We start from the raw sequence: 45579 nt of genomic DNA, 5'->3' as shown, positions 1-45579 counted from the left end.
GGGCCGACGGGCCAATTTCGGGCGACTTCGCGTACAGCTCGAAGAGGTCCGACTGTCACTCAGAGTGGCCGTTTCACAGAAGTTGAGCCAGAGCCCGAGTCGTGACGTCAGTCGTTCATCGATTTGGGAGGCACCCAGATCCGCGATCGGGCGGTGCTCACGAGATTTGACGGCAGTGGGGTGCTTGCCAGGACAACATCACGGTGTTCTCGGGGAAAGGTCCTGATCATGCCGCAGATGCCGAAGGTCGCGCCGCACGCGGCCGGCTCGGATCGCCCCCGCACTACTCACCTCCGTTGCAGCCGTCCACGCCCCGTCCGGAGCGTTCAGCTGCCGACGCGCGTGTACGTGAGGAACACCGCGCCGCTCTTGAGGACGACATGATCTGCGAGTGTCCAGGTGCGCGGGTCGAAGGCAGCCTTGCGGGAGAACAGCGGGATCCCGTCGCCGATGGTCAGCGGGCCGACTTTGAGGATGAGCGTGTCGATCTCGGCGTACAGGGAGCCCGCGAGCTCGGCGCCGCCCAGGAGCCAGATGTCCTTGCCATCCTGCTGCTTGAGTTCGCGCACGGTCGCCACCGGGTCGTCGGCGACCAATTCGACGGCCGGGTCCGGGCTCTCGGTCAGGGTCCGGGAAAACACCAGGTGACGCAGGTGGGGGTAGGCGTCGGTGATGCCGGCCGCAAGACCGATCTCGTAGCTGCGCCTCCCCTCCAGCACGGTGTCGAAGTGCGTGCCCTCCGCCGTGACGGACAGTGCCTGCCGGGCCTGGACGGGCAGCGTCTCCGGGTACTCGGCCACGAGGTGCTGTATGTAGTCCTCCGGTATGGGCCAGAAGCCGTTGGGACCGGTGGGGTCCCCGCCGTCCGGGCCCGCGATGAAGCCATCGAGAGTGGTGGCGATGTAGTGGACGAGTCTGCGCATGCCGGGTCCCTTCCATTGGTCATGCTGGCGCGCTACTGCCCGGCACTGCCGGATGGCATGCCGAGGTGCGAGGCCGCTGAGTGATCATGGCACTCGTCCAACCAGCGCGAGCACCGTGCCGTCAAATCTCGTGAACATTCGCCCGCGCGCCAGGGTTCAACTGCTGCCCGAACCAGCCGACAAACGCTGTCACTTGAAGTGGACGAAGCCAGGCTGGTCCTCAACGCCCTCGTGCTGTTCAACACGCGGTACATGGACGCTGCGGTGAAGCAGCTGCGGATGGACGGTTTCGACGTCCGTGACGAGGACGTGGCTCGCCTCTCACCGTTCGTGCGGCACCACATCAACATGCTCGGCCGGTGCTCCTTCCAGCTCCCTGACCTGCCCGGCGGCCTGCGACCACTGCGTGATCCGGACGCCGCCGAGGCGTGAAGCCGCAGGCACCGTCGCGGGGCCCGGACGCTGTGCTCCGCACTACCGGGCCCAGCGGTCAGGGGCTGGGGTGCGCGATCGTAGGCGCTCCCCCTGCGGCCCGAACATGATCAGGTATTCGACCGGTCCGCCGGGTCCGGCGTTCGCGACTCCGTGGGCGGTGCGGGTGTCGAACTCGGCCACGTCCCCGGCGCTCAGCACGAGGTCCTGCTCGCCGAGCGCCAGCCACAGCCGCCCGTACAGGACGCACAGCCATTCGTACCCGTCATGGGAGACCTGCCGCGGCCGCGCCGGCGGCGCGTCGATGGCGGGCAGGACGTGCTTGTGGGCGTGCAGGCCCCCGACGTACCGGGTCAACGGCAGCACCACCTTGACGTCGCCGGGACGCTGCGGCATCGGGATGCGCGGTCCGGCCGCGGCGACGGGTGCAGTGCCGGCCAGCTCGTCCAGGGAGATGTCGTACGCCTTCGCGAGCTGCAGCAGCACCTCCAGGGTCGGCTTGCGCCGACCGGTCTCGATCCGCGACAGCGTGCTCAGCGAGATGCCGGTCGCACGGCTGACGCCGGTGAGCGTGGCGCCGCGCTGCTCGCGCGCGGTCCGCAGCCGAGGGCCCACGGCCGCCAGCGTGTCGGTAGCGCCGTCGTCCGTCACCATCGCCCCGATCCCTCCGGCCGCGCCGCCTCCACCGCCCTGTCCTGCCAGTTTGCCACGATGGCAAGGGTGTTCGCGTCGGGCGGCCGCCGCGCCGCAAGATCGGTGGGTAACCGCGGCCGCCCGTGAACCGAGGAGAAGCCATGCACCAGCCCGCGCCGTCCGCCGACCTGCGCCACCGCACCATCGAGGCACCCGCCGGGCGCCTGCACCTGGTCGAGCAGGGCACCGGACCGCTGGTCCTGCTCGTCCACGGCTTCCCCGAGTCCTGGTACTCCTGGCGCCGCCAGCTCCCGGCCCTCGCGGCGGCGGGGTACCGGGCCGTGGCGCTCGACGTGCGCGGCTACGGCCGCTCCTCCAAACCGGCCGCGACGGACGCCTACCGGATGCTCGACCTGGTGGAGGACAACGTCGTCCTGGTACGCACCCTGGGCGAGGAGAGGGCGGTGGTCGTCGGGCACGACTGGGGTTCCAGCATCGCGGCGACCTCCGCCCTGCTCCACCCCGAAGTCTTCCGCGCCGTCGGACTGCTGAGCGTCCCCTACGCGCCGCCCGGCGGCCCCCGCCCCACCGACGTGTTCGCGCAGATGGGCGGCGACCAGGAGTTCTACGTCTCGTACTTCCAGGAGCCCGGCCGGGCCGAAGCGGAGATGGAGCCCGACCTCCGGGGCTGGCTCGCGGGCTTCTACGCAGCCATGTCCGCCGACACCATGCCCACCCAGGGCGAGCCTGACCCCCACTTTGTGGCCCGCACCGGCGGCCGGCTGCGCGACCGCTTCCCCGGCGGCAAGCTGCCCGCCTGGCTGACCGAGGACGACCTCGACGTGTACGCCGGGGAGTTCGAGCGCACCGGCATGACCGGGGCCCTCAACCGCTACCGCAACATGGACCGCGACTGGGAGGACCTCGCCCAGTACGGCGGCGCCCCGATCAAGCAGCCGTCCCTGTTCATCGGCGGCGCCCTGGACGCCTCCACGACCTGGATGGCCGACGCGATCGACGCCTACCCAGCCACCCTCCCCGCCCTGGCCTCCACCCACATCCTGGACGGCTGCGGGCACTGGATCCAGCAGGAGCGCCCCGAGGAGGTCAACCGCCTGCTGACCGCCTGGCTCGCCTCCCTCCAGGGCTGAATCGACGGGTGTGCCGGCCGGCCTCCGTCGCATGAGAACCCCGTTCGGCACACCCGAGGGCAGCACCCGAACCTCACGCCCGCTCAGCGCCGCGCGTCCCCCGGCGCGAGCAGGCTGGTCACCTCGGCGATGGCTTCCGTCGACGGCTCGACGTACCGTCGGACGTTCTCCGCCTTCTTGTGCCTCGACTTGGCCATCAGCATCAGCAGGGACGCACCCTACTCCCCGAGGTGGGTCAGCGAAGAGGTTCCTACAGCCTCACGTTCAATTCCGCAGTCGCCCCCTGTGGCGAGGGCCCGTTGACTAATCACGTGACTCATCACGGACCGTGCTACGGCTCGTGCTATGGCTCAGGACATGATCCGCCGGACAGAACTCAGGTCTGCGCGGTTCCGAGGGCGTTGCGCAGGAACGCTGTTGCCTGGTCGATGGCTCCGCGGGCGGCTTTGGACTGACTCAGCGAGTTGAGCATCATGAAGTCGTGGACCGTGCCGTCGTAGCGCACCGTGGTCACCGGAACGTCGGCTGCTCGGAGCTTGGCGGCGTACGCCTCGCCCTCATCGCGCAGCACGTCGGCCTCGTCGACGATCAGCAGGGCGGGCGGCAGGCCGGAGAGCTGCTCGATGGTGGCGTGGTTGGGAGACGCGGTGATCTCCGCGCGTTGGTTCGGGTCGGTCGTGTAGGCGTCCCAGAACCATTCCATCAGCTTGCGGCTCAGGTAGTAGCCGGTGGCGAACTGGTCGTAGGAACCGGTGTCCATGGCCGCATCCGTGACCGGGTAGTACATCGACTGCTGTATGAACGTGACGTCACCGCGCTCCTTGGCCATGAGGGCGAGTGCGGCGGTCATGTTCCCGCCGACCGATTCCCCGGCCACCGCCATGCGCTGTGCGTCCAAACCCTTGGACGCTCCCTCGCGGACGATCCACTGCGCGGTGGCGTAGCCCTGCTCGATGGCCACGGGGTAGTGCGCCTCGGGTGACGGCGTGTACTCCACGAAGGCCACTGCCGCACGGGCGCCGACCGCCAACTCCCGCACCAGGCGGTCGTGAGTACCGGCATTGCCCAGCACCCAGCCACCGCCGTGCATGTACAACACGACGGGCAGCGCTCCGGTGGCACCCTGCGGCTTGACGATGCGTACCCGTACATCGCCCACGGCTGCCGGAACCGAAACCCACTCCTCGTCGACCGGCAGTTTGTCGACTGGCGCGGCCTGGAGGTCGTCGAGCACCTTGCGCGCCGCGGTCGGATCCAGCTCGTACAGGAACGGATGTTGTGAGGTTGCGTCTGCGAGCTCCTGCGCCTCGGGCTCGAGGACGATTGAGGCGGTTTGACCAGCCATGGGGAATGCTCCTTGGGGAATCCGAGAAGCGCGTGGTGACAAGCGCGGGGCGCTGAAGAGCGCCGCGCTGCGCTCGGGTTGGCGAGCGGTCGGCAGAGCCTCCGCCCTTGGTCAAGCCCCTGATGGGCATATATGTCCAGTGTAATTGCCCCTCCTCCGCAGGTGCATTCCAAGGAACCGCCACATCCGTCCCGCGTCGGATGCGCGGCTCGGTGACGACACGGCCTCCTCGGCGACATGCTCACCGAGGGGCGGATACACCGACCGACCGTCGCGGCGATCCGGCTCTGGCTTCGGGGGTAGATCCATTATCGCGGTCCGCGGAGGCGCTTGTCACCCTTCTCCGGAATGATCTTTACGTCCGTTATGTACCCATAGGGTTACGGGGACCGAGCACGACGTACCGACCTGATGAAGGAGTCGAGAGTGGCGCACGACGTTGCCGCGCTGGCGAAGGAACTCACCGCCATGGCCGCGGCCGATCACCAGTCCTCAGTCCACGCCAACAGCGATGACCCCGCCGAGCAGTTGGCGTGGCGCCGGCTCACCGCGCGGCACGGTGACCGACTCGGCGAGATCATGGATGAGTGCGGCTGGCCGACGGCGGACATGGTCGGCGAGGACGCCGCCCGCGCAGCGTGGCTGATCGCCCAGCACGCCGACCGGCAGCTTGACGTTCAGCGACGCGCTCTCCGGCTGATGCAGCAGGCGGTGTCGGCAGGCGCGGCCAGGCCGCGGGAGCTGGCCTTTCTACATGACCGCACACGGGTCAACGAGGGCCGCAAACAGACCTACGGCACACAGATCGCCGGCGTGAAGGACGGAGCACCGGTTCCGTGGCCCTGCGAAGAGCCCGAGCGCATGGACGAACTCCGCGTCGAAGTCGGCATCGAGCCCTTCGACGAGTACATTGCCAAGTTCTCAATGGCCTGACGCCGGCCGCGTCCGGCGGGTCATACCCCGGTCCGGCGGGTCATGCCCCGAGGCTCACCTGCCGCGGGCGAGATCCGCCGGACAGGCTCTGGCCGGTCACTCACGCGGCCCTGCCCGTGTGCGTTCGGTAGCCGCCGACCGCATCAGGTTGACCGCCGTCACCGCAGTCGCCGTTGCGACCGCCGAACCGTGCGCAGGTGCGGACCAGTTCGGGGCTGCCCAGGACCACTCCGACGCCGTGATCACACCGACCACACCGCGATCATCCCGCTGCGGCCGATCCTCCCGGGCGGCTGCCGGAAGCGAAGCGGAGGATGTCGGGTACCGCTTCGCGCAGGCTCCCGAAGTGACGGTGCACGCCGGCCACCCTGCTCGGAGCGTTCACCCCCCACACCGTCATACCGGCCCGCAGTCCTGCCTCGACTCCGGAGGGGGCGTCCTCGATGACCAGGCAGTCCTCGGGCCTGGCACCGAGCTGCTCGGCAGCCAACAGGTAGGGCACGGGCGAGGGTTTGCCTTCCTCCACGGCTGCGGCGTCCACGACGACGCGCGGAACCGGCAGGCCCGTTCGAGAGAACCGCCCACGCACCCGATGCTCATAGTTCGAGGTCACCAGCGCCCACGACCCTGACGGCAGGGCATCCAGCAACTCGGATGCACCGGCGAAGGCTGCATAGACGCCGGACCGGACGTCCTCATCCTCGAGTTCGTGGAGCGCAGCCAGGCACCCAGTCGGATCCTGGTCCGGAGCCACCTGCGCAAAGGTCTCCATCGGCCGCGTCCGCAGCGCAATCTGGTAGACCTCGTCCGGGTCCAGTCCGTATCGCCCCGCCCACGTTCCCCACACCCGGCGTTGGTTGGCCACGGCGTCGATCAACGTGCCGTCGACATCGAAGAGGACGAACTTCCTGGGGCGGGACTGCGCAAGCTCACTCGTCACGTCGCGATCATGCCAGGAAGCCCTGAAGGTCCCTTACGGGACGACCCCTGGATGACGCCTGGTGTCAGCTCGCTTGAGCGGATGTGGTGCGGAGGAATTGGCCAAGGATCTCGCCGAAGGCCTCTGGTCGTTCCATGTTGGGGTAGTGGGCGCTGCCTTCGACAGTCGTCGCGCGGCCGTTGGCGACGGTTCGTACGAGGCGTTCGGCCATGCCGATGTGGTCGTCCGAGTCGATGCCGCCGATGATGGCCAGCACCGGGACCGTGATCTTCGCCGCCCGCTCCCAGGTCTCGGTCACAGGCACCATGTGCACGGGCTCGTCAGCGGTGTGTTTGGCGACGGTCCGCCGGGTCATCTCCCGCAGCCTGCGCACGACATCCTGGTCGACGTCGTCGAGGGTGCGGTGCGGTCCCGCCGCGAGCCGGGTGAATGCCTCGACCCAGCCCTCGGTGTCACCCGCGGCCAGCGCGCGGGCCTCCTCGGCCTCGATCTCGCCGAGCCAGGGGTCCTGGAATTCGGGTTCGCTGGTTCCGACGCCGCTGACGACCAACGCACGTACCAGATCGGGGTGTTCGAGCGCGGTATCGACGGCGATGGCACCGCCCATCGACAGTCCGACGAGGATCGCGGGACCGATGTCGAGGTGACACGCCCCTCGCGCCCGACGACCTCGCCCAACGCCTCACGGAAGTGTTCGCCCTGGTCGGCCCGTTGTACCGACGCGTGCAACGCAAGGTGGAACAAGCGGCACCCCCATCGAGGGACTCTCCGTCGGTGTGCGTGCCGTCTTGGTCCTGCTTCTGGAACACGGGCCCATGACCGTCCCGCAGATGGGCCGCGCACAGGCGCTGAGCCGACAGTTCGTGCAGTGCATGTTGACTGCGGGCGCGGCGAACAGCCAAACGATCCCAACTAAGGCCAGACATCCCACATTTAAGGGCCATATCGAGCCCATTTCCTCATACCCGAATATTGCGATCAAAACGACTGGCATGAGGGCGACGAAGCCCGCAAAGGCGCCAGCAGATTCGTTCGATGCCTTCCGGGCCAGTTCTTTTCGTTCGCCGAGCGTCGCCATGGCCCACGGCGTCACTGCGCCGGCGGGACGTTCCGACACGTGGTACCCATACTGCCGCGCAAGCATCCGCGCCCCCGTCCGTCTTGAGATGAGCAAGAGGGTATGGAGGCTGCCGGCAGGGGGCAATGGGGTCACCGCGTCAGCGCCGCCCGCGGCCGTTGCCACAGGAGCGCTCCGCAGCGCCCGCACGGAGCCCCGGTGCTACAGGGCGACGGGGCGACGGGGCGACGGCGCGGAACCGGGATCCGCGCCGGTCAGAACTTCACGGTCGAGACGGTGTACACCACGGGGTGACCTGGCTCGTCGTAGCTGACCATGATCCGCTGGGCGGGGTGCGGGGCCTGGGGGCTGGTCGTCGTACCGGCCCACGGCCAGTCGATGCTGAAGTCCCAGCCGACCTTCGCCGCCTGCGCGGGCGGGATGGTGTGCTGGCCCTTCTTGAGGGCCGCGCTGCTGGTGCCCACCGCCCTGAGGTAGTGCTCCAGGCCCCACTCGTTGGTCCGGAACTGGACGAACAGCGAGCTGGTCTCCCAGGAGTTGGTCTCGTAGTAGTAGACCGGCGTGGAGCCGATCGGCACCGGGACGTTGTAGATCCGCTGCTGGACCTTGGAGGGGAAGGCGTTGGTCAGGCCGGTGGCCGCGGCCTCGGCCTCCTTGCCCTCGCCGCTGTTGCGGCTCTGCTCGGCGGAGATGACGATGTAGCCGGCCGGGATGGCGATCAGCAGGAAGACGACCAGCGCCATCAGCCAGGGGCGGCGGCGCTTGTCGCGTGGGTGGGGGGCGGGGTGGTGGTCGTCGTGCATGGCGTGGACTTCGGTTTCGGTCATCGGCGGCCGGCCCGTTCATAGCGCTCGTAGCGCTCGACGCGGCGACGGTTGGCGCGGCGGAACCGGCGGGCCACCAGGCGGGCGAGGTCGGCGGCGCCGACCATACCGGCTTCGGGGCCCAGCTGGGCCTTGGCGATGGTGGCTTCGGGGCGGTAGCCGCGGCCGGTGAGGTGGCGCCGGAAGGCGTCCCGGGCCGGGGCGATCAGCAGGTCGTCGGCGGCGCTGACCCCGCCGCCGATGACGAAGCAGGACGGGTCGAGCGCGGCGGCGAGGTTGGCGATGCCGACGCCCAGCCACTGGCCGATGTCCTGGAGGAGTTCGACGCACATCGCGTCGCCCTCCCGGGCCAGCTCGGTGATCAACGGGCCGGTGATGTCGCCGATCCGGCCGCCCACCCGCTCGATGATGTTGTACGCGACCGGGGAGTCCGCGGCGGCCAGTTCCCGGGCCTCGCGCACCAGGGCGTTGCCGGAGCTGTACTGCTCCCAGCAGCCGCGGTTGCCGCACGGGCAGCGATGGCCGCCGGGCACCACCTGCATATGGCCGAATTCGCCGGCCACCCCGTACTTGCCGCGCTTGACGGCGCCGTCCTCCAGGATCGCGCCGCCGATGCCGGTGCCGAGGGTGATCATGACGAGGTGGTCCTCGCCGCGGCCGGCGCCGAACCGCCACTCCGCCCAGGCGGCGGTGTTGGCGTCGTTGTCGACCATGACGGGGACGGCCAGGCGGCCGGCGAGGCGGTCGCGCAGCGGCTCGTTGCGCCAGTTCAGATGCGGGGCGAAGAGGACGTTGCTGCGGTCCGCGTCGACCCAGCCGGCCGCGCCGATGCCGACCGCGTGGACGTCGTGCCGGTCGGAGAGGTCGAGCACCAGCTCGGTGATGGTGTCCTCGACGACCTTGGGGCTCTTGGACTTGTCCGGCGTCTCGGTGCGGACCTTCTCCAGGATGGTGCCGTCGGCGTCGACCACGCCCGCCATGACCTTGGTTCCGCCGATGTCGATGCCGACGGTGGGCACCCGGGGCGCGGTCAGGTGCGAGCGCCGCTCGCGGGTGCCGACCGTGCGCAGCACGGTGGCCCTGGCGGTCCCCCGGTGCACCCGGTCCCGGTACATGCTCATCGACCCACCTCTTCGCCGTTACGGTCGCGGCCCTGTTCGCCGGTGCTCCCCCACTGCCCGAAGGGCGTGGGTGGTACCCCGATGCGGCGGTTGCGTGCTCGCAAGAGTCGTCTCGTCCCTGCGGGGTCTCGGGAGGCCGGGGCCTCGATGTGCGGGTTCGCTGCGATTGTGCATCACCGGCGGCGTCCGGCGCACCGCGACCGACAGCGATGCGCCCCGCGCGGCCCGGAGGCGGCGCGGGGCGTGGGTCCGGCGACCGGTGATCAGTCGGGCCGGTGGCCGCCGGGGAATTCCGGCGTCGCGGTGCGGGCCAGCTCGTGGCTGAGCTGTTCCAGTTCGCTGCCGCCCGCCATTTGGCGGGTCAGCTCCTCCAGGGCGATCTCGGACTTGGTGTGGCTGCCGGCCATGGTGCCGCGCTTGAGGAGCACGAAACGGTCGCCGACGAGGTACGCGTGGTGCGGATTGTGGGTGATCAACACCACGCCGAGTCCGGCGTCGCGGGCGGCCGCGACGTACTTGAGGACCACGCCGGACTGCTTGACGCCGAGCGCCGCGGTCGGTTCGTCCAGGACGAGGACCTTGGCGCCGAAGTAGACGGCCCGGGCGATGGCCACGCACTGCCGCTCACCGCCGGAGAGGGTTCCGATGGGCTGGTCGACGTCGCGCAGGTCGATGCCCATCCGCAGCAGTTCGCTGCGGGTGGTCTCGCGCATCGTGCGGACGTCGAGGCGCTTGGACGGGCCCGCTCCGGTGGTCGGCTCCGAGCCGAGGAAGAAGTTCCGCCACACCGGCATCAGGGGGACGACCGCCAGGTCCTGGTAGACGGTGGCGATCCCACGGTCGAGGGCCTCGCGCGGGGAGGAGAGGGTGGTCTCCTCGTCCTCGATGGTGAAGGAGCCGGCGTCGTGCCGGTGCAGGCCCGCGATGATCTTGATGAGGGTGGACTTGCCGGCGCCGTTGTCACCGAGCACACAGGTGATCTCCCCGGCGTGCACCTCCAGGGACACGCCCTCCAGTGCCCGGACGTTGCCGTAGTACTTGCTGACGTCTTTCAGCTCGACCAGCGCTGTCATGCCTTTGCCTCCGCCCGCTTGCGGACCCATGCGTTCAGGAGTGTGGCGAGCAGCAGCATCGCGCCGAGGAAGAACTTGTACCAGTCCGGGTTCCACTGCGCGTACACGATGCCCTTGCTGGCCATGCCGAAGATGAAGGCGCCGACGGCTGCGCCGATCGCCGAGCCGAAGCCGCCCGTCATCAGACAGCCGCCGACCGCCGCGGCGATGATGTAGAGGAACTCGTTGCCCACGCCGTCGCCGGACTGGATCGCGTCGTACGAGAACAGCAGGTGCTGTCCGGAGACCCAGGCGGCGAAGGCGACGCCCATGTAGAGGCCGATCTTGGTCTTGGCGACCGGGACGCCGACGGCCCGTGCGGCGTCGGCGTTGCCGCCCACCGCGAAGATCCAGTTGCCCACGCGGGTGCGCAGCAGGATCCAGGTGGCGAGGGCGACCAGCGCGATCCACCACACGATCGTGATCTGGATGTCGACGCTGCCGACGGTCAGGTGCGAGGCGAAGAGCGTCCGGGCCGAGTCGAAGCCCTCCATGTCGGAGATCGACTTCGTCGACACCGTGCCGCTGATCAACTTGGTGAAGCCGAGGTTGAGGCCGGTCAGCATGAAGAAGGTGCCGAGCGTGATGATGAAGCTGGGCAGTTTCGTCCGGGTCAGCAGCACGCCGTTGAACGCCCCGATGGCCAGGGTGACCAGCAGGGACACCCCGACGCCGACCCAGGTGTTGGCGGTCATCTGGTAGCTGAACATCGACGAGATCAGCGCCGAGCTGACGACCATGACACCGGCCGACAGATCGAACTCCCCGCCGATCATCAGCAGCGCCACCGGCACGGCCATGATGCCGATCGTCGAGGACGCGTAGAGGACGGTGGAGAGGCTGGAGGCCCTCAGGAAGGGCTCGGCGATGATCGAGAAGAAGACGAAGACCGCGGCGGCGCCGACGACCGACCCCAGTTCGGGTCGACCCATCAGCCGGCGGGCCAGCGAGCGGTGCAGCAGTCGTTCGTCTCCGCCGCTCTTGGCGGGCTGCACGGTGGATGCGTCGGCGTGGCTCATCGGGTCCCCCGCTTCGTGTACTCCTGGAGCGCCGCGGCGTCCTTCTTGGTGATCACCTGGGGCCCGGTGAGCACCGGTTTGCCGCCGCCGAGGACGTCGGCGTTGTACTTGTACAGCCAGAGCAGGTCGACCGCCTCGTAGCCCTGGAGGTAGGGCTGCTGGTCGACGGCGAAGCCGAGGGAGCCGTCCTTGAGGCCGGCCGCGACCTGGGCGTTGAGGTCGAAGGTGTCGATCTCGGCCTTGCTGCCCGCCTGCTCCTTGGCCTTGACGGCGGTGGGGGCGAACGGCGCGCCGAGGGTGACGACGGCATCGATGGACGGGTCCGCCTGGAGCTTGGACTCGATGGAGGACTGTACGTCCGGCATGTTGGTGCCCTCGACGTAGAGCTTCTCCAGATCGCCCTTGAAGGTCTTCTTGGCGCCGTCGCAGCGCTGCTCGTGGCCGACGTTGCCCTGTTCGTGCAGGACGCACAGGGCCTTCTTGCGGCCGCGCTGGTTCAGCGCGTCGCCGACCGCCTCGCCGGCCACCGTCTCGTCCTGCCCTATGTGGCTGAGCGCGCCGAACGCCTTGGACTCGTCGGCCCCGGAGTTCACGGTGATCACCGGGATGCCGGCCCGTTCGGCCTTCTCGACGACGTCCTTCATGGCGCTGGGCTTGGCCAGCGAGACGATCAGCCCGTCGACCTTCTGGTCGATGTAGGACTGCACCAGCTGGGCCTGCCGCTGGGCCTCCTCGTCGTGCCCGTAGAGGAACTTTATGTTGTCCTTGGTGGCGGCCTGACGGGCGCCGTTCTGCACGATGTCCCAGAAGGTGTCGCCGTCTCCCGAGTGGGTGACCATCGCGAACGTCCACCTCGGGGTGTTCACCGCGGCCTTGCCGCCGGCGGTCCTGGCGGCGCGCTCCTCCTCGGCCCGTCTGCCTCCGGTGCTGCTGCACCCCGCCAGAGAGGCGCCGAGCACCGCCGCCAGCACGGCGCTGACGACGCGTCCCCTTCTCCGAACCCTTGCCACGAGGACTCGCCCCTCCCGCTGATCTCGCCGTGTCGGCTGCGTTGCTTGTCTGCGCGTCGGTTGTCTGCGCCGTATGGGGTTCCCGGTCGGTATGTGTGCGGTGTCGACGTGTGGGGTGTCGCCCACCGACACGCTCCGGCCGGGCCCAACCGACCAAGTATCCGTTACCGGTGATCTGTCCCGGTTCATGGGGTCCCGTCTTCCCTGTGGTCTCACCTGGTGCCTCGCCCGGTGTACTCGGTCAGCTTGGGTACGTCCTTCTCGGTGACCAGTGCGGGGCCGGTGAGCACCGGCTTGCCGCCGCCGAGGACGTCGGCGTTGGTCTTGTGCAGCCAGAGCAGGTCCACCGCCTCGTAGCCCTGGAGGTAGGGCTGCTGGTCGACGGCGAAGGTGACGTCCTTGGCCTTGAGGAGCTTGACCACCGCGGCGTTCAGATCGAAGGTCGCGATCTGTGACGAGCTGTCCGCCTCCTGTTTGGCCTTGACGGAGATCGCCGCCATCGGGGCGCCGAGCGTGACGATCGAGTCGATGGACGTGTCGGACTGTAGTTTCGCCTGGATCGAGGACTGTGCGGCCGGCGCGTTGGTGCCGTCGACGTTGAGGTTCTCGACCGTCCCGTGGAAGCCCTTGCGCACGCCCGCGCAGCGGTCCTCCAGCGAGACGTTGCCCTGCTCGTGGATGATGCAGAGGGTCTTCTTCACGTGCCGGTTGTTGAGCTCCTCGCCGACCGCCCGGCCGGCCACCGACTCGTCCTGCCCGATGTGCGTCAGCGCTCCGTACGCCTTGGAGAACTCGCCACCGGAGTTGATCGTGATGACCGGTATGCCCTGCGCCTCGGCCTTGCGGACGGCCGCCTTGACGGCCTCCGGCTTGGCGAGGGTGACGATCAGCCCGTCCACCTTCTGGTCGATGTACGACTGGATCAGCTCGGCCTGCTGGGAGCCCTCCTTGTCGTGGGCGTAGAGGAACCGCACCCCGTCCTTGGCCGCGGCCCGCTCGGCGCCGTTCTGGACGATGTCCCAGAAGGTGTCGCCGTCACCGGCGTGGCTGACCATCCCGATGGTCATGCGGACGCCGGAGCCCTTGCCCTGGGCGTCCTGACCGCCGGTGGCACTGCACCCGGCGACCAGGGCGACGGTGGTCAGTAAAGCGGCGGCACTGCGGACGGTGAGCCGCCGGACGCCGGTTGTACGCACGCTGATCATCGTGGACCCGCCTTTTCTCCACGGCCGCCGGAATGCGGTTGGAGGAGTTTGTAACGGCGGGGCGAGAGCCACGTCAATGCTTTGTCAGAACATTCTGACGATCGGACGTCGCGCCAACCTCACATAACGGGCATCGATGGCGCAAACACCCGGCCATCTCGCCGCAGGGGCCGTTTCAGGGCCGCACGAGCAGCTGGAATTCGAAGGCGTAACGGGACGCGCGGTAGACGTGCGAGCCGTACTCGACCGCTCGCCCGGTGTCGTCGAACGTCGTGCGCTGCATGGTGAGCAACGGCGCGCCCTCGGGCTCGTCCAGCCGCTGCCCCTCCTCCGCGGTCGCGGCCCGGGCCCCGACCGCCTGCCGGGCGCTGTGCAGCGTGATCCCGGCCGACCGCATCAGGCGGTACAGGCCGGTCTGCTCCAGTTCGGCGGTCTCCAGCTTCAGCAGCCCGGCGGGCAGGTGGTTGCGCAGGTGCGCCACCGGCTCGCCGTGCGCCAGCCGCAGCCGCTCGACCAGCGCGACCTCCGCGCCCTCGGCGATGCCCAGCGCCGCGGCGACCTCGGCGTCGGCCTCGGTGGTGGTGTTGAGCAGCACACGGGTGGCCGGTTTCTGTCCGGCCGCCTCCAGGTCGTCGTAGAGGCTGCTCAGCTCCAGCGGCCGTTTGACCTGGCTGTGCACGACCTGGGTGCCGATGCCCCGGCGGCGCACCAGCAGGCCCTTGTCGACCAGCGACTGGATGGCCTGGCGCACCGTGGGCCGGGACAGGCCCAGCCGGCCGGCCAGCTCGATCTCGTTGCCGAGCAGGCTGCCGGGCGCCAGCCTGCCGTTCTCGATCGCGGCCTCCAGCTGTTGCGACAGCTGGAAATACAACGGGACCGGACTGCTCCGGTCCACGCTGAACTGAACGGGGCTCTCGGCACCCAGGGCGTCTTCGGTTTCGCGTTTCCCCACGCTCGCGAGCGTATCCGCCCGCGCAGATGACGGGAAGTCCGGAGGTCACATTGTCCGGACAAGGGCCACCAAGAGACCGTCTGGCTAGGACGCCACGGTCGGGCCGTTCACCGGGCCGTTGAGCGGCATGGCCGTCCCCTGTGCCACCGCGCACGGGGTCGGTGTCCCGTCCTCGCCGATCACCGTCAGATCGCAGCGGCACACGGCCTGCCGTCGGCCGGCGTGCACGACCTCGGCGCGGGCCCGGAGCGTCCGGCCGCGCGCCGGGCGCCGGGCGCCGGGCGCCGGGCGCCGGGCGCCGGTACATCGTCCGCCTCTCGTGCACTGCGCCGTCCGCATCCGCTGCCGTGAGCTACTTCATCCACGCGTCCTCATACTTCCGGTACGTGCCGTCGTGCGTGGCCAGATGCACCCACTGGTTCACATAAGCCGTGAACTCCTGGTCGCCGCGGGGCAGGGCGTAGGCCTTCTCGGAGAAGGTGAAGGGCCGGTCCGGGTGGAGCGAGCAGAGTTCGGGGTGGATCTTGGCCTGGTAGCGGGTCTCGCTGGCGTCCGTCATCATCACGTCCGCGCGGCCGGCGATGATCTCGTCGAAGATCGTGGTGTTGTCCGGGTGGACCTTGATGGTGGCGCGCTTGATGTGGGCGCGGGTGAACTCCTCGTTGGTACCGCCGGGGTTGACGACGACGGTCGTGCCGGGCCGGTCGATCTGTTGCAGCGTCTGGTACTTGTCCCGGTCCGCGCAGCGCACGACGGGCGTCTTGCCGTCGGTCCGGGTCGGCTCGCTGAAGGCGACGGTGCGGGCGCGCTTGAGGGTGATCGAGACGCCGCCCATGGCGATGTCGCAGCGGCCGGCGGAGAGGTCGTCGATGAGCGTGGCCCAGGTCGTGGCGGTGTAACGGGGCTTGGCGTCCAGGCTCTTGGCGAGGTTCCGGGCCATCTCGATGTCCACACCGCGGTAGCTGCCGGTGCGCGGGTCGCGGTGGCTGAAGGGGAGGTAGTCGCCGGTGGTGCAGACGCGCAGTACCCCACGGCGCGGAACGGTGTCCAGGGCCGAGGCCTTCGAGCCGCCGGCGGCCGCGGGCCCGGCCACGGCCCGGGATGGGGCGGAGGTCCCGGAAGGCGCCGGGGCGGCGGCGGTGACGGCGAGCAGACAGGCGAGGGCGGAGAGGGTGGCGGCGCGCTTCATGAGGGCTCCTCTGGCTCCGGGCGGTCGGTCCTGTGGTGGCCGCGGCGGGCCGGGCACCGGACGACCCGGCCCGGTGCGGCACGGCGGCATGATCAGGTGGTCGGAGCGCTCAGGGTGGCAGAGCCGATGGCGGCGGTGAACCCCTTGACCGGGTGGTGGGACGGGGACCCGGCGGTCGGTGAGGTGCCGTCGGCCTTCCGGTACAGCGGTGAGGTGCCGCCGGCCTTCCCGGTCCAGCAAAGGATGATGACGGTGCGTCAGCCCGCGTAGCGGCCCGGGGCGCCGGCGTGCGGGGGCTCGGTGGCCACCTCGGCGAGGCGGGCGAGGAGTTCGGCGGCGCGCTTGGCGACCGTGTCGCGGTCCCCCTCGGAGAGCTCCGCGCCCATGCCCACCGCGACGGCGCCCGCGGCGATCCACTCCGGCGCGCTGTCGACCGTCACCCCGCACGTCGGCAGCACCGGCGCCTGCGGCAGCGCGGCGAGGACGTCCCGGAGCCAGGACGGGGAGTGCGCGGAGGCGGGGAACAGCTTGAGGGCGTCGGCGCCGAGCTCCAGGGCGCGGACCATTTCGGTCGGCGTCGAGACACCCGGGAAGACCGGGACTCCGTAGCGGTGGCCGGTGCGGATGACCTCGGCGTCGAGGCTCGGCGAGACCAGGAAGCGGGCGCCCGCGTCGACCGCCATCCGGGCCGACGCCGCGTCAAGGACCGTGCCCGCGCCGATGACCGCGTCGTCCCCGAGCTCGCGGGTGAGCGTCGTCACCGCTTCCAGCGCGAAGGGGGTGGTGAGGGATATCTCCAGGCTCGTGATGCCCGCCGACAGCAAGGTGTCGGCGGTGGCGCTCGCCTCGTCATAGGTCGCGCTGCGGACGATGGCGAAAACACCCTGCGCCAGTGCGGCCCGGGTGATCTCCCAGCGATACACGGCAGTTCGCCGTCCTTCCTTGTCTCCGAGGCCTTCTGCCGGATCGCCATGGCCACGGCTGATACGGCGCTTTCGGGGCGGGTCACGGCAGCTGACCGCACATGGTCCCTTTTCCGTTGATGACCGCCCACTTCTCGTTTCTACCGAAACGCTACCGGGGACCACTGACAATCCTCCCTCGGGGGGTGCGCCCCGCGCGCCCCTTCTGCCAAGACCGGGAGAAGAGGCAGGTAAGAGGGGGCGCACAGCAAGGCGGCCGGGGTGCGAGTGCACCCCGGCCGCCGGTGGGTCGTCGATGTGTGGGTATCAGCAGCCGCGGTCGACCAGGTCGAACGTCCGGTAGTGGTCGGCGGTGTAGTAGTCCTCGTCCTGCTGCTCACCGGCCACGATCCGGCGCGCGCCGCGGTCCGGCGAACCCGGCGTGATGACGGTGTACTCGTGGTAGTAGCCGGTGCTCTGCGCCGGCAGGACGCCCTCGCGGTTGTCGAACACCGTCCCGTCCTTCGGGTACGGGAAGGGCCCGCCCTTGGCGATCAGGTCGAGGGTGTCGTGCGCCTGCGAAGGCAGCTTGGAGTAGCAGATGTTGCCGACGTCCTGGGCGTGCACGGCCGTGGCGTACGCCGTCGCGGCGTACGAGGTGGCCGGGCGGGCCGCGGCGGTGGCGGGGTTGGCGGCGACCGCGGTCCCGCCGATGAGAAGGGCCGATGCGAGGGCGCCTACGGCGCCGATCCTGGTGATCCGTGGGGGGATTCTCATGCGTCCAGCATGACGCGCGTAGACATGCTCCTGTCAATGCCAAGGAGGGGAAGTTTCCCGGGAGTTCACAAGAACCACAACCGGCCACCCCTTCTCGTAGACGATCCGTCACCCCCGGTGCACCCCGGACCCGGCCGGGCGGGTTGAATCGGATCTCCGATTCACAACACTGGAGGATGACTCATGCGGGTCAAGGACTTCGACCACCTGGTGCTCACGGTGCAGGACATCGAGCGCTCGCTGGCGTTCTACTGCGGACCGCTCGGCCTGGAGCCGGTACGGGTGGACGCATGGCGGGCCGGCACCGCTCCGTTCCCCTCGGTGCGGATCAGTCCGACCACCATCATCGACCTGATCACCCGTCCCGACGCCGGGCCCGGCACGGCCGACTCGTCCAACGTGGACCACATCTGCCTCGTCGTGGACCCGCTGGACTGGCAGGAGGTCATCGACTCCGGGGCCTTCACCGTGCTGGAGGGTCCGGTCGACCGGTACGGCGCGCGCGGCGACGCACGGTCGATCTACGTGCAGGACCCGGACGGCAACACCGTCGAGCTGCGCTGGTACCCCGAGGACGCCGAGCAGTAGAGGCGCCGAGCAGGAGACCGGCCGGCCGGTCCGGCCGCTTTGCCTCTCAGGCAAGTTTTTTTGCCCGAGAGGCGAGGGGTCGCTATACCGGGGATATGACCGAGCTCCCCGACGAGCCCTCCGGCGCTCTGCCGGAGGACCTCCCCACCGTTGCGCCCCGCCTCCGTGACCTGCGGAAACGCAGTGGTCTCACGCTGGAGACCGCGGCTCGACTGGTGGGGCTCTCCCCCGCGCACCTGTCGCGGCTGGAGACCAACCGGCGTCAGCCCTCGCTGCCGATGCTGCTCGCGCTCGCCCGTACGTACGGAACCACGGTATCCGACCTGCTGGGCGAGACCGCCCCCGAGCGGGACCCGATCGTTCGGGCCGGCCGCGCCGAGCCGTCGGAGGCCGGCGGCTGGACGTACTGGACCGTCGGCGGCGCCGGCCGGGCGATGCAGGCACTGCGGGTGCACGTGCCGCGGCAGGCACAGGGCGAGCTGGTGCGGGTGCACCCCGGTGAGGAGTGGCTGTACGTCCTCAAGGGGCGGCTGCGCCTGACGCTCGGCGCGGCGGTGCATGTGTTGGGCCCGGGGGACGCGGCGCACTTCGACTCGCTCACCCCGCACCGGATCGCCGCCGCCTCGCCGGGCGGCACGGAGCTGTTGTTCGTCCACACGCTGCTACAGAGCGGCGCCGCCGAGCTGTGCCTGGGCGAGGCCGCGCCGCGCCGCGGGCTGTGAACAGGGAAGGAACCCACGTCGTGCCGGACCACACCACTCCCCCGTCGACCGCCTCCGCCGCGCCGCCCGCCGCCGAGGCCTCCCCCGCCGAAGCCCCCCGCCCCCGCCGCTACGTCGAGACCAAGACGCCCCGGGGCGTCTACGTCCGGGTGTTCATCTACGTGGTGGCGACGCATGTGCTGCTGGCGCTGATGAGCCTGGTGGTGGTGATGGCCAACTCGCGCTAGGTGTGTCCGGCCCCGACCCGTCGGACAGGCCCTGGCAGGCGACCCGTTGGGCCCGGCGCAGCCGCGCCCCGGCCCCGGGGTTGTCCATCCGTCCGGTCCGAAAGTCCATTGCCCCGGCACGGTGGTCGGGTGGAGCCTGCTGCCGCGAAGTGCTCGCAGCAGGCCGATCCCGTACCTCGCCGTACCGAGGAGGACCGAAGGATGCACCGAACGCGCACCGCGGCGGCCACCGCACTGGCCGTGGCCCTGGCCGCGATCCCCCTGCTGGGCGCGGCGGGACCGCCGGGCACCGTCGCGGGCCGGGAGGCCGCGCGGGCGCGCCCCGTCCCCGCGCTCTCCCCCACCCCGCAGTCCGTGCACACCCGTGCCGACCGCGTCTCCATCACCCGGTCCGTGACCGTCGTCGCGGGCCCGAAGGCCGACGCCCCGGCGCTGGCGCTGGTCGAGAAGTCGCTCAAGGACGCCGGCGCGGACCGGGTCGTACGGGGCGGGCGGGCACCGGGCGGCCGGCAGCTGACGGTCTACGTCGACGGGGCGGGCGCGGCCCGCGCGCTGCGGGCACTGGGCGCCCGGGGCATTGACGGGCTGCCCGCCGAGGGCTATGCGTTGGCCGTCGGCGACGGCCGGATCGCACTGGCCGGCCGGGACGCCACCGGCACGTACTACGCCGCGCAGTCGCTGCGCCAGCTGCTGCCCCACCGCGACCGCCCCGGCGCGCGGGTGCCCGGCACCGTCGTGCGCGACTGGCCGGCCACACCGCTGCGCGGTGTCATCGAGGGCTTCTACGGAACCCCCTGGTCGCACCGGGCCCGCCTCGACCAGCTGGACTTCTACGGTGCGCACAAGCTGAACCTCTACGTCTACTCGCCGAAGGACGACCCCTACCTCCGGGCGAAGTGGCGCGACCCGTACCCCGCGGACCGGCTCGCGCAGCTCAAGGAGCTGGTGGGCCGGGCCCGGGAGCGGCACGTGGAGTTCACCTACGCGCTCTCGCCCGGACTCTCCGTCTGCTACAGCTCCGACGCCGACCTCGCGGCGCTGGTCGCCAAGTTCCGGACGCTGTGGGACATCGGCGTGCGGACCTTCGCCGTGCCGCTGGACGACATCAGCTACACGGACTGGAACTGCGCCGCGGACAAGGAGCGGTTCGGGACCGGCGGCGGAGCGGCCGGCGCCGCGCAGGCGCATCTGCTCAACCGCGTGCAGCGGGAGTTCATCGCCACCCACCCGGGCGCCCAGCCGCTACAGATGGTGCCGACCGAGTACTACGACGTGAAGCCGTCCCCCTACAAGAAGGCGCTCGCCACCCAGTTGGACGAGCACGTGCTGGTGGAGTGGACGGGCGTGGGGGTGATCGCGCCGACGATGACCGTCGCCCAGGCCCGGCAGGCCCGGGAGGTGTTCGGCCACCCGATCCTCACCTGGGACAACTACCCGGTCAACGACTACGTGACCAACCGGCTGCTGCTCGGCCCGTTCAACGGGCGGGAGAAGGGGCTGCCCGAGGAGCTGGCGGGGATCACCGCGAACCCGATGATCCAGCCCGCGGCGTCCAAGATCGCACTGCACACGGTGGCCGACTACACCTGGAACGACACGGCGTACGACGCCCGCGCCTCCTGGACCGCGGCCATCGCGGAGCAGGCCGGCGGTGACGCCGGTACCGCACGGGCCCTGCGGGCCTTCGCCGACGCCAACTACTCCTCGTCGCTCAACCCCCGGCAGGCCCCCGAACTGGCCGCGGCCTTCGCGGAGTTCGACCGCATCGGGGACGCCGGGCGGCTGGACCGGACGCTGCGCACCCTCCAGGACGCCCCCGCGGTGCTGCGCCACCGGCTCGCCGACCGGGGCTTCGTCGAGGACAGCGCGCCCTGGCTGGACGCCACGCACGGCTGGGGGGTGGCGGCCCGCACCGCCCTGCGGCTGATCGAGGCGACCAGGGCCGGTGACGGCGCCACGGCCTGGCAACTGCGGCAGCGGATCCCGGAGTTGGTGCGGACCGCGAAGTCGTTCGTCTATGTGGACATGACGGGGAAGCGGATCCCGGTGCTGGTGGCGGACGGCGTGCTGGACACCTTCGTCGACGATGCGCTCGCCGCCCACGACCGGGCGCTGGGCGTCATCGGCCGCCCCAAGGCCGGCACCGACCTGTCCGTCTATCAGGACCACGCGCCCGCCCGGATGACCGACGGCGACGACACCACGTACTTCTGGAGCGGTACGGCGCCCAAGGCCGGTTCGTACGTCGGTCTGGATCTGCACGCCGCGCGCCCGCTGGGCACCGTCACCCTGGCGATGGGCAAGGGTGGGAGCCCGGACGACTACCTGCACCACGGCGTCCTGGAGTACTCGTCCGACAACCGGACCTGGCAGCGGTTGGCCGCCTTCGACGGGCAGGCCGAGGTGCGCGTCGACCCGCCGGCCGGCACCACCGCCCGGTACGTCCGCGCACGGGCCACCCAGTCGCAGGACAACTGGCTGGTGGTACGGGAGTTCGCGGTCGGCGGCGCCGCTCGGGTGACGGTTGCCGGCGGCCCGCCTCCGGCGCAGGGCAGCGCGCTGCGGGCGGCGGCGGACGGCGATCCGGCGACCGTCTACCGCGCGGCCCGGACGGCCCGCGCCGGCGAGGCGCTGGAGCTCACGCCGGACGCGCCCCGCGCGGCACGGTCCGTGGTCGTGCTGCGGCCCGAGGGCGCCCCGGCCGGGGCGGCCACGGTCGAGGTCCGCACCGGCGGTTCCTGGCGCACGCTCGGCACGCTGTCCGGTGCCTATACGCGTCTGGCGGCCGGTGCCGGCACGGTCGAGGCGGTACGGCTGGCCTGGCGGGACGGGGCGGCCGCACCCGCGGTCAATGAGGTGATTCTGCACTGAGCGGCGGGTCGGGGCGCCGCCACGCGAAGACGGTGACGGGACGGCGGAGCCCCGCGTCCTAATCTGGGGCGGGGCGTGTCATATGGATCTGCTCGGGGTTGCCGATCCATAAGGCACGCCCCCCGGCCGCTGCCCTCGCCCCGGAGGAGACCGCCCCATGCCCCGACCCGCTCCCGGCACGCCCCGCCCGACCGCGGCGGCCGTGCTCGACGATGCGGTGCGCGCGCTCGCCCCGGACGCGGCCGCCAACCGACTGGTCGCCCGGATCGGGGCGGGCGAGGCACCGCGCTCCGTCTTCGCCACCTTCGCCCTCGAACAGCATCAGGTGATCAGCGCCGACCGGCTCAGCTTCCTGCACCTGGCGCGCCGGGCGGACGGCGACCCCCCGGTGGCCGACTTCTTCGATCTGCTCGCCCACGGGGAGGCCCTGGCGCTGCGTCAGCTGGCCGGGCTGGCGGACGCCTGCGGGCTGACGGACCGTGACTTCGCCGACTACCGGCCCCGGCCGGGCTGCCAGGCCTACCCGTCCTACGCGGCCCGGCTCGCGCTGGGCGCCGGGCCGACCGATGTGGCGATCGCCCTCACCGCCAACTTCGCCGCCTGGGGCGGCTACTGCGCCACCGTCGAGGCGGCGATGCGGGAGCACTACGCCTTCCCGGACGCGGCCCGCGGGTTCTTCGGCCTCTTCGCCGAACCGGCGCCGGCCGTCGCGGAGCAGGCCCGCGCGGCGGTGCAGCACGGGCTCGACACCGGTCAGGCCCGGCCGGCCGCGGCACACCGCTACGGCCGGCTCCTCCAGGCGTACGAGCTGATGTTCTGGGACTCCGTCGAGGACTGACCCGCACGGGTACGGGTTCCGGGGTTCCGCCGGAGCACCTCGCTCACCAGGGCAGACAGCGCGTGCGGACCGGCCCCGGTGGCCAGTCGGCGTCGTCTCGCAGCGGCGTCCACATCGTCCGCAGCGGCATGGCGACGGGCCCTTCGGGCTGTTCGACCCGGACCTGTGCCGCCAACGGGTGCCAGCCGAGCCGCTGGTACAGCGCCACCAGCGGTGGACGGCAGAAGAGCACCGCGTACCGCGGTCCCATGGTGCGCGCGTGGTCCAACGCGGCCTGGACCACGCGTCGGGCCAGCCCGCTCCCCCGCGCGTCCGGCGCGACGGCCACCCCGCCCAGACCCACGGCCGGTATGTCGACCCCGCCGACGGACAGCGGCACCCGCCGCAGACCGGCGTGCGCCACCAGCCGTCCGTCCCGCCGGATCCCGAAGTGCTCCTCCTTGGGCAGCCAGGTCAGTCCCGCGCCGGCGACACCGAACGGGTCGTCGCCGTCTCCGAGGATCTCGTTCTGCTCCGCCGCCGCGTACCGCGTGAGCCGGACCACGGCCGGCGACGCGGGCGATAGGTTCCCGGTCATTCCCGCATGATGCCGGGCGCGCCGGGATCCGACCAAGCGAAGGAGCCAGGAGCCCCCGTGCCGTACGGCTACCACCCCACCATGAAGGCCCGTCCCGGGCACCGCGACGAGGTGGTCGGCGGGGTGGGCGCCTGGGTCCGGTCGCGGCGCGGGCTCCGGCGGCCCGGGCAGAATCCGGGCCGCCGGAGCAGCGCGCTCAGCCGCCCAACTCCCGGTGGCGGTCGGCCAGTCGGCCCGCCCCGTCCTCGGTGAGCGAGCCGTGCAGCCGCAGCCGGGCGATGCCGCCGTCCGGGAAGATGTCGATCCGGACGTGGGTGGTGGCCGGTGCGTCGTCGAGCAGGAAGCGGTGGACGGTGTCGGGCTGGAGGCGGGTGCGGGGCAGCAGCTCCACCCAGTCGCCGTGCTCCCCGTCGCGCCCGAACAGGGCTGCCCAGCCGGCCGAGTTGCCCTTGAGGTAGCCGGTGTCGATCTCCACCGCGCGGATCCGGGACCGTTCGGTGAGGCGGTAGCGGACCCAGTCGTTGCCGCTGCCGCGCCGGCGCCGGGTCTCCCAGCCGTCGTCCATCTTGCGGGAGCGGCCCGGCTGGATGGTGTGGGTGGGCGAGGAGTAGAAGCGGTCCGAGGCGTCCTCGACCTGGCCGCCGTTCTCCAGCGCGACGAGGTCGAAGGTGCCCAGTGCGGCGAGCCAGTCGGGGGCCGGGACGACCTCGCCGTGCACGCGGAGGCGGGCCACGCCGCCGTCGGGGTGCTGGTTGAGGCGCAGATGGGTGTAGCGGCGCCCGGCGTCGACGGCGAAGGCGTTCGCCGCGTGGCCACCGATGGCGGTGCGCGGGACGAGGGTGGTCCAGGTGACGTCGGCGGCGAGCAGGTCGTCGGGGGACGGGGAGCCTTCCACGCAGGCGCCCTGCACGCTCACGGACTGCGGGTAGTTGCCGCGGAAGTGGGCGGTGTCGACGACGATGCCGTGGATCACGCCGGGCGCGCCGAGGCGGATCAGCGCCCAGTCGTGGTCCTCGTCCGTCGGGAACGGGTGCGCGCCGTCGGCGCCGCGCCGCCGGCGGGTCTCCCAGCCGTCCATGATCTTGCCCTTGTGACCGAAGGCCTCGGGGTCGAAATGGGCGGGCTCGGGCTTGAGGAGGTTCTCCCGCTCGGCGAAGAACTCGTCGTTGGCGGCGATCACGCCGGCGCCCAGCCGGCGGTCGGCGAGGTCCGGGAAGTGGCCGAAGGGCAGGCCGGCGGCCCCGGGCGTGCGGTAGTCGGCGTACGGGTCGCCGCCCCCGTAGGGGCTGGCGTCGCCGGTGTAGCGGGGTATGTCGGCGGTGGTCATGCGCGGGGGTTCCGTTCGAGCAGTTCGCCGGTGGGCTCGGCGAGGGTGGTGCCGTCGTTGATCCTCCGGCCGCGCAGCCAGGTGGACCGTACGACGCCGTACAGGGTCTTCCCGGCGTAGGCGGTGATCTTGTTGCGGTGCTGGAGGGCGTTCGGGTCGACGGTGAAGGTCTCCTCGGGTGCCAGGACCGTGAAGTCGGCGTCCCGGCCGGGCTCGATGGCGCCCTTGCGGTCCAGGCCGACCAGGGCGGCCGGGGCGGTGGCCATCCAGCGCACCACGTCGTCGAGCGAGTGGCCGCGGGTGCGCGCCTCGGTCCAGATGGCGGGCAGGCCCAGCTGGAGGGAGGAGATGCCGCCCCAGGCCGCGCCGAAGTCGGCGGTCTTGAGGTCGGCGGTGGAGGGCGAGTGGTCGGAGACGATGCAGTCGATGGTCCCGTCGGCCAGGCCCTCCCACAGCGCGTCCTGGTTGGCGGCCTCCCGGATCGGTGGGCAGCACTTGAACTCCGTTGCGCCGTCCGGGACTTCCTCGGCGGTCAGGGTCAGGAAGTGCGGGCAGGTCTCGACGGTGATCCGGACGCCCTCCCGCTTGGCGGCGGCGATCAACGGCAGCGCGTCACTGGAGGACAGGTGCAGCACGTGCACCCGGGCGTCCAGTTGCTTGGCGAGGACGATCAGCCCGGCGATGGCGTCGTTCTCGGAGATCCGGGGGCGGGAGGCGAGGAAGTCGGCGTACCGGGGGCCGTGCGGCTCGGGTGCGGCGGCCAGGTGGCCCGGATCCTCGGCGTGCACGATCAGCAGGCCGTCGAAGCCGGCGATCTCGCCGAGGGCGGCGGCCAGTTGCTCCCGGTCGACCTCGGGGAACTCGTCCACGCCGGAGGGCGACAGGAAGCACTTGAAGCCGAAGACGCCGGCGTCGTGCAACGGGCGCAGGTCCTTGACGTTGCCGGGGATGGCACCGCCCCAGAAGCCGACGTCGATGTGCGCCTTGCTGCGGGCGACCGCGCGCTTGGTGTCGAGGTGGGCGGTGGTGGTCGTGGGCGGCAGGCTGTTGAGCGGCATGTCCACGAGGGTGGTGATGCCGCCGGCCGCGGCGGCGCGGGTGGCGGTCCAGAAGCCCTCCCACTCGGTGCGGCCGGGGTCGTTGACGTGGACGTGGGTGTCGACGAGGCCGGGCAGCAGGACGTCGTCGCCGAAGTCCCGGACCTGTGCCCCGGCCGGAGCCTCGGCGTCGTACGGGAGCACCGCGTCGATCGTGCCGTCCTTGACGGTGACGGACGCGGCGCGCGTCCCCTCGGGGGTGACGACGCGCCTGGAGCGCAGCACCAGCTCTGTTTCGGACACCCGGTCCCCTCCTCGTATCGTGTCTTCATCGTTGCGTGGCGGCGCCGGGGGCGCACGGCAACCGAGGGCCGCGACGCCCGCCGTGCGCCGTCCACACCGGAGCGAGGTCCGGAATCGACCTCCGGACCGGAATCCGGAATTCTGGATTCAACAGTCTGTTGAATGAGTCTTCACTCCGGACCCCGGCCCGTCAAGACCCCTCCGCCGGCACCGGCGCGGCCACCGCCCCGGTCGCCGCCGCATTCCATGCCCCCTCTCCCGCAGCGGCCCTGACCTGCGACGGGATGATGCCGTCCGGGATCGGCCCGGCCCCCGCAGCGGCCCGCCCACGGCCCGACACCAGGACGTAGATCCCGCCGGAGAGCGCCATCCCGAAGATCCAGGAGAACGGCGCCATCGCGTCGAAGGCCGGCACGAGGGCGAGCGCGGCGGAGACCGCGGCGGCCGGGAGGAAGGCGATCACGGCCTTCGGGTTGTAGCCCCGGCGGTAGAAGTACGCTCCCTCGGCGTCGGCCGAGAACAGCGCGTCGACGTCGATCCGGCCACGCCGCACCAGGTAGTAGTCGACGAGCAGGATCGCCACCAGCGGACCGAGGAAGGCTCCCAGCGCCCCGAGGAAGTACTGGATCACCAGCGCCGAGGAGTACAGCTTCCAGGGCATGACGACGACCGCCAGCACCGCGGTGATCATGCCGCCGCGCCGGAAGTTCAGGTACTTCGGGGCCAGGTTGGCGAAGTCGTACGCGGGCGAGACGAAGTTGGCGACGACGTTGATGCCCACGGTGGCGACCACGAAGGCCAGCGCCCCGACGACGGTGACCACCGGGTTGTCGATCTTCTGGATCACCTTCACCGGGTCGTGGATCGCCTCTCCGAAGACCGCGATGGTGCCGGCGGTGACCAGGACCGCGACCACGGCGAAGGCGGTGAAGTTCACCGGCAGCCCGATCAGGTTGCCGCGCCGGTAGGAGCGGTGGTCGGGCGTGAAGCGGGCGAAGTCGGCGTAGTTGAGCACCAGGGTCAGGAAGGTGGCCACGGTCAGGCTGACCGCGATCAGGCTCTGCTCGACCTGCGCGGAGCCGCCGAGGCCGGTGACGCTACGGGTCAGCGAGATGTCCCCGCCGGCCCTGACCACCAGGTACACCGCGAGGGCGAGCACGACGAGCCAGACCACCGGCCCGGTCGCGAAGTCCTGGACCTTGCGGATGAACTCCATCCCGCGGGTCAGCAGCACGGCCTGTAGCCCCCACATCACCAGGAACGCGATCCACCCCAGAGTGGACAGGCCCAGCAGCGAGTTGTGGTTGTAGGCGTCCAGGCCGGGCGCGATCTGTAGCGTCAGCAGCACCACCGCGGTCGAGGCCAGCCAGGTCTGGATGCCGTACCAGGCCACGGCCATCACCGCGCGCAGCAGCGCCGGGATGTCGCGCCGTAGACGCCCCAGCTCGCGCGGGCGAGCACCGGGAAGGGGACGCCGGTCCGGTGCCCCGCGTGCCCCATGCGGTTCATCAGCCAGTGGACGATCGTGATGCCGACCAGCAGCGCCACGAACACCTCCCAGGCCGGCAGGCCGAGCACGAACAGGCTGGCGGCGAAGGCGTAGTTGCTGATCGCGTGGGTGTCGGACATCCACAGCGCGAAGATGCTGTAGGTGCCCCAGGTGCGTGCGGGGGCCGGCGCGAGGTCCTCGTTGAAGAGCCGCGGGTCCGGCTGGGACTGCGGGGATGCGGTCACGTGTTCCTCCCAGGCAGGTTGGGTGGAGCTTACGGAGCAGTTGTCAGATGTCTGATGTCTTTGCGGAAAATTCGGTGTGACGTGCGGAGCCCTGGTCACGCCCCCGGGACAGATGGGCGCTCAGCGGCCAGGCTCCGATGACCTTCGGACGGGGCGGGGCGAAGCTGCGTCCCGTACTGGTGGTGAGACCGAGACCGACGACCGCCTCGGCGAACTTCACCGCGGCGGCGACCCCGTCGACGACCGGCACCCCGAGGGCCGCGGCGACCTCCTCCTGCAATCCGGCCATCCCACCGCACCCGAGGCAGATCACCTCGGCGCCGGCCCGGACGACCTCGCGGGCGGTCTCGACGATCACCTCGACGGTCCGCCGCGGATCCGCCTCCAGCTCCAGCACGCCGAGCCCGGTGCCCCGCACCGCGGCACAGCGCTGGAGCAGCCCGGCGGTCAGCAGTCGGTCCCGGATCTGCGGTACGGACCGGTCGAGCGTGGTGACGACGCCGTAGGCGTGCCCGAGCATCATCGCCATCTGGGCGGCGCTCTCGGTGATGTCCAGTACGGGCACGTCCAGCAGCTCCTGGGCACCCTCCCGGCCCGGCTCGCCGAAGCCGGCCATGACCAGCGCGTCGAACGGTGCGTCGAGGGTGGCGAGACGGTCCAGGACGGCCGCGGCGCTGAGGTAGCCCTCGAAGTGCCCCTCGATGGACTCCGGTCCCCACAGGGGTTCGGTGGCGAGGATCTCGGTGCCCGGTGCGGCGGCCGCGGTGGCGGTGGCGCGGATCGAGGTGGTCATGGAAGCCGTGGTGTTCGGGTTCATGACGAGAATGCGCATGGCGCTCCAGCGATTTGGAGGATTCCACAGAATGGACAGTAGGTTTCGCGGAGCAGAACGTAGCTACGGCCACTGGCACCGTCAAGGGATCGGGGCTAGACGGCGCCCCAGCGGCTCACACGGTGGGACAAAGAGGGCCTGACCGGCGAGAACGACTGCACCGGAGACCGTGTGCCACGGTAGGGGGACCGGTAGGCTGCTCCGGTCGGGCCCGGCACCCACACGTCCCAGCCGAGACCGATCCGACCCGCCCCGAAAGGAACGCGACGTGCCGTCGTCCAGCGCCAGCACCTCCGCCACCGAAGCCAAGCCCGCAGGCGCGAGCGGTGGTGTCCAGTCCCTTGAGCGCGCCTTCGACCTGCTGGAGCGGATGGCCGACGCCGGCGGCGAGGTCGGCCTGAGCGAACTCTCCAGCAGCAGCGGACTGCCCCTGCCGACGATCCACCGCCTGATGCGCACGCTGGTCGCCTGCGGCTACGTACGCCAGCAGCCCAACCGCCGGTACGCGCTCGGCCCCCGCCTGATCCGGCTCGGCGAGAGCGCCTCCCGGCTGCTGGGCACCTGGGCCCGGCCGTTCCTGGCACGGCTGGTGGAGGAGACCGGCGAGACCGCCAACATGGCCCTCCTGGACGGCGACGAGATCGTCTACGTGGCGCAGGTCCCCTCCCGGCACGCGGTCCGTATGTTCACCGAGGTCGGCCGCCGCGTCCTGCCGCACTCCACCGGCGTCGGCAAGGCCCTGCTGGCCGACCACCCGCCGGAGGAGGTCCGCGCGCTCCTCGGCCGTACGGGGATGCCCGCCGCGACCGAGAAGACGATCACCGACCCGGACCGCTTCCTGGAGGCGCTCGCCGACGTCCGCCGGCTCGGCTACGCGATCGACGACAACGAGCAGGAGATCGGCGTCCGCTGTCTCGCGGTGCCGGTGCCCAACTCCCCCACCTCGGCGGCGATCTCCATCTCCGGCCCGACCGGCCGGGTGACGGACGCCGCCACGGAGACGATCGTGCCGGTGTTGCAGGACGTAGCGGCCCAACTGTCGGTGGCGCTGGCCAACCAGACGCCGGCCTAGGGGCCACGCCCCTAGGGGCCCGCCGCCGGTCACCGGCCGCGCGGCAGCTCCCCGAAGCGGTCGATGCCCGCGCGTACATCGCTCAGCGCGGGCGACAGGGCGCTCACCGAGCCGACCGCCCCGGCGATCAGCAGCAGTGAACGGCGCAGCCGGGGCACCTCCGGAAGTCCGTGGCTCACCATCGCGTCCAGTGCGGCCAGCTCCTCATCGGCCGCCGCCCGGTCCGGCAACTCCCCAGGGAGCACTGCCAGTTGGCGACGCAGCCGGGCCACCGCGCCGCGCAGCTCCTGGACGCGTGGGTCGCGCTCGCCCTCGCTCACTCGTCGATCCCTCGGCAGCTGTCCCACAACGACGGCGCCCTCCAAGGCCGTTCCCCCGTCCACATCGTGGGACAGTTAACGCCACTCTGCGCTGCGCGCGCCATACGGAGAGCGAAAAATCCGGATCAAGGGCGCGGTCCGGGCGCCGCCGGGCGGACCGCCCCGGCGTGCGCCCCGGCGCCGAAGGCCCCTCAGGATTCGCCGGCCGCCCGGCCCAGGATCCGGGCCAGCTCGCGCGGCTGGGAGAACATCGGCCAGTGGCCGGTGTCCAGCTCGACCAACTGCCAGCGCTCGCTCTTCAGCAGCTCGGCCACGTCGTCGCTCGGCTCGGCGCCGTCGAGCAGACACTTGACGTAGGTCGCCGGGAGCTCGCCGAGCGGGCGCGTCAGCACGGCCGGTTCGGTCAGCGTGGCGCCCGGGTGCGGTGTGGAGCCGGCCACGATCCGGGCGATCTGCTCGTCGGTGAGACCCTGGCCCGCGAAGTCGGCCGCGGCCAGGGGCGCCCAGCGCCCCCCGTTCCCGGCGACCGCCTCGGCCACCGCCCGACCACCCGGCCAACTGGACACGAACGACCCGCCGTCGGCCGGCACATTGGAGTCGACGAACACCACATGGGCCAGTCGGTCGCCGATCCGCCCGGCGGCCTGACCGACGGGGATGCCGGAGTAGCTGTGCCCGACCAGGACGACGTCACGCAGATCGAGCCGCTCGACCTCGTCGACGATGTCCTGCACATGGGTCTGCTGCCCGGCCGGGACGCCCTGCTTCTCCGCGAGACCGGACAGGGTCAGCGGGTGGGTGCCGTGCCCGGCCGCCCGTAGCTCCGGCACCACCTCGTCCCACGCCCGCGCTCCCAGCCATGCCCCCGCCACCAAGAGAAATTCAGCCATGGCGGAAACATAGCGCAGCGGTCGGACAGTGCCCTGCCCGACCGCTGTACCGCTGCGGCTCCGTGCCCCCGTGGGTCAGGAATCCTGCTTCGGCTGCACCGCGTTGCGCCACACCCGCACATCGACGGTCAGATAGCTGCTGGGGTCCGACTTCGGCGCAAAGCCCTTGAAGGTGATCAGCGCGAGATGACCGTAGTCGGTGGTCAGGCACATCTGAGCGCCCTTGGTGAGCTGCTTGGTCAGGATGCTCTCGGTGAACCGGGTCTCGTTCCGGCAGGTTTCGAGCGAGCCCTGCTCACCGGGGTTGAGCAGCACCAGCTTGCCGTTCTCGGTGAAGACCTGGTCGTCGGAGTAGCTGTTGTCCTGGTACGAGAAGTCCTTGTCCGTGTCGTTGTCCGAGTTCGTCGGCTTCATCGACTCGTCGGCCAGCGACAGGTGGTACTCGTCCGGCAGGTTGATGTCCTTGTAGTCGACGGGGGTCGGGTCCGCCACGGGGGCGGCCGGAGTGCCCGTCCCGTCGCCGCCGGGGGTCTCCGACGAGCTCGGGGTCGGCGACGCGGAGGCCTCGGTGTTCTTGGTCTTGTGGGTGGCCTGGTTGCTCTTCTTGCCGTCGTCCTTCATGAAGGCGTAGACGACACCACCGCCCGCACCGGCGAAGGCCAGCAGGCCGACCACCACCAGTGCGGTGACGAGCCCCTTGCGCTTCTTCTTCGGCTTCGGCGGCTCCGGGGCCGGCGCCGCGGCGGCCGGGTAGGCGGCGGTGGGGCCGGTGGCCGCCGGGCCGGCGGCGGTCGGTGCGGCGTTCATCAAAGTGCCCTGCGCGGTGGCACCGACGGTCGGCGCATACGCCGCGGGGCCGAAGCCGGGCGGCGGCGTCTGCGGGTGGTTCAGCTCGGTCGGCACCGGAGGGGCGGTCGGCGCCGCGGCGGTCGGCGGCTGTACCGGCTGCACGGGCGGCTGCACGGGCGGCTGCACGGGCTGGGCCGGTGCGCCGGCGGTGGGTGCCTCCAGCGGGGGCGGCGGGGTCTGCACCGGCGCCGGGGCCGCCGCACGCGTGGTGATGTCGGCGGCGACGGCGGTGGGCAGCCACTCCTCGGGGCGGCGCAGCTGCGTCTGGCCGGAGGCCGCGCCGCACAGCCCGATCACCTCCGCGACCGACGGCCGCTCGGCGGCGTCCTTGGCCAGGCAGCGGGTGACCAACTCCCGGAGTTCCTCGGGGAGTTCGGACAGGTCCGGCTCTTCGTGGACGATGCGGTAGAGCACCCCGTGCGAGGTGCCCTCACCGAACGCCGGGGTGCCGATGGCCGCGTACGCCGCGACCTGGCCGAGTGCGAAGACGTCGGTGGCGGGGGTGATGGTGCTGCCCGCCGCCTGTTCGGGCGCCATGAAGGTGGGGGTGCCCACGGTGACGCCGCTGCTGGTGAGGGACGTGGCGTCGGCGGCGCGGGCGATACCGAAGTCGATGACCCGCGGGCCGTCGGCGGCCAGCAGGACGTTGGACGGCTTCAGGTCGCGGTGCACGATGCCCGCACCGTGGATGACCTGGAGCGCCTCGGCGATGCCGGCGACCATCAGCAGCACGGTCGGGACCGGGAGGCGTCCGTGCTCGGCGACCGCCGCCGCGAGCGAGGGGCCGGGCACATAGGCGGTGGCGAGCCAGGGGCTGGGGCCGTCGGCATCGCTGTCGATGACCGGCGCGGTGAACAGGCCCTGCACCCGCTGCGCGGACTGCACCTCCTGCTTGAAGCGGCGGCGGAACTCGTTGTCCTCGCTGAACTCCGGCCGGATCACCTTGATGGCCACCGGCCGCCCGCCGGGCGTGTAGGAGAGGTAGACCTTGCCCATGCCGCCGGAGCCGAGCTTCGCCGTGAGGCGATACCCCGCGATCGCCCGCGGGTCGTCACCTTCCAACGGCTGGAAGATGCCGGACGAGCCCACACTGTTCACCACTAACGGTCCCCCGACTCAAAAAAGGCGCCGCCGCCACACCGGCAGGCAGCCATGATGTCCGCAACGGAGCAGAACCTTATCCGGCCAGGCGCCGCACCGTGACATCGTCGGCGGGCGTACCCGGCGCCTTGTCCGAAGAGCCGGTTTCGCGCCCCGATTCGGCCTCTTCCCGGGCCGGTTGTGCGCCCCTGGCGCCCCGCCGGCACCTCGCGCGCGCGTTGCCCCGAACCGGCCTGAACATGCGTCAGCACGTGCGTTCCCGCCGCCACCCGTTGGCATGGGCGTATCCGGTCCGAGGCGTACACGAAGGCGGAATGGAGCATTCTTCCCTCTGAGGAAATATCCGGCATATCACTGGATCGGAGAATGCCATGGAGCCCACCACCGGCCCCGGCACCGGCCCGAACCGACGCGGCGCCAGCGTCGTGCAACTCATCTGCCGCGCGTACGGCCTCTCCGATCCGTCGGAGATCACCATGGAGCACATACACCGCTACGTCGCCGATCGCCGCCGGACGGAGGAGCGCAGCCACCAACTGCGCGAGCGCTTCCGGGCGCACATCCCCCGCCCGCGGGCGTCCGACGACGCGGCCTGACCCGACGGACCCACGGCGGAAGGCGCGGAGGGGCGCCGCGGCGCCCGGTGCCATGAGGTAAGCAGTCCCCATGGCACCGACACCAACGACGCCCTCCGCACCCGCACATGGACCGTCGACACCACCACCACCCGAGGGGAGGGTGGCCGGCCTGCTGCTCGCCGCGGGCGGCGGGCGGCGCCTGGGGGGACGGCCCAAGGCACTGCTCGACCACCGGGGACGCCCGCTGGTCGAGCACGCCGCACGGGCCCTGAGGGACGGCGGCTGCGACCCGGTGCACATCGTGCTGGGCGCAGCCGCCGATTCCGTACGCGCCCGCGCGGACCTCGCGGCGTACGAGGTCTCGGAGAACCCGGACTGGGCGCAGGGCATGGGCAGTTCACTCCGGGCGGGCCTGACCGGGCTGGCCGGTTCGGGGGCGGGCGCGGTGGTGGTGTCCCTGGTCGACCAGCCGGGCATCGGCGCCGCCGCGGTGGCCCGACTGATCGCCGCGTACCGGGACGGCGCAGACCTGGCGGCGGCCGCCTACGAGGGACGGCGCGGCCACCCCGTGCTCTTCGGCGCCGACCGCTGGGCGGACATCGCGTCGACCGCGGAGGGCGACCGCGGCGCCCGCTCCTACCTCCAGCAGCACGCCGCCGCCGTCACGCTCGTCGAGTGCTCCGACATCGCCGAGCCGTACGACATCGACACGCCGGAGGACCTGTCCCGCCTGGAGTGAGGCGAGGGCGGCGACGGAAACCCGCGCCCGACCCGGCGGGGTGATGGAGAGTGACCGCGATGGCACCGAGAGCCATTCGATCACCACTTGTGTCGACCCGGAGAATCTCGACATCAACAAACCATTGAAGTTCCGCGATAAGGAAACTAGTCTCCACTGGTCAGAAGCGCCCTGAACCCAGACGGCGCCCGCGACCGTACCCCGGAGACCGCGGCACCCCGTGCCGCCCGGTGTCCCGGCGGCCGCCAGGCACCGCCGCTGAATGGAGTGACAGCTCATGTCCGCACCAGCGCCGTCCCCGCTGGCCATCGTCGAAGCCGATCCCGCCCACACCCCCGAACGGCAGGGCGAGGTCCTCACCGACGCCGCGCTCGCCTTCGTCGCCGAGCTGCACCGCCGGTTCGCCCCGCGCCGCGACGAACTGCTCGCCCGCCGGGCCGAGCGCCGGGCCGAGATCGCCCGGACCAGCTCGCTGGACTTCCTTCCGGAGACCGCGGCGATCCGCGCCGACGACAGCTGGCGGGTCGCCGAGGCCCCGGCCGCGCTCACCGACCGCCGGGTGGAGATCACCGGCCCCACCGACCGCAAGATGACCATCAACGCGCTCAACTCGGGCGCCAAGGTCTGGCTCGCCGACTTCGAGGACGCGTCCGCCCCGACCTGGGAGAACGTCGTCACCGGCCAGCTCAACCTGATCGACGCCTACGAGCGCCGCATCGACTTCACCGACCCGGCCTCCGGCAAGTCGTACGCCCTCAAGCCCGCCGAGGAGCTCGCGACCGTCGTGATGCGGCCGCGCGGCTGGCACCTGGAGGAGCGTCACCTACAGTTCGAGGGCCGCCCGGTCCCCGGCGCCCTGGTCGACTTCGGCCTGTACTTCTTCCACAACGCCAAGCGGCTGCTCGCCCTCGGCAAGGGCCCGTACTTCTACCTCCCGAAGACCGAGTCGCACCTGGAGGCGCGCCTCTGGAACGACATCTTCGTCTTCGCCCAGAGCTACGTGGGCATCCCCCAGGGCACCATCCGCGCCACGGTCCTGATCGAGACCATCACGGCCGCGTACGAGATGGAGGAGATCCTCTACGAGCTCCGCGACCACGCCTCCGGCCTCAACGCCGGCCGCTGGGACTACCTCTTCTCCATCGTCAAGAACTTCCGAGACGGCGGCGCCAAGTTCGTCCTCCCGGACCGCAACGCGGTCACCATGACGGCCCCGTTCATGCGCGCCTACACCGAGCTCCTCGTCCGCACCTGCCACAAGCGCGGTGCGCACGCCATCGGCGGCATGGCGGCCTTCATCCCCAACCGCCGCGACCCCGAGGCCAACGAGAAGGCCCTGACCAAGGTCAAGAACGACAAGGACCGCGAGGCCGGCGACGGCTTCGACGGCTCCTGGGTCGCCCACCCCGACCTGGTGCCCGTCGCCCGCGCGTCCTTCGACGCCGTCCTCGGCGACAAGCCGCACCAGAAGGACCGCCTCCGCGAGGACGTCTCCGTCCGCGCCGCCGACCTCATCGCCATCGACTCGCTGGACGCCAAGCCCACCTACCAGGGCCTGGTCGACGCGGTCCGGGTCGGCACCCGCTACATCGAGGCCTGGCTGCGCGGCCTCGGCGCCGTCGCCATCTTCGGCCTCATGGAGGACGCCGCCACCGCCGAGATCTCCCGCTCCCAGATCTGGCAGTGGGTCGACGCCGGCGTCGTCTTCGAGAACGGCGAGAAGGCCACCGCCGACCTCGTCCGCACCGTCGCCGCCGAGGAACTGGCCGCCATCCGCACCGAGGTCGGCGACCAGGCCTTCACCTCCGGCAAGTGGCAGCAGGCCCACGACCTCCTCCTCCAGGTCTCCCTGGACGCGGACTACGCCGACTTCCTGACCCTGCCGGCTTACGAGCTGCTGGACTGACGCCGAGCCGGTCCACGACCCGAAGGGCTCGCCCCCACCGCTTCGTTGCGGTGCGGGCGGGCCCTTCGCCGTACCGTCAGACCGCCGCCCCGGTGCGGAAGGCGGCGGCGTGCTCGGCCGTGAAGGCGCCCGTACTATGTTTATAGTAGATGGGCACTACAGACATAGTGGCGCGGGGCGCAACGGGAAGGGCGTACGGAGTGGCGCGACGGCGGGAGCAGGTCCTCGACGCGGGGATCCGGGTCCTCGGGAGCGAGGGCGCACGGCGGCTCACGTATCAGGCCGTGGACGCCGCGGCAGGGGTTCCGTCCGGCACCACCTCCAACTACTTCCGCAACCGGGCGGCCCTGATCGACGGCATCGTGGACCACCTCCAGGTGCTGGAGCGCCGGGACTGGGAGACCTTCGCCGCCGAGGCCGCACCGGCCGACGCCGGTGAACTGGCCGAGGCCGTCACCCGGTTCCTGCGGTACGCGACCGGCCCGGAGCGGGCCAGGACCGCCGCCCGCTTCGCCCTCTTCCTGGAGTCCATGGCCCGTCCCGAACTCCGGCCGCCCCTCACCCGCGGCCGCGAGGCCGTCGTCGACTGGGGCACGCAGTGGCTACGGCACTTCGGCTCGCCGACGCCGCGGCGGCACTGCGAGATCCTTCTGGACTACCTGGACGGGGTCGCCTTCCACCAACTCGCCTTCCCTGCCGAGCACTTCGACCCCGGGCCGGGGATCCGTGAGCTGCTCGGAAGGCTGCTTGACTGAGCAACTCCGGGCGGAGCGGGCGGGGTTGGGCGCAGCCCCGTACCGACCCGGTGCGGTCGGGCGGGGCCACGGCACCTCGTTCCGACGGCTATGCGACGCCCTCCAAGTCTGGTAGGAAAGCTTCCTAACGATTGGGGAACCCCCCACGGCTCGCTCCGAACTGGAGGACGACTCCATGCGCACCCGATCGATGGGCACGGCCCTGCCCAGGACCGCCACCCGCGTCGCCCTTGGCCTCGCCCTGCTCGCCGTCCCGGCCACCGCGGTCGCCGCCACGGCGACGTCGGCGGACCACCGCCGCCCGGCGACCGCCCACGCCGCTTCGCACGCCGCACGCGCCGCCACCGGCCTCGACGACCCGGCGAAGAAGGAGATCGCCATGCAACTGGTCTCCAGCGCGGAGAACTCCTCGCTGGACTGGAAGGCCCAGTACAAGTACATCGAGGACATCGGCGACGGCCGGGGCTACACCGGCGGCATCATCGGCTTCTGCTCCGGTACGCACGACATGCTCGAACTCGTCGAGCTCTACACCCGGCGCAAGCCCGACAACGTCCTGGCCGAGTACCTCCCCGCGCTCCGCGCGGTCGACGGCAGTGACTCGCACGAGGGCCTGGACCCCGGCTACACCAAGGCCTGGCGGAAGGCCGCCCAGGACCCCGCGTTCCAGCAGGCCCAGAACGACGAGCGGGACCGGGTGTACTTCGACCCCGCGGTCAAGCAGGGCAAGGCCGACGGCATCGGTGTGCTGGGCCAGTTCGCGTACTACGACGCGATCGTGATGCACGGCGACGGCGACGACAGGACCAGCTTCTCCAACATCCGCAGGCGGGCGCTGGCCAAGGCGAAGCCGCCGGCCCAGGGCGGCGACGAGAAGGCCTACCTCGACGCCTTCCTCGACGCCCGGGTCTGGGCGATGAAGCAGGAGGAGGCGCACAGCGACACCAGCCGGGTCGACACCGCGCAGCGGGTGTTCCTGAAGAAGGGCAACCTCGACCTGCACACCCCGCTGGACTGGAAGGTGTACGGCGAGCGCTTCCACATCGACTGACCGGCACCGGCCGCCACGGCGGTCCCCGAAAGCCCAACGGCCCGTGGGAGAAGCGCAGATGACGCTCCCCTACGGGCCGTTGCCGGTTTCCGGTGCGGTGTCAGTGTGCGGGCAGCGACGCCGCGTCGCCGGAGTCGTCCACCACGCCCCGGTTGGGCTGTTGCGGTATGTGCGGGTCGTCGGCGCGGGCGTTGCCGGCCTCGGCCCCGGACTCCTCCCCGGTCTCCGCCGCTCTGCCGAAGTGGTTGAAGGCGAGGTTGAGGAGGATGGCGACCAGACAGCCGGTGCTGATACCGGAGTCGAGGACGACCAGCAGGTCCTTGGGGAGGCTGTGGTAGAAGTCCGGCGCGGCGATCGGGATCAGGCCGATGCCGACGGCGGCGGCCACGATCAGGGCGTTGTCGCCCTTCTCCATCGCGGCGGACGCCAGCGTCTGGATGCCGCTGGCCGCCACCGAGCCGAAGAGCACGATGCCGGCGCCGCCCAGGACCGGCAGCGGGACCAGCGAGATGACGGACGCGGCCACCGGGCTCAGGCCCAGTACCAGCAGGATCAGGCCGCTGGTCGCCACCACGAAGCGGCTGCGCACCTTGGTCATCGCGACCAGGCCGATGTTCTGGGCGAAGGCGCTGTTGGCGAAGCCGTTGAAGAGCGGGCTGAGGGCCGTGCCGAGGGTGTCGGCGCGCAGACCGCCCTCGATGGTGCGCTGGTCCGCCGGCCGGTCGACGATCTTGCCCAGCGCCAGCATGTCGGCCGTCGACTCGGTCATGCAGACCAGCATCACGATGCACATCGAGATGATCGCGGCGACGTCGAACTGCGGGACGCCGAAGTGGAAGGGCGTCGGAAAGCCGATCAGATCGGCGTTGGTGAGGGCGGAGAAGTTCGTGATGCCCACGGGGACGGCGATCAGGGTGCCGGCGATCAGGCCGAGCAGGATCGCGATCTGCTGGAGGAAGCCGCGCAGCACCCGACGCAGTACGAGCACGATGAGGAAGGTCAGCGCGGCCATGCCGATGTTCGTGAGGGAACCGTAGTCGGGGGCCCGGGAGTTGCCTCCCTGGGACCAGTTGAACGCGACAGGGAGGAGCGAGACACCGATCAGGGTGATGACGGTGCCGGTGACCACCGGCGGGAAGAAGCGGACGAGCTTGGAGAAGTAGGGGGCGAGCAGGAAGCCGAGCACACCGGCGACGATCACCGCACCGAAGATGACCGGCAGTGCGTGGTGGGGGCTCTCGGCCTTGCCGATGGCGACCATCGGCGTGACACCGGCGAACGACACGCCGTTGACGAAGGGGAGCTTGGCGCCGACCTTCCAGAATCCGAGGGTCTGGAGGAGGGTCGCGATGCCTGCCGTGAAGAGGCTGGCACCCATCAGGAAGGCCGTCTCGGTGGCGCTCAGCCCGCAGGCCGGACCCACGATCATCGGCGGGGCCACCACGCCCGCGTACATCGCGGCCACGTGCTGGAGGCCGCTGGTGAACATCTTGAAGGGCGGGAGGGTCTCGTCGACCGGATGCTTCCGGTCCCCCTCCGACTTCTGCCCGGTAATTGCGGCCACTGCGGGCCTCCTGTCGATTTCTGCGTCGCCGGCGGCCGGCGATGCGAGGCTGTCACGGAGGGCTTGCCATGTGGTGCGTGGTGCGAGAAGTCGCCTGGTGAGCGGTTCGGTGTGGAGCCGCGCTTGTGGCGCGTGACGGACGGGCGGTGTCGGCGGGGCCGACCGGCCCGGAGGTGCGGGAGATCCCGCGCCCCCGGGGTCCGGCGCTCGTGGATCCCACTCGGATCCACAAGGTCGGCCGGGAGCCGTCCCTCCCGGCCGAGTCTGGTGGTGCGTCGGCCGTGCGGGCCGCCGTGGGGGTCAGCCCTCGGCGGTGATCCGGGCCAGACGCTGTGCCTCCGACCGCGTGCTGCGGGCGATGGCGTCCTCGTCGACGTGCAGCAGACGGCCGTTCTCGACGACCGGTTCGCCGTTGACGAGGGAGAGCGTGACCGGTGCCGCGGCCCCGAAGACGAGGGCGGTCACCGGGTCGGCGATGGAGGCGTGGGCGAGCGTGTCCAGCTTCCAGAGCACCAGGTCGGCGAGCTTGCCGGGCTCCAGGGAGCCGATGTTGTCGGCCCGGCCGAGGACCTGCGCACCGCCGTAGGTGCCCAGGCGCAGCGCCTGGCGGGCGTTGAGCGCGGCCTCGCGGTGCGCGCCGAGGCGGTTGATGAGCAGGGCGTTGCGCAGCTCGGTGTGGAGTTCGCCGGACTCGTTGGAGGCGGTGCCGTCGACGCCGAGGCCGACCGGGACACCGGCGGCGAGCATGTCGGGGACCCGGGCGATGCCGGCGGCCAACCGCGCGTTGGAGGACGGGCAGTGCGCGACACCGGTCTTCGTACGGGCGAAGGCGGCGATGTCGGAGTCGTTCATGTGGACGCAGTGCGCCATCCACACGTCCTCGCCGAGCCAGCCGGTGGACTCGAAGTAGTCGGTCGGGCCCATGCCGAAGAGCTCGTGGCAGAACTGCTCCTCCTCGACCGTCTCCGAGCCGTGCGTGTGCATCCGCACGCCCAGCCGGCGGGCGAGCTCGGCGCCCTGCTTGAGCAGCTCGGTGGAGATGGAGAACGGGGAGCAGGGGGCGACGGCGACCTGGGTCATGGCGTCGAAGGAGGCGTCGTGGTGCTTCTTGACGGTCTCCTCGGTGGCGGCGAGGGCGCCTTCGAGGGTCTCCACGGCGAAGTCCGGCGGCAGACCGCCGTCCTTCTGGCTGCGGTCCATGGAGCCGCGGGCCAGGGTGAAGCGGACGCCCATCTCGGCGGCGGCCCGGATGACGGCGCCGGAGAGGTCGCCGGAGCCCTGCGGGTAGACGTAGTGGTGGTCCATGGCGGTGGTGACGCCCCCGCGGGCCATCATCGCCAGCGAGCCCTGCGCGGCCGCGTACACCATCGGCTCGTCGATCCGGGACCAGGTCGGGTAGAGCGCGACGAGCCAGTTGAAGAGGTTGTGGTCGGTGGCCAGACCACGGGTGATCCACTGGTAGAAGTGGTGGTGGGTGTTGACCAGGCCCGGGGTGACGAGGTGGCCGGTGGCATCGATGCGACGGACCACGTTCTCAAGGCCCTCGGGGGCCTTGCCCGCGCCGATCGACTCGATCTTGTTGCCGGCGACGACGATGTGCCCGCTGGCGTACTCGGTGTCGTCGGCGTCGACGGTCGCGATCGCGCAGTTCTCGATGACGATGCGCTGGGCTGCCGATGGTGCCATCGTGCTTCCTCTTCTCTGTGGTGGCGACGGGGGTCCCCCGCGGACCGGGTGTGCGTCGGAGTCCTCGGGGGAGGGCACGGCAGGACCCTAGGAAGATTTGAGTGCCGGAACCGTGGCCGGTCTCCGGGTGCCGAGATGGTGGAAGAACAGGTTCAGCAGGACCGCGACGAGCGCGCCGGCGCTGATGCCGGAGCCGAGCACGGTCTGCGCCCAGGCCGGGAAGGCCTCGTAGAAGGTGGGCGCCGCGAGCGGGATGATGCCTGCGCCGAGCGACACGGCCACCAGGATGATGTTGGAGCTGTCGTCGAGACCGGCCTCGGAGAGCGTACGGATACCGCTGACCGCGATCGACCCGAACAGGACGATACCCGCACCACCGAGCACCGGCATCGGCACCAGGGAGACCACGGCGCCCAGCACGGGGAAGGCGCCGAGGACCAGGAGCGTGCCGCCGGCGAGCGCGACGACGTACCGGCTGCGCACGCGGGTCAGCGAGACCACTCCGACGTTCTGCGCGAAGGCGCTGGTCGGGAAGCCGCCGAAGATCGGGCCGAGCAGCGTGGCGATGCCGTCGGTGCGCAGTCCGCGGGTGATGGTGGCGCCGGTGGTCGGCCGGTCGCAGATCTCACCGAGGGCCAGCATGCCGGCCGACGACTCCGTCATCAGCACCAGCATCACGATGCACAGCGAGAGGATCGCGGCGGGCTGGAATTCGGGGGCGCCGAAGGAGAACGGGGTGGGCAGCGCGGCGATCGGGGCCGAGCGCAGTCCGTCGAAGCTCGCCATCCCGAACGGGATCGCGGCGAGGGTGCCGACGACCAGGCCGATCAGCAGCGCGATCTGCTTGGCGAAGCCCTGGGTGAAGCGCTGGATGAGCAGGATCACCACAAGGGTGAAGGCGGCGAGCGCCAGGTTCTCCATGGAGCCGAAGTCGGCGGCGTGCTTGTCGCCGCCCTGGGCCCAGCCGACCGGCACGGGCATCAGCGTGACCCCGATGAGGGTGATGACGACTCCGGTGACCAGCGGCGGGAAGAAGCGGAGCAGTCTGCCGAAGAACGGTCCGACCGCCAGGCAGAACACCCCGGCGACCATCACCGCCCCGTAGATCGCGGGGAGTTGGTGCCCCTTGGCGGTGGTCTCGGCGATGGCCAGCATCGGCGTGATGCCGGCGGAGCTGGCCGCGTTGACGAACGGGAGCCGGTTGCCGGCGAGGTTGCGGACGCCGAGCGTCTGCAACAGCGTGGCGAGCCCGGCGATGAGCAGGCTCGCGGCGATCAGCCGGGTCCGGCCCGCGGTGTCCAGGCCGACGGCCTGGCCGACGATGAGCGGAGGGGTGACGACGCCGGCGTACATCGCGGCGATGTGCTGGAGGGCGGCCGGGACGAGCCGCTTGACGGCCGGCTTCTCGTCCACCGGGTGGACCGGGGACGGGGGGTGGTGCGGGACGTGCGATGGCAGGGCCATGGGTCGTTCCCCTCGGGTTCCGCGTTCCCTCCCCGCCCCGCTGCGGGGTGGGGAGGGGGCGCGAGGCACGGCGTTGCGTCGGAGCCGCTTTTAGAGGTTGGTCAGATCCACCGGGATCTGGGGCTCGACACCGTCGCGCAGAACAGTGGCTTCGATCAGGCCGTACGGGCGGTCCGCCGCGTAGTAGACCTCGTTGTCGTTCTTCAGCCCGAACGGCTCCAGGTCCACCAGGAAGTGGTGCTTGTTCGGGAGCGAGAACCGCACCTCGTCGATCTCGGAGCGGTTGTTGATGATCCGCGAACCCATCTGGTACAGGGTCTGCTGGAGCGAGAGGCTGTAGGTCTCGGCGAAGGCGTGCAGCATGTGCTTCTTCACCTGCTCGTACGAACGCTCCCAGTTGGGCATCCGCTGCTCGTCGTCGGTCCAGTTGAACCGCCAGCGGGCGGACACCTGCGTGGCGAGGATGCGGTCGTAGGCCTCCTTCAGCGTCGTGTACTTGTCCTTGATGTAGCCCCAGAACTCCGAGTTGGTGGAGTTCATCACCACCAGGTCCTTCAGACCGGAGATGACCTGCCACTGCTCACCGTCGTAGGTGATCTCGGTGAGGCGGGTCTCCTGGCCCTTGCGGACGAAGGAGTGCTTGACCTCGTCGGAGCCGATGAAGCGGGAGTTGGCGTCGGAGGTCTCGATCCGCTCCCAGGCGTACTCCTCGATACGGATCCGGGCCCGCTTGATGGGCTCCTGGCTGGTCACGAAGTGGCGGGCCAGGTGGATGCCGAACTGCTCGGCCGACTCGATCCCGTACTCCTTGGCGAAGGCGTACACGGTGTTCTTGGTCGTGTCGGTGGGCAGGCAGTTGGCGTTGGAGCCGGAGAGGTGGACCTCCTCCAGGTCGCCGGAGAGCGCTACGGAGACGTTGAGGTCCTTGATGTGGTGCGTGTCGCCGTCACGGGTGATCTTGACGACGCGGTTCTCCGCTTTGCCGTACTGGTTCTGGCCGAGAATCACCGGGCGGGCCGGGCGGGAATGGGCAGTCATGTCGGTGCTAGCTCCCTCGGTATACGGAGTAGCCGAACGGGTTGAGCAGCAGCGGTACGTGGTAGTGCTCGCCCGGCTTGACGGCAAAGGTGATTGCCACCTCCGGGAAGAAGGCTCCGCTGTCCCGTAGCGCGGGGGCGTCCTGCTGTTCCTCGGCTTGCTGGTTGACGCTGTGCTGGGTCTTCAAGAAGTACGCCTCGGTCGCGAAGTCGATGCGTACGTGAGTGGTGCCATCCGGCAGGGCCGGCAGGTCCTTGCAGCGCCCGTCCGCGTCGGTCTTGGACGCGCCGTGGGCGGTCCAGGCCCCGTCGCTGCCGGAGCGCACCGAGAGCGAGAGGGCGACGCCCTCCGCGGGGCGGCCCACGCTGGTGTCCAGGATGTGCGTGGACACCGACGTCCGTGCGGCCGACTCGCTGCTCATGCTGCGTCTCCTTCTGCGTTCTCCGCGATACGGGTCAGGCGAATGCGATTGATCTTGCCGAGTTCCACACGAACGATCTCTCGTTCGTGTTCCGGCGTGTTGTCGATCCGGTTACGGACCGCGTCGCGCATCTGCTCTCCGGTGCGCCCGGAAGCGCAGATCAGGAAGACGTGGCCGAACTTCTCCTGGTAGGCCAGGTTCAGTTCGAGCATCTCCGCCTTGAGCTCGTCGGAGGCGCCGGCCATCCCGCTCTGCTCGCGGTTCGAGGTCGGGTCGCCCGGCTTCGGCCGGCCGATGGGCGGGTGCCCGGCCATCGCCTCGGCCAGATCCTCCGCGGTCAGCTCCGCCATGGCGGCGTCGCTCGCGGCGAACAGGTCGTCGGTGGTGGCGAAGGGGCGCCGGGCGAGGATCTTGTTCCCCCATGCCCGGCTGGCACACACCTCGTGCAGGACGGACCGCGCCGTACTGTCGTCGCAGGTGTTGAACCGGGCGAGCCCCGGGGACGTACTCGAAGACACGGGAAGCCTCCGTGGCCTGGTGCTGGACAGCTCTGCTTGGCTGGAAACAGCTAAGACCTCCGGCAACATCCCGTCAACACTTTGTTGAAAACTCGGCAACGCAAAAGCCGCCGTCCGGGGATTTCGGGCGGCGGCTTCGACGGTCTGCGCGGGACTGCCCCGCCGCTTCGCCTCAGTCGGCGCCCTTCGCGGCGTTCTCCCGGTTCAGGTAGTTGTAGACGGTGAAGCGGCTGACGCCAAGGGCGCCCGCGACCGTCTCGACGCCGTGCCGGACGGAGAAGGCGCCACGGGCCTCCAGGATCCGCACCACGGACTGCTTGGTCTTGCGGTCCAGCTCCGCCAGCGGCATGCCGTGCCGGCGCTGGAGCTCGGCGAGGATGTGGTCGAGCGACTCCGACAGGTGCGGGAGCCGTACGGCCACCCGGTCCTGCCCCTCCCAGGCCAGCACCACGTCGTCACCCTGGGCCTGGTCGGGCGCGACCATCTCTCCGCCCATCGCGTCCACCAGCGGCTTGACCGCCTGGACGAACGGGTGGTCGGCGGGCTCGGTCACGTCGCGTCCCCCTCGCCCCGCTCGGCGTCCCCGATCACGTTGACCTGTAGCGAGACCCGGGTGGCACCCGCCTGGAGGGACTCGCGCAGCAGGGCGGACACCGCACCGAGGACCCGGTCGGCGTCGCCCTCGGCCGTATTGCCGAACGGTCCGACGTCGACGGCGTCCAGCTCGGCGCCGGTGACGATGTCCCGCGCCACCAGGGCATGCGCCGGCGCCTCGTCCAAGTCGAACGGCTCCGTCGTGAACTCAACTCTCAATCGCACGTCGCTCAACCTACGCGCGGTTCGGCCCGGCCACCAGAAATTGCTCCGAGGCCCCCTTGACAGCCTCCGAACCTCCCAGGCAGTGTTCCATCACGCAGAAAAACAGTTCCACTATCCGGAAGGAGCGCCGGCCCTCATGGGTTTCACGGACATGCGCTTCAACGTCAATCTGTCGATCCTGTTCACCGAGCTTGCGTTGCTTGAGC

Annotated in this window: 42 protein-coding genes and 6 pseudogenes; 15 read left to right on the top strand and 33 right to left on the bottom strand. The window is 70.9% G+C overall.

Translation table 11 applies throughout. The annotated features are described in order from the left end of the window. Nucleotides 1–326: 326 nt before the first annotated feature. Nucleotides 327–923 carry a dihydrofolate reductase family protein gene (locus AB0C96_RS37255; RefSeq protein WP_362923956.1) on the bottom strand — a complete coding sequence of 199 codons (597 nt, stop codon included), beginning with the start codon at nt 921–923 and terminating at the stop codon, nt 327–329. A gap of 153 nt (nt 924–1076) precedes the next feature. Between AB0C96_RS37255 and AB0C96_RS37250 the strand changes: the two are divergent. Further along, nucleotides 1077–1355 (top strand): annotated as a pseudogene (locus AB0C96_RS37250) (Tn3 family transposase); the annotation flags it as partial. A 42-nt stretch (nt 1356–1397) separates the two neighbouring features. On the opposite strand, the gene AB0C96_RS37245 reads toward AB0C96_RS37250, so the two are convergent. Further along, nucleotides 1398–2009, bottom strand: coding sequence for a helix-turn-helix transcriptional regulator (locus AB0C96_RS37245; RefSeq protein WP_362923954.1), 612 nt, complete (start codon nt 2007–2009; stop codon nt 1398–1400). A gap of 140 nt (nt 2010–2149) precedes the next feature. Between AB0C96_RS37245 and AB0C96_RS37240 the strand changes: the two genes are divergently transcribed. Next, the gene (locus AB0C96_RS37240; protein ID WP_362923952.1) at nt 2150–3139 is read left to right on the top strand and encodes an alpha/beta hydrolase; all 990 of its coding nucleotides are present in this window, start codon (nt 2150–2152) and stop codon (nt 3137–3139) included. Nucleotides 3140–3222: 83 nt separating this feature from the next. On the opposite strand, the pseudogene AB0C96_RS37235 reads toward AB0C96_RS37240, so the two are convergent. Then, nucleotides 3223–3384: pseudogene (locus AB0C96_RS37235) on the bottom strand (site-specific integrase); the annotation flags it as partial. 131 nt (nt 3385–3515) lie between these two features. After that, nucleotides 3516–4484: an alpha/beta hydrolase gene (locus AB0C96_RS37230; RefSeq protein WP_362923950.1), complete on the bottom strand. Its 969-nt coding sequence runs from the start codon at nt 4482–4484 to the stop codon at nt 3516–3518. A 426-nt stretch (nt 4485–4910) separates the two neighbouring features. Between AB0C96_RS37230 and AB0C96_RS37225 the strand changes: the two genes are divergently transcribed. Further along, nucleotides 4911–5417 carry a DUF6624 domain-containing protein gene (locus tag AB0C96_RS37225; RefSeq protein ID WP_362923948.1) on the top strand — a complete coding sequence of 169 codons (507 nt, stop codon included), beginning with the start codon at nt 4911–4913 and terminating at the stop codon, nt 5415–5417. Nucleotides 5418–5679: 262 nt separating this feature from the next. Here AB0C96_RS37225 and AB0C96_RS37220 read toward each other — a convergent pair whose 3' ends face one another. Together AB0C96_RS37220 and AB0C96_RS37215 are read right to left on the bottom strand one after the other, a co-directional pair. Then, nucleotides 5680–6357 (bottom strand): HAD-IA family hydrolase, encoded by a 678-nt coding sequence (locus AB0C96_RS37220; RefSeq protein ID WP_362923946.1) that lies wholly within the window; start codon nt 6355–6357, stop codon nt 5680–5682. A 64-nt stretch (nt 6358–6421) separates the two neighbouring features. Continuing rightward, nucleotides 6422–7003: pseudogene (locus AB0C96_RS37215) on the bottom strand (alpha/beta hydrolase); the annotation flags it as partial. A 44-nt stretch (nt 7004–7047) separates the two neighbouring features. Between AB0C96_RS37215 and AB0C96_RS37210 the strand changes: the two are divergent. Continuing rightward, nucleotides 7048–7235, top strand: a pseudogene (locus AB0C96_RS37210) (MarR family transcriptional regulator); the annotation flags it as partial. Between the two features lie 454 nt (nt 7236–7689). Here the strand turns inward: AB0C96_RS37210 and AB0C96_RS37205 are convergent. The 11 genes and pseudogenes from AB0C96_RS37205 to AB0C96_RS37155 all read right to left on the bottom strand — a co-directional run bounded on the left by AB0C96_RS37205 (nt 7690) and on the right by AB0C96_RS37155 (nt 17546). After that, the gene (locus AB0C96_RS37205; protein ID WP_362923944.1) at nt 7690–8262 is read right to left on the bottom strand and encodes a hypothetical protein; all 573 of its coding nucleotides are present in this window, start codon (nt 8260–8262) and stop codon (nt 7690–7692) included. Then, nucleotides 8259–9380: an ROK family glucokinase gene (locus AB0C96_RS37200; RefSeq protein WP_362923943.1), complete on the bottom strand. Its 1122-nt coding sequence runs from the start codon at nt 9378–9380 to the stop codon at nt 8259–8261. Before AB0C96_RS37200 ends, AB0C96_RS37205 begins: the two co-directional genes overlap by 4 nt. Nucleotides 9381–9643: 263 nt before the next feature. Beyond that, entirely contained in the window at nt 9644–10453 is an 810-nt protein-coding gene (locus AB0C96_RS37195; RefSeq protein WP_362923941.1) for an ATP-binding cassette domain-containing protein, read from the bottom strand. Further along, nucleotides 10450–11511 carry an ABC transporter permease gene (locus tag AB0C96_RS37190; RefSeq protein WP_362923939.1) on the bottom strand — a complete coding sequence of 354 codons (1062 nt, stop codon included), beginning with the start codon at nt 11509–11511 and terminating at the stop codon, nt 10450–10452. Before AB0C96_RS37190 ends, AB0C96_RS37195 begins: the two co-directional genes overlap by 4 nt. Beyond that, a complete protein-coding gene (locus tag AB0C96_RS37185) occupies nt 11508–12521 on the bottom strand; it encodes a sugar ABC transporter substrate-binding protein (RefSeq protein WP_362923937.1) in 1014 nt (337 codons plus the stop codon). The genes AB0C96_RS37190 and AB0C96_RS37185 overlap by 4 nt, the downstream gene beginning before the upstream one ends. A gap of 212 nt (nt 12522–12733) precedes the next feature. Beyond that, the gene (locus tag AB0C96_RS37180) at nt 12734–13726 is read right to left on the bottom strand and encodes a sugar ABC transporter substrate-binding protein (RefSeq protein WP_362923935.1); all 993 of its coding nucleotides are present in this window, start codon (nt 13724–13726) and stop codon (nt 12734–12736) included. 175 nt (nt 13727–13901) lie between these two features. After that, nucleotides 13902–14678: a GntR family transcriptional regulator gene (locus tag AB0C96_RS37175; RefSeq protein WP_362923934.1), complete on the bottom strand. Its 777-nt coding sequence runs from the start codon at nt 14676–14678 to the stop codon at nt 13902–13904. 84 nt (nt 14679–14762) lie between these two features. Next, nucleotides 14763–14948, bottom strand: a pseudogene (locus AB0C96_RS37170) (hypothetical protein); the annotation flags it as partial. 82 nt (nt 14949–15030) lie between these two features. After that, nucleotides 15031–15867 (bottom strand): transporter substrate-binding domain-containing protein, encoded by an 837-nt coding sequence (locus tag AB0C96_RS37165; RefSeq protein ID WP_362923932.1) that lies wholly within the window; start codon nt 15865–15867, stop codon nt 15031–15033. A gap of 257 nt (nt 15868–16124) precedes the next feature. Then, nucleotides 16125–16790, bottom strand: coding sequence for a bifunctional 4-hydroxy-2-oxoglutarate aldolase/2-dehydro-3-deoxy-phosphogluconate aldolase (eda, locus tag AB0C96_RS37160; RefSeq protein WP_362923930.1), 666 nt, complete (start codon nt 16788–16790; stop codon nt 16125–16127). Between the two features lie 306 nt (nt 16791–17096). Beyond that, on the bottom strand, nt 17097–17546 hold the full coding sequence (locus AB0C96_RS37155) for a ribonuclease domain-containing protein (protein ID WP_362923928.1): 450 nt from the start codon (nt 17544–17546) through the stop codon (nt 17097–17099). 183 nt (nt 17547–17729) lie between these two features. On the opposite strand from AB0C96_RS37155, the gene AB0C96_RS37150 reads away from it, so the two are divergent. From AB0C96_RS37150 to AB0C96_RS37130, 5 genes are all read left to right on the top strand, one after another. Continuing rightward, nucleotides 17730–18134 (top strand): VOC family protein, encoded by a 405-nt coding sequence (locus AB0C96_RS37150; protein WP_362923927.1) that lies wholly within the window; start codon nt 17730–17732, stop codon nt 18132–18134. Nucleotides 18135–18229: 95 nt separating this feature from the next. Continuing rightward, nucleotides 18230–18856, top strand: a complete 627-nt coding sequence (locus AB0C96_RS37145) for an XRE family transcriptional regulator (protein ID WP_362923925.1) — start codon at nt 18230–18232, stop codon at nt 18854–18856. A gap of 20 nt (nt 18857–18876) precedes the next feature. Continuing rightward, nucleotides 18877–19083, top strand: a complete 207-nt coding sequence (locus AB0C96_RS37140; protein ID WP_362923924.1) for a DUF6126 family protein — start codon at nt 18877–18879, stop codon at nt 19081–19083. A gap of 201 nt (nt 19084–19284) precedes the next feature. After that, on the top strand, nt 19285–21954 hold the full coding sequence (locus tag AB0C96_RS37135) for a beta-N-acetylglucosaminidase domain-containing protein (protein ID WP_362923922.1): 2670 nt from the start codon (nt 19285–19287) through the stop codon (nt 21952–21954). 157 nt (nt 21955–22111) lie between these two features. Beyond that, a complete protein-coding gene (locus tag AB0C96_RS37130; RefSeq protein WP_362923920.1) occupies nt 22112–22792 on the top strand; it encodes a transcriptional regulator in 681 nt (226 codons plus the stop codon). Between the two features lie 43 nt (nt 22793–22835). Here the strand turns inward: AB0C96_RS37130 and AB0C96_RS37125 are convergent, their stop codons facing one another. The 5 genes and pseudogenes from AB0C96_RS37125 to AB0C96_RS37105 form a co-directional block, all read right to left on the bottom strand. Then, nucleotides 22836–23369 (bottom strand): GNAT family N-acetyltransferase, encoded by a 534-nt coding sequence (locus AB0C96_RS37125; protein WP_362923918.1) that lies wholly within the window; start codon nt 23367–23369, stop codon nt 22836–22838. A 196-nt stretch (nt 23370–23565) separates the two neighbouring features. Further along, nucleotides 23566–24696, bottom strand: coding sequence for an allantoicase (gene alc, locus AB0C96_RS37120; protein ID WP_362923916.1), 1131 nt, complete (start codon nt 24694–24696; stop codon nt 23566–23568). Beyond that, a complete protein-coding gene (gene allB, locus AB0C96_RS37115) occupies nt 24693–26036 on the bottom strand; it encodes an allantoinase AllB (RefSeq protein WP_362923914.1) in 1344 nt (447 codons plus the stop codon). The genes alc and allB overlap by 4 nt, the downstream gene beginning before the upstream one ends. A 190-nt stretch (nt 26037–26226) precedes the next feature. Next, nucleotides 26227–27770 (bottom strand): annotated as a pseudogene (locus AB0C96_RS37110) (NCS1 family nucleobase:cation symporter-1). Between the two features lie 43 nt (nt 27771–27813). After that, nucleotides 27814–28602, bottom strand: coding sequence for an aspartate/glutamate racemase family protein (locus AB0C96_RS37105; protein WP_362923912.1), 789 nt, complete (start codon nt 28600–28602; stop codon nt 27814–27816). Nucleotides 28603–28870: 268 nt separating this feature from the next. Here AB0C96_RS37105 and AB0C96_RS37100 point away from each other — a divergent pair, with 268 nt between their 5' ends. After that, nucleotides 28871–29674 (top strand): IclR family transcriptional regulator, encoded by an 804-nt coding sequence (locus AB0C96_RS37100; RefSeq protein ID WP_362923910.1) that lies wholly within the window; start codon nt 28871–28873, stop codon nt 29672–29674. A 29-nt stretch (nt 29675–29703) separates the two neighbouring features. Here AB0C96_RS37100 and AB0C96_RS37095 read toward each other — a convergent pair whose 3' ends face one another. The 3 genes from AB0C96_RS37095 to AB0C96_RS37085 all read right to left on the bottom strand — a co-directional run bounded on the left by AB0C96_RS37095 (nt 29704) and on the right by AB0C96_RS37085 (nt 32834). Beyond that, the gene (locus AB0C96_RS37095; RefSeq protein ID WP_362923908.1) at nt 29704–29994 is read right to left on the bottom strand and encodes a DUF5955 family protein; all 291 of its coding nucleotides are present in this window, start codon (nt 29992–29994) and stop codon (nt 29704–29706) included. Between the two features lie 191 nt (nt 29995–30185). After that, nucleotides 30186–30884, bottom strand: a complete 699-nt coding sequence (locus AB0C96_RS37090) for an alpha/beta hydrolase (RefSeq protein ID WP_362923906.1) — start codon at nt 30882–30884, stop codon at nt 30186–30188. 75 nt (nt 30885–30959) lie between these two features. Next, complete coding sequence (locus AB0C96_RS37085) at nt 30960–32834, bottom strand: serine/threonine-protein kinase (protein WP_362923905.1); 1875 nt, start codon at nt 32832–32834, stop codon at nt 30960–30962. A 371-nt stretch (nt 32835–33205) separates the two neighbouring features. Here AB0C96_RS37085 and AB0C96_RS37080 point away from each other — a divergent pair, with 371 nt between their 5' ends. The 5 genes from AB0C96_RS37080 (at nt 33206) to AB0C96_RS37060 (ending at nt 37863) form a co-directional block, all read left to right on the top strand. Beyond that, nucleotides 33206–33430 carry a hypothetical protein gene (locus AB0C96_RS37080; RefSeq protein WP_362923903.1) on the top strand — a complete coding sequence of 75 codons (225 nt, stop codon included), beginning with the start codon at nt 33206–33208 and terminating at the stop codon, nt 33428–33430. Nucleotides 33431–33572: 142 nt separating this feature from the next. After that, the gene (locus tag AB0C96_RS37075; RefSeq protein WP_362923958.1) at nt 33573–34151 is read left to right on the top strand and encodes a nucleotidyltransferase family protein; all 579 of its coding nucleotides are present in this window, start codon (nt 33573–33575) and stop codon (nt 34149–34151) included. A 277-nt stretch (nt 34152–34428) separates the two neighbouring features. Beyond that, complete coding sequence (gene aceB, locus AB0C96_RS37070) at nt 34429–36057, top strand: malate synthase A (protein WP_362923901.1); 1629 nt, start codon at nt 34429–34431, stop codon at nt 36055–36057. 149 nt (nt 36058–36206) lie between these two features. Continuing rightward, on the top strand, nt 36207–36812 hold the full coding sequence (locus AB0C96_RS37065) for a TetR family transcriptional regulator (protein ID WP_362923899.1): 606 nt from the start codon (nt 36207–36209) through the stop codon (nt 36810–36812). Between the two features lie 175 nt (nt 36813–36987). After that, a complete protein-coding gene (locus tag AB0C96_RS37060; RefSeq protein WP_362923898.1) occupies nt 36988–37863 on the top strand; it encodes a chitosanase in 876 nt (291 codons plus the stop codon). Nucleotides 37864–37963: 100 nt separating this feature from the next. Here the strand turns inward: AB0C96_RS37060 and AB0C96_RS37055 are convergent, their stop codons facing one another. The 8 genes from AB0C96_RS37055 to AB0C96_RS37020 form a co-directional block, all read right to left on the bottom strand. After that, nucleotides 37964–39427, bottom strand: a complete 1464-nt coding sequence (locus tag AB0C96_RS37055; RefSeq protein ID WP_362923896.1) for a nucleobase:cation symporter-2 family protein — start codon at nt 39425–39427, stop codon at nt 37964–37966. 300 nt (nt 39428–39727) lie between these two features. Beyond that, entirely contained in the window at nt 39728–41113 is a 1386-nt protein-coding gene (locus AB0C96_RS37050) for an 8-oxoguanine deaminase (protein WP_362923894.1), read from the bottom strand. 87 nt (nt 41114–41200) lie between these two features. Next, the gene (locus tag AB0C96_RS37045) at nt 41201–42577 is read right to left on the bottom strand and encodes a nucleobase:cation symporter-2 family protein (RefSeq protein ID WP_362923893.1); all 1377 of its coding nucleotides are present in this window, start codon (nt 42575–42577) and stop codon (nt 41201–41203) included. A gap of 90 nt (nt 42578–42667) precedes the next feature. Then, complete coding sequence (gene pucL, locus AB0C96_RS37040; protein ID WP_362923892.1) at nt 42668–43615, bottom strand: factor-independent urate hydroxylase; 948 nt, start codon at nt 43613–43615, stop codon at nt 42668–42670. A 7-nt stretch (nt 43616–43622) separates the two neighbouring features. Further along, the gene (gene uraH / locus AB0C96_RS37035; RefSeq protein ID WP_362923890.1) at nt 43623–44036 is read right to left on the bottom strand and encodes a hydroxyisourate hydrolase; all 414 of its coding nucleotides are present in this window, start codon (nt 44034–44036) and stop codon (nt 43623–43625) included. After that, nucleotides 44033–44554, bottom strand: coding sequence for a 2-oxo-4-hydroxy-4-carboxy-5-ureidoimidazoline decarboxylase (gene uraD / locus AB0C96_RS37030; protein WP_362923888.1), 522 nt, complete (start codon nt 44552–44554; stop codon nt 44033–44035). Before uraD ends, uraH begins: the two co-directional genes overlap by 4 nt. A 172-nt stretch (nt 44555–44726) precedes the next feature. Next, nucleotides 44727–45107 carry a helix-turn-helix domain-containing protein gene (locus tag AB0C96_RS37025; RefSeq protein ID WP_362923887.1) on the bottom strand — a complete coding sequence of 127 codons (381 nt, stop codon included), beginning with the start codon at nt 45105–45107 and terminating at the stop codon, nt 44727–44729. Continuing rightward, nucleotides 45104–45373: a hypothetical protein gene (locus tag AB0C96_RS37020; RefSeq protein WP_362923885.1), complete on the bottom strand. Its 270-nt coding sequence runs from the start codon at nt 45371–45373 to the stop codon at nt 45104–45106. The genes AB0C96_RS37025 and AB0C96_RS37020 overlap by 4 nt, the downstream gene beginning before the upstream one ends. Between the last annotated feature and the right edge of the window lie 206 nt (nt 45374–45579).

It is taken from the genome of Streptomyces sp. NPDC048506 (genome assembly GCF_040651315.1).
GTDB lineage: Bacteria > Actinomycetota > Actinomycetes > Streptomycetales > Streptomycetaceae > Streptomyces.
The sequence above is the reverse complement of the archived record's forward strand: the minus strand, read 5'-3'. Positions and strand labels throughout refer to the sequence as shown.

Coding starts and splice junctions, on each gene's coding strand:
- AB0C96_RS37255 (WP_362923956.1), bottom strand. CDS start 923: ATGCGCAGACTCGTCCACTACATCGCCACCACTCTCGATGGCTTCATC.
- AB0C96_RS37245 (WP_362923954.1), bottom strand. CDS start 2,009: ATGGTGACGGACGACGGCGCTACCGACACGCTGGCGGCCGTGGGCCCT.
- AB0C96_RS37240 (WP_362923952.1), top strand. CDS start 2,150: ATGCACCAGCCCGCGCCGTCCGCCGACCTGCGCCACCGCACCATCGAG.
- AB0C96_RS37230 (WP_362923950.1), bottom strand. CDS start 4,484: ATGGCTGGTCAAACCGCCTCAATCGTCCTCGAGCCCGAGGCGCAGGAG.
- AB0C96_RS37205 (WP_362923944.1), bottom strand. CDS start 8,262: ATGACCGAAACCGAAGTCCACGCCATGCACGACGACCACCACCCCGCC.
- AB0C96_RS37200 (WP_362923943.1), bottom strand. CDS start 9,380: ATGAGCATGTACCGGGACCGGGTGCACCGGGGGACCGCCAGGGCCACC.
- AB0C96_RS37195 (WP_362923941.1), bottom strand. CDS start 10,453: ATGACAGCGCTGGTCGAGCTGAAAGACGTCAGCAAGTACTACGGCAAC.
- AB0C96_RS37190 (WP_362923939.1), bottom strand. CDS start 11,511: ATGAGCCACGCCGACGCATCCACCGTGCAGCCCGCCAAGAGCGGCGGA.
- AB0C96_RS37180 (WP_362923935.1), bottom strand. CDS start 13,726: ATGATCAGCGTGCGTACAACCGGCGTCCGGCGGCTCACCGTCCGCAGT.
- AB0C96_RS37165 (WP_362923932.1), bottom strand. CDS start 15,867: ATGAAGCGCGCCGCCACCCTCTCCGCCCTCGCCTGTCTGCTCGCCGTC.
- AB0C96_RS37155 (WP_362923928.1), bottom strand. CDS start 17,546: ATGAGAATCCCCCCACGGATCACCAGGATCGGCGCCGTAGGCGCCCTC.
- AB0C96_RS37150 (WP_362923927.1), top strand. CDS start 17,730: ATGCGGGTCAAGGACTTCGACCACCTGGTGCTCACGGTGCAGGACATC.
- AB0C96_RS37145 (WP_362923925.1), top strand. CDS start 18,230: ATGACCGAGCTCCCCGACGAGCCCTCCGGCGCTCTGCCGGAGGACCTC.
- AB0C96_RS37135 (WP_362923922.1), top strand. CDS start 19,285: ATGCACCGAACGCGCACCGCGGCGGCCACCGCACTGGCCGTGGCCCTG.
- AB0C96_RS37130 (WP_362923920.1), top strand. CDS start 22,112: ATGCCCCGACCCGCTCCCGGCACGCCCCGCCCGACCGCGGCGGCCGTG.
- AB0C96_RS37125 (WP_362923918.1), bottom strand. CDS start 23,369: ATGACCGGGAACCTATCGCCCGCGTCGCCGGCCGTGGTCCGGCTCACG.
- alc (WP_362923916.1), bottom strand. CDS start 24,696: ATGACCACCGCCGACATACCCCGCTACACCGGCGACGCCAGCCCCTAC.
- AB0C96_RS37105 (WP_362923912.1), bottom strand. CDS start 28,602: ATGCGCATTCTCGTCATGAACCCGAACACCACGGCTTCCATGACCACC.
- AB0C96_RS37090 (WP_362923906.1), bottom strand. CDS start 30,884: ATGGCTGAATTTCTCTTGGTGGCGGGGGCATGGCTGGGAGCGCGGGCG.
- AB0C96_RS37080 (WP_362923903.1), top strand. CDS start 33,206: ATGGAGCCCACCACCGGCCCCGGCACCGGCCCGAACCGACGCGGCGCC.
- aceB (WP_362923901.1), top strand. CDS start 34,429: ATGTCCGCACCAGCGCCGTCCCCGCTGGCCATCGTCGAAGCCGATCCC.
- AB0C96_RS37065 (WP_362923899.1), top strand. CDS start 36,207: ATGGGCACTACAGACATAGTGGCGCGGGGCGCAACGGGAAGGGCGTAC.
- AB0C96_RS37060 (WP_362923898.1), top strand. CDS start 36,988: ATGCGCACCCGATCGATGGGCACGGCCCTGCCCAGGACCGCCACCCGC.
- AB0C96_RS37050 (WP_362923894.1), bottom strand. CDS start 41,113: ATGGCACCATCGGCAGCCCAGCGCATCGTCATCGAGAACTGCGCGATC.
- AB0C96_RS37045 (WP_362923893.1), bottom strand. CDS start 42,577: ATGGCCCTGCCATCGCACGTCCCGCACCACCCCCCGTCCCCGGTCCAC.
- pucL (WP_362923892.1), bottom strand. CDS start 43,615: ATGACTGCCCATTCCCGCCCGGCCCGCCCGGTGATTCTCGGCCAGAAC.
- uraH (WP_362923890.1), bottom strand. CDS start 44,036: ATGAGCAGCGAGTCGGCCGCACGGACGTCGGTGTCCACGCACATCCTG.